Genomic DNA, 57,671 nt, shown 5'->3' on the forward strand with positions numbered 1-57,671 from the left:
CCTTCTGTCCGCTCGACTTGCATGTATTAGGCACGCCGCCAGCGTTCGTCCTGAGCCAGGATCAAACTCTCCAAAAAAGTTTGACTTGCTCATTTGTTCCCATTAAAACACGGGGTGTTTTTAATGGAAGATAAAAATTCAAAACGTTGACGTTTTTATTGATTTTGTTCAGTTTTCAATGTTCAATGTTCAATGTTCAATTTAACTTAGCGTCGATGTATTAAAACTTCAAACAGCGACCTTTAAATAATACCATGACAAGCATCTTCCGTCAATCATTATTTTTTCAGCTGTTTTTTTGTTTGCCTATCAGCGACGCTAATTAATATAACATTGAGTCTATCCGCGAGTCAATTACTTTTTTAAAAAAGATCAATTATTTTTTCGCTTGATAATAACGATGAAATACACCTTGTCCTTTTGTTTGAACAGAAACGACTTGAACAAGCTGCCGGTCGATTAAATATTCTATTAATGTAACGAGATCAACTGCATAATGCATTACTTCCTCATGAGTCAGTAACTCGCTGATTGTCCACCATTCTTTTTCTTTCATTAAGGACAATAAATGCTCCGCTCCCCGTTCAGTCCGAGAGTGAATCAAAAATTCGCTCGCTAAAAACAGCAGCTCTAGTCTTTTTTGAAGATTTTCATCACTTGTTAAAAGTTCTTCATATAGTTTGTAAATCTCCGGTTCAATATGCCGCACTTGATTCCAGACAGTGAGTTCTGGATAAAAGCCATTTTCAATGACAGAAAGCCGCGCAAGATGGTGCAGAGAATGAAGTACGTGATTGTAGGCATCTAAAAAATGACCATCATTAAAAAATGCTTTTCCATCTGTATATCGCTTGATCAATTTAGCAAATTCAATAGTCATTTTTATTTTACGGCCGTAAAATGGAAAATCGCGCATTTCTGTTTTTAATTCCTGCACATATTCATTACGGTCAAATAAAATCCGGCCGTGATACAACCATTCAATGACTTTTCGATTTGAGCCTAGAAGAAGCCATTCTTTTAGTTGTGCTTCTGTTATGATATACATGGAGGCTGTTTCTTCGTTTCGATCTACATAATGTTTAATAAAAACGGGCTCGTCTGCTTCTTTCACGATAATCAGCAGGATAGAATCAAAGTTTTCGGTAAACGCCCGATTTTGTTCGTTTTTTTGCACGGCCAGCACCCCGAGCGTGTTTTGCTGACTTGTCCGCTCTTGATATAAAGGACGCAAAAGATCTTCCACTTCTTTTCCTCCAGACATTTGAATTTCGTTTTGATTAGTTTCGACATAAAATGTCGAATTCCTCCCTCAAGCAAACAGAGATTATATGGTATAGTGTTCTCTAGGGGGATGAGAAATGGCTAAAAAATATTCCAGCAAAATTAATAAGATTCGCACTTTTGCTTTGAGCCTGATCTTTATCGGATTCGTTGTCATGTACGGCGGGATTTTCTTTCGGGAAAATGCGCTTGTTATGACGCTTTTTATGCTGCTTGGCCTTCTATGTATTGTCGCCAGCACAGTTGTTTATTTTTGGATCGGCATGCTGTCGACCCGAGCAGTTCAAGTCGTCTGCCCAGCCTGCCAGAAGCCGACGAAAATGCTTGGGCGCGTTGATATGTGCATGCACTGCCGTGAACCTCTGACGCTAGACGCTTCTTTAGAAGGAAAGGAATTTGATGAAAAGTATAACCAAAAGAAACGCTTTGATTAATCAGCATACATAAAAACCTCCATCCCAAAAGGGTGTGGAGGTTTTTTAATGCAGATCTTTCTGGCTGCATTCTGCACACGTTCCGTACACTTCCATACGGTGGTGGCTAATCTTAAAGCCTGTTACATGCGCTGCCAGCTGCTCAACTTCATCTAATCCTGGATAATGAAAATCAACAATTTTGCCGCATTCTTCGCAAATCACATGATAATGCTCTGTCGTAACGAAATCAAAACGACTAGACGTATCACCATATGTCAGCTCTTTTACAAGACCTACTTCACGAAACACCCGCAAATTGTTATATACAGTAGCCACGCTCATATTTGGGAATTTTCCTTCAAGTGCTTTATAAATATCATCAGCCGTTGGATGTGTCATCGACTCAACGAGAAACTCAAGAATTGCGTGACGCTGAGGCGTAATGCGGACCCCTGTTTGCTTTAAGGTATCAAGCGCTGCCTTTAGCTGATCCTGAGATTCATGTACATGTGTATGTGACAAGGACAGACACCTCTTTTCTTTCTAAAAAGGATTATTACTTTATAATCTTTATAAACAGTGTACAGCCAAATGAGTCCCATTGTCAATGGTAAACAAAAACCGGCTTGTCGCCGGTTTAATAACCTTTTGTAACATCGATAACGTTCGCATACTCGCCGCCATCCATAAAACAGTGTAAATTATGCTCAAAGATCTCTATTGCCCGGGGAACGTATCTCTCCGTCACACTGGAAATATGTGGTGTAACTGTAATGCCTGGATGCCGCCAGAATGGATGGCCTTCTGGAAGCGGTTCTTTCACAAACACATCAAGATAAGCATGTGCAATTTCCTCATCATTAATGGCTGAAAGTAAAACCGTCTCTGAAACAAGATCACCGCGTCCAATATTGATAAACGCAGCTGTTTTTTTCATTGCTTCAAAATGCTCTGTCCCCAAAGCGTTCACCGTATCCGGCGTACTTGGCAGCACAGAGACAATAAAATCTGCTTCACGGACAGCTGATATCAATTCATCAATAGAGAAAACGCGGTCAAATCCCTCCGCTGTATGGCCGCTTTTATTAACCCCTGTCGTTGTCATGCCGAATGCTTTTGCAAGACGGGCGATTTCCTGGCCGATTGCGCCTGTCCCAAGAACAGTCACTTCTTTTCCGTAAAGTTCTCCAAGCGGAAGCTGCTTGTTCCACGTTTCCGTTTGTTCAAGCTTTCGCAGCTCGGCAAACCGCTTTACATGATTCAGCATAAACCCAATTGTAAATTCCGCCATTGGCGTTTTATGTATACCGCGCGCATTTGTGACTAAAATGTCTCGTTCTTTGATCGCCTGCAGCGGCATTTCCTCGATACCGGCTGATGCGACCATAATCCACTTTAATGACTTACATTCGTCAATATGTTCTTTCGTCAAGTCGCTGCCAAAGGTAACGAGAATTTCCGCTTCATGAAGCGGACGTGCTTCGTCGATGTGTTTATAAAATGAAAAGGTTTCATTTGGAAATTTAGTTTGAAGGTCCGCTTGAATCATTCTAGGCGGACGGAATGTAAAAACGATGTTCAACGCATACCCCTCCTTAGCTCAACTCTTTCACAGCCGCCAGTACTTCTTCTACATGCCCTTTCACACGCACTTTCCGCCATTCTTTCACAACCATGCCTTCTTTATTAACCAAGAAGGTAGAGCGTTCGATACCCATATATTCCTTGCCGAAATTTTTTTTAAGTGTCCAGACACCATATTTCTCTGCTGCTTCCTGCTTTTCATCTGCAAGCAGCGTAAAAGGCAGCTGGTGCTTCTCGATAAATTTTTGATGCCGCGCAGCCGGATCCGGACTCACACCGATCACGACCGTATTGGACTGGGCAAATAAACTGTTTTGATCCCGAAAATCACATGCTTCCGTTGTACACCCGGGTGTCATATCTTTCGGATAAAAATAAAGCACTACATTCTTCCCTGCTAAGCCGGCAAGGTCTACCATCCTGCCATCCTGGTCCGGTAGCACAAAAGCTGGAGCGGGCTTTCCTATTAAATTGGACATACTGTTTCCCCCTTTTTACTTTTAGCGTAGCGAATCCAATCGAAATTAGCAACCCGAAAGCGATGCATTGATTCCTTTCTTCAAGAGGTCTACAATAAAACAGGAAACCAAACCAGGAGGCTTGTCATAATGAATTTTTTAAAATCAGAAGCGCTTCATGAAGAAGCGCTCAAACATATTGTCGGCGGCGTAAATAGTCCGTCCCGCTCTTATAAAGCGGTAGGCGGAGGGGCGCCTGTTGCCATGAAACGCGGTGCCGGCGCCCGCTTTTGGGATGTAGATGAAAATGAATACATTGACTATTTAGCGGCCTATGGACCCATTATTACCGGACATGCCCATCCGCATATTACCGAAGCCATTACGAAAGCGGCACAAAACGGTGTTCTCTTTGGTACCCCGACCGAGCATGAAGTAACGTTTGCTAAGAAGCTGAAGAAGGCCATGCCGGCACTGGATAAGGTACGGTTTGTAAACAGCGGTACGGAAGCGGTTATGACGACGATTCGTGTGGCGCGTGCTTATACAAAACGCGATAAAATCATCAAATTTGCCGGGTGCTATCACGGCCACTCCGACCTTGTTCTTGTTGCAGCCGGCAGCGGACCGTCTACACTGGGCACGCCTGATTCTGCCGGTGTACCAAAAAGTATTGCTCAGGAAGTCATTACCGTTCCATTTAATGAAACCGAACCGTTAAAAGAAGCGCTTGAAAAATGGGGCGACAATGTAGCAGCCGTTATGATCGAGCCGATCGTCGGCAATTTCGGCATCGTTGAGCCGAAACCAGGCTTTTTAGAAGAAGTTAAACGGCTCACCCACAAGGCCGGCTCATTGCTTATTTTTGACGAAGTTATCTCTGCTTTCCGTTTTATGTATGGCGGCGCGCAGGATTTGCTCGGCGTTACACCGGATTTAACAGCACTTGGGAAAATTATCGGCGGCGGCCTGCCAATCGGCGCTTACGGCGGACGAGCTGATATTATGGAAGAAGTAGCTCCGCTTGGACCGGCTTATCAGGCAGGAACGATGGCTGGAAATCCAGCTTCCATGCTGTCTGGTATTGCGTGTCTGGAAGTGATTGAGCAGGAAGGCGTGTACGAGCAGCTGGACCGGCTTGGGGCGATGCTTGAAGCAGGACTTCTTCAGGCAGCAGCAAAGTCCAATGTCCCTATCACCATTAACCGTTTAAAAGGTGCTTTGACTGTTTACTTTACCGATCAGAAAGTCGTAAATTACGAGCAGGCAGAAGCAACAGATGGCGGGCAGTTCGCTAAGTTTTTCAAGGAAATGCTGCACCGCGGCATTAATCTTGCTCCGTCTAAATATGAAGCCTGGTTCCTGACGACAGCCCACACAGAAGAAGATATTCAAACGACGATAAAAGCGGCGGAAGAAGCCTTCGCTGCGCTGTCTTAAGCATAAGGAAACGCCTTCAATTTGAAGGCGTTTCTTTTTCATTTTTCTTTCACTTGCAATGCCTTCTTTTCCGTTGTATAGTACAGTTTGTTTCACTCGCAAAAATTTGCGGTAAATACGTATTTATACAATTCTTTAGGAAAGGAATTACTGACCCAATGAAGCTTGGTGCCCGCATATTCAAAACGGGAATTGCTATTGTACTGGCTCTTTATCTTGCACAGTGGCTTAACCTGCCGTCGCCGGTCTTAGCAGGAATTGCTGCGATATTTGCTATCCAGCCGAATATTTACAGGTCTTATTTAACCGTCATTGAACAAGTTCAAGCAAATATTATCGGAGCTGTTTTGGCCATCCTTTTTGTACTTGTTTTTGGCAACCATATTATTATTATCGGCATGGCTGTTATCATCTGCATTATTTTATTGCTTAAGTTTAAGCTTGAGAAATCTATTCCAATTGCCCTTGTAACAATCGTCGCTATTATGGAAGTGCAAAACGACCAATTCGTCCAGTTCTCTATGATTCGCATGTTTAATATTTCGATTGGTGTTTTATCTTCTTTTTTAGTGAACCTGATTTTTCTGCCGCCTCAATACGAAACAAAGCTGTTTTCATTAATTAATCAACTGAATGAAGACGTCTTGAAATGGATTCGTATTACGTCAAGGAACGCATCTGAGTCGTATCTCTTAAAAAAAGACATTGTTAGACAGCGCGAAAAATTAATTAAAATTGATAATATGTTCTTACTTTATAAAGAAGACCGGACACCACTGAAGAAAAATCTTCGGGCAAAGCAGCGGAAAATCGTTCTGTACCGGAAATTAATTTTAACAACAAGACGGAGTATGGATATCCTACAGCGGCTCAACCAGTATGAAAATGAACTTCACCACTTAAACCCTCAACTGCTGCGTACGATGCAGGATCATCTTGACTGTCTTGTCAGCTATCACGAGCACCTGCTTCTCCGGTTTGTCGGCAAAGCAAAAACTACGGAAACGTCAGAAGAACTGTTTGAACCATGCATGAACCGTGATGAATTTATGCACATGTTTACGGATCAAATTTACAAAGATAATCAGCATGAAATTACCTCTTCCATTCACCTTCTCCATATTGTCTCTTCCATTTTGGAGTATGGCGAAAAACTTGAGAATCTTGATCATCTGATGACAAGCTTTTATAAATACCATACAGATGATGAGGCACCGGAGTACGAAGAAGAATAAAAAAAGCAATGCCCGAACGGGGCATTGCTTTTTTTATTGGTTTAATTGCTGAACTTGGAACAGCTTCCAGTAACCGCCTTGTTTTTTCATTAGCTCATCATGCGAGCCGTCTTCGACCACTTCACCGTGTTCAATTAAAACAATGCGGTCTGCATGAGTAATCGTCGACAATCTATGCGCTACAATAAAGGTGGTTCTTGTTTTTGCCAGCGCTTCAATCGCTTCCTGAATTAAATGCTCGCTTTCCAGATCAAGAGCGGATGTTGCTTCATCTAAAATAAGCAGCGGCGGATTTTTTAGAAAAACGCGCGCGATTGCAACACGCTGCTTTTGGCCTCCAGACAGTTTTACACCACGTTCACCGACTTTTGTTTCATAGCCGTTTGGCAGTGCCATAATAAAATCATGCGCATTAGCTGCTTTAGCCGCTTCTACGACCTCTTCCTCCGTCGCATCGGGGCGTCCAAGCAAAATATTTTCCCGGACTGAGTCGCTGAACAAAATATTATCCTGCAGAACCATGCCGATCTTATCGCGAAGAGAGCGCACTTCAAAATCTCGAATATCTGTACCGTCGAGTAATATACGGCCGCCTGTTACATCATAAAAACGAGGAATCAGGCTGACAAGAGATGACTTGCCGCCGCCGCTCATGCCAACAAGGGCAATCGTTTCTCCTGCTTTTACATGGAGATCTATATCCCTTAAAACGAGCTCTTCTTTCTCGTCGTACCGAAAATCCACGTGTTCAAATAAAATATCACCTTTCACATTTCGGCATTCTAACGCACCTTTTTTATCCGTAATATCATACTTTTCATCGAGAAGCTCGAATACACGGTCCATTGACGCAATGGACTGTGTAAGCGTAGTGGATGAATTCACAAGGCGGCGCAGCGGATTGTATAAACGATCAATATAAGCAATAAAGGCCGCCATTGTCCCGACTGTTAAGTTTCCGTCAATCACCTGCAGGCCGGCATACCCAATGACTAAAAGCGGCGCGATATCAGTCAAAGTATTTACAACAGCAAACGCTTTGGCATTCCAGGCTGTTTGATCAAGCGCTTTTTGCAAAAAGTTTTGATTATGTTTTTGAAAACGCTCTTGCTCCACCGGCTCTATAGCAAAGCTTTTAATAACCGGCATTCCCTGCACACGCTCATGTAAATGACTTTGTACCTCTGCGAGCGCCTGTGAGCGGACACGTGTAAGACGGCGCAGATTTCCAAAGAAATACTTTACGCTTAGTCCGTAAAACGGGAACACAACAAGCGCTACCAGCGTTAACTTTACATCCATTGTCATCATAATAATAGCAGCAATCACGATGGTCGCTGCATCCAGCCAGACGTTCATCAAGCCGGTAATCACGAAGTTTTTTGTCTGCTCTACATCATTGATCACACGTGAAATCACTTCGCCTGCACGTGTGTTGGCATAGTATTTAAAGCTGAGCTTTTGAATATGCGCAAACAGCTGGTCACGGATATCGTATAATATTTTGCTCCCTGTCCACTGGGCAAAGTACTGCCGGTAATATTCCACCGGATAACGAACAATGATAAACAAAATGAGCATAAGTCCAATCACCAGGTAAAGCTGTTCCTTTTTATCGGCGGCACTCATCGAGCCGCCAATAATATCATCAATTACATATTTAATGAGGATAGGCAGCAGTAGCGGTATCCCAAATTTTAAAATACCGATGATTAGTGTGCCGGCAATCTGCCATTTATATGGTTTGACAAACTGCATATACCGTTTAATTACATCCATACTTAACCTCCCATCCACCACGAAAAAACCTGTTGAATACTCCAACAGGCATTTAACGGCATAGCTGAGAATATTTCCCGTACCAGCGTTCAATAAATCCGGGAGAAAAAGGGCCTTTTTTCTGCTCAATCAAATAAAGCAGATGGTCCATATTTCGCCGCAGGATTTTATCGATCACTCCCGGATAATTCATTTCACGGCTATGCTGTCGGTACTCATCTTCATCCAGCAGAATGTACGTCATATCGGGAAAAACCTTTACGTCAAGATCATAGTCAATATACTTGAGCGCTCCCTGGTCAAATACAAATGGTGAACTGATGTTGCAATAGAAGTGAATACCATCTGCACGCAGCATCCCAATCACATTAAACCATTTTCGTGTGTGAAAGTAACAAATCGCCGGCTCGCGGGTAACCCACGTACGTCCGTCTGATTCTGTTACAATCGTTCGATCATTTCCGCCGATTACAATATTTTCAGTTGCTTTTACGACAACTGTTTCTTCCCACACCCGATGAATGTGGCCATTGTGTTTGTAGCTGTGAATCTGAACCGATTCACCTTCTGCAGGAATCTCCATCGTTGTCCCCTACTTTCCAGCGTCACCTGCTTTTTTATTCCCTTTTTGTTCAAACGATAAAACGTTTCTTTTATATTATACCGATTAACAAGCCAAATGAAAACAAATGAAGCCCCGGCATCATTGCCGGGGCTCCATTTGTTTGGCTTTTTAGCCGTTTGTTGTGGAGTTTTTCTTACGTGCTGCAGATTTCGCGTTTTGTTGTTGTACTTCCTGCACATTTGTTTCAGAAGCAAACTCTTCTCCATACTGCTGACCTTGACCTTGAGCAGATGCAGCGTTTTGCTTTTTCACTACGTTTACGTCTGTGCCGGCTACTGTTTTATTACGCTTGTTTGGCATGTTCTTCACCCCTGCAGTTTTTTTGTGGCTTTGACCTTCTCCACGTTGATTATATTGGCCAAAAAGGGGGAGAGTTATGCACAAAAAATTAAACAAGAAGTGAGCGGCCGCCATCCACGATAATCGTTTGCCCGCGGATCATAAAAGCGCCTGGCGATGCTAAAAACAAGACGGTTTGCACAATATCATCCATTTCAACAATACGTCCGGCTGGTGTGTTTTCCCTGGCATCTGTCAAAATTTCATCACGGTTTGAAAAGTGCTTTAAAGCGTCCGTGTCAATCGCTCCACCCGATACCGCGTTTACCACAATATTCTTTGGCGCCAGTTCCACAGACAGATAACGGGTCAGCGCCTCCATCGCTGCTTTTGACACACCGACTGCTGTGTAGTTTTTCAAGTAGCGGATCGATCCGAGCGAGCTGATGCTGACAATGGAGCCGCCGCCGTTTTTTTCCATTAATGTTGCCGCTTCCTGCGCACAAAATAAAAGAGCTTTGCTGTTAATGTCCATCGTCCAGTCCCAATGCTTTTCTTCAAGCTCCATAATCGGGCGCTGCACACCGGAAGCAGCGTTGTTAATAAAAAGGTCTAATCGGCCGAATTCCTGCGCAATCGTTTCAAACATGGCTTTGATTTTTGCTGTATCTCCTACGTTTGCTTTAACAACCAAAGCCCGGCGCCCAAGCGATTCAATTTCTTTAGCGGTTTCTTCCGCCGCCGTTTTGCTGCGCGCGTAGTTTACAACAATGTCATATCCCTGCTTTGCAAGTGCAATGGCAATGGCTTTGCCAACGCCGCGGCTTGATCCTGTTACAAGAGCTGTTTTCATTGGTCCAGTCCTTTCACGTGCTTCCAAATTTTTTGATGAGAAACAGGAAACGCGTAAGTTTCTACCTCGCGGGCCGGCACAAAGGCCGTTCGGTCTTTTTGTACCTTTACATCAACTGTTCCTACATACACATCGATTTCCCACGTTAAATGGGTAAAAACATGGGTAATGTCTGTTACTTTTTCCGGATTGATCTGAACGGTCATTCCATATTCCGTTTCCATATAGGAAGCCAGTGCTCCGCGCGGATTGATTCCCACAGGCAGTTCCATATTCGGAAACTGCCATAATTTTGCTAGCAGACCGCTTTCCGGCCTTTTTTCAATTAGAACCGTTCCATCCGGCGCCTGCAGAACAAGAGCGCCCATCCGGACTTTTTTATCTGATTTCTTCCTTGTCTTTACGGGCAGTTCACGCTGAACTCCTTCCTCAAATGCCTGGCAATGATTTTGAACGGGGCATAATAAGCAGGATGGTGATGAAGGAGTGCAAATCATGGCGCCAAGCTCCATCAATGCTTGGTTAAAGGAAGAGGGATCTTCTTTATATATTAAGTGGCGAACGGCTTCTTCAAATACTTTGCGTGTCGACGGCTTAGCGATATCATCCCATATCGTTAAAATACGGGAAAGTACCCGCATGACATTTCCGTCTACTGCCGGTTCAGGAAGTCCATACGCAATGCTTAACACTGCACCGCCCGTGTAAGGCCCTACGCCTTTTAAGGATAAAAATTCATCCCTGTCAGACGGCACTGTACCGCCATAGCGCTCTGCCACTTCCTTAACGGCTGACTGCAAGTTGCGAACACGTGAGTAATACCCGAGCCCTTCCCATGCTTTCATCACAGCATCTTCGTCTGCCGATGCCAATGATTCAACGGTTGGGAATTGTTCCATAAACCGGTTAAAGTATGGAATAACGGTATCCACTCTTGTTTGCTGAAGCATAATTTCGGATACCCATATTTTATAAGGATCACGCTCGCGCCGCCATGGGAGATCGCGCTTTTCTGCTTCATACCAGCCGACTAAATCCTGTTGAAATTTCTTGGTGTTTATATTCTGTAATGCACTGTTTTCCGGCAAATTAACTGTCCCTCCGCTTTCTCCATGTTACAATAGACTAGAATTCGGGAATACCACTTACATGAGACTTTTTTAAAGGAGGCTGTCCTTATTGGATACTGGCACCCACATTGTCATGGGCTTTGCGCTCGGCGGCCTTGCCACGCTTGATCCGGTCGTTGCGGCAGATCCCGCTACAAAATATGCCGTTATGACAGCCGCTGTCATCGGTTCGCAGGCCCCTGATATTGATACCGTTTTGAAACTCCGCAACAATGCGGTTTATATCCGAAATCACCGGGGAGCTACTCATTCTATTCCAGCTGTTGTAATGTGGCCCCTTCTTATTACAGGTGCGTTGTTTCTGCTTTTTAGAGACGCTGACGTCTTCCATCTTTGGCTTTGGGCGCAAATCGCGGTTTTTCTCCACGTATTCGTTGATATCTTTAACGCATACGGTACCCAGGCGCTCCGTCCGTTTTCTTCAAGATGGGTAGCACTTGGTGTCATCAACACGTTTGATTCCTTTATTTTCACCATGCATGTGATCGGGCTCCTGCTCTGGTGGCTGGCCGGCTTTGATCCTGCCCCTACGTTTGTCATCGTGTATGCGGTTCTGTTTATTTACTACATCCTCCGCTTTCAAATGCAGGGAGCCGTACGCGAGTCCGTACGCCGCTTAATCCCGGACGCGGAAGAAATTATTATCGCACCAACCATGCGTTTTAATCAATGGCGGATTGCGGTTAAATCCCCGGAACACTTTTATGTAGCAAGAGGATACCGGCGTTCTGTCACGATTCTTGATAAATACAAACGTGTTCCTGTGCCGGATACCCCCTTGTTCCAAGCGGCTAAAAGGGATAAAAATCTGGATGCTTTTCTTCACTTTTCACCTGTTTACCGGTGGGAAATGGCTGAATACGATGACTGCTACGAAGTGAAGTTTATTGACCTCCGCTACCGCAGCAAAGAGTACTATCCATTTGTGGCGGTTGTAAAGCTCGATATGGATTACAACATTATCGGCTCTTATACAGGCTGGATTTTCAGCGAAGAAAAACTGCGAAAAAAACTTACCTTTGTCCCTGGAGATCAATGAGTCAGATCATTAGAGTCATCTAATAAATGCTTGTATCTTGGGTTGCGGGCAGCAAATTCATGCAGGTTCGCTCCATAGCTGTCAATAAGCTGGGTGACCATTTTCTCTGTCCGCTCTTTTCCCTGATACTCATAGCCTGCTTTGGCGTATGTAGCTTCAAAGTCTTCCCATAAAAGCTCTACCCATGTTCTCGCGCGGGCTACAGACAAGCGGCTGTTTTTTTGAAGCAGCCGCTTTGTTAATGCTTGAAATGTTTCTTCCATGCTGATTACACTCCTTTATTTAATAGTGAGATCGGGATACCTTCTTCTTTCCCGCCCCCGTTTAATCGATATCCCCAGGCAAAAACACCATTCATATACTCTACTTTAAAGTATTGACCTGGATCAGTCGTTAATTCATACATCTTGCCTGGCTTAAAATCATCCGGATTCATCAAATAAGCTTGCGCCATCGTGACTTTCCGGTCATATACCGCAAACTCATTTACAATACCGAGCTGCTCGGCTTTTCGTGCTTTTTCCCGAAGCCGGGCAATTTCCTGCTTTAGTTCTATTTCACTCATGTCACTGTATCGCTTTTCCTGCTCCATGTTCACTCGTCTCCTCTTTGTTCTTCTAACAGGCGGTCAATCACCCGGTCAATATCTGTTAAATCAAACCCTTTTCGGTAAAGAGCCGCTTTCATTTTCTGCCGGTATTCCCGTTCCTCGAAGGACCGGTAGCGCCGATGCGCTCTCTCCGCCTGATGCATAAGAGCTTCCAATTCCGCTTCCTCATCCGGTTCAGCGGCAGTGGCTGCTTTTTTTACAATATCAGCAGAATAGCCTTTTGTCATAATGTACTGCTCGGCTTTTTTTTGCTGCAAAAATGCAGAATCACGTTTGAATTTTTTAAGCTGTTTTTCAAATAGCGCGGCTGCTTTTTCAACCTGGTCTTCTTCTGTGAACTGCTCGATCAAGAGAGAAGCCGCATGATCATCAATTCCCTTTTCTTTTAGCTCGCGCAAAATCAGCTTTGGCCCTTTTTCTGTTGTTTGGATTTGTGTTTTTATATATGCGTCTGCAAACTGTTCATCATTCAAATAACCCATCGTTTCCAGCCGCTCCATAATTTCATCCCATGCGCCTGGTTCGATTTCCTTTTTCTTTAAATAGTCGAGCACTTCTTTTTTGGAACGCATGCGAAGAGATAAAAACTGAATGGCTGTGTTGACACCGCGATAAACACCGTCCCGCACAGTAATCACTTCAATGTCCGCTTCAGTCAGCACACGCCCTTTTTTTAATTCAAATTCTATTAAAACCGCTTCGTCGGCACTGAACGCGTAGCTGCCATCCACCTCTATATTATAGCGGTCTATCCGCTTTTGCTGTACCGATATTTTCGTAATAACGCCCATATACACCCCTCCTTGGCACATTCGTCTAGTTTGTTTTTCGAATGAAACAGGTAAAATACTATATAGTAAAAAGCGGGAGGTCTTAATGATGAAAGCAGTGATCGCAGGCGGAACCGGGTTTGTCGGCAAAGAATTAACAAATGAGCTGATCCGTCATGGATACGATGTTACTATTTTAACGCGAAATCCCGAAAATAAGAAAGAAGAAGACCGCCTTCATTACGTAAAGTGGCTCGCGGATGAAGCAGAACCGGAAGCAGCGTTAGCAGGAACAGACGTTTTTATTAACCTGGCTGGCGAATCCATTAACAGTGGACGATGGACAGAAGAAAGAAAACAAAGAATTTTAAACAGCCGCATCACCGCTACCCGTGAAATAGTCCGTATCATGAAGGCGCTCGAGCAAAAGCCAAAAGTGTTTATCAATGCAAGTGCTGTTGGGATTTATCCCTCATCCGACATGGATACGTTTACCGAATTATCTAGCGCAGCTGGCAGTGGTTTTTTAAGCCAGGTCGTCAATATTTGGGAACGTGAAGCGATTGAGGCGGACAAGGCGGGAATCCGGACCGTTCTTGCCCGGTTTGGTGTCGTGCTGGGTACAGAAGAAGGTGCACTTCCGCGAATGGCTCTTCCCTATAAAATCGGCGCAGGCGGAAAACTCGGCTCTGGCCGGCAGTGGGTATCATGGATTCATGTATGGGACGTGGCCCGCGCTATTCGGTTTGCGGCTGAACATAAAGCGATAGAAGGACCTATGAATATTACAGCCCCAAATCCAGTCAGAATGAATGACCTTGGGAAAATACTTGCCAAAGTGCTTGGCCGGCCGCACTGGCTGTTTGTTCCCGAGCCGGCGTTAAAACTGACACTGGGTGAAATGAGCACCATTGTTCTTGACGGCCAGCGCGTACTCCCGGCTAAACTCACCCAGGCCGGATTTGTTTTTCAATTCCCTCTTCTCCGTGGAGCGCTGAACGACTTATATTCAAATTAAAGAAAAAGCACGAAACAATATTGTTTCGTGCTTTTTGCTCTTCTTTAAACTGCCCATTACCATTCATTTTCAGGATAACTCGAAAAATGAATCATTTTACCATATCATGCTTTTGATTTTACTGTAAGCTTTACGACCGTCTCTACTTGCGCTGTCTGCGGAAACATGTCAACTGGCTGAATGCTGTCGATTTTGTATACAGGGGCCAGCGCCACTAAATCTTTTGCCAGCGTAGATGGATTGCAGGATACGTAAACAAATACAGATGGCTGAATCTGCTTAATTGTTTGAATCAGTTTCGGGTCCAGTCCGGTACGCGGCGGGTCGGTCACGAGCACATCCGGTATCCAGCCCTTTTCCTTCCAAATCGGCAGCCACTTTTCGGCAGGGCCGACTTCGTATGTCGCTTTCACGCCGTACTTTTCCGCATTGGCACGGGCATCTTTGATAGATGCCGCAATCGTGTCCATCCCACGCACTTCCGCTGCATTCTTTCCAATCCAAAGACCAATGGTTCCGGAACCGCAGTAAGCATCAGCCACTTTATCGGATGGCTGCACGTTTGCGGCTTTTTTAACTTCATCATAAAGTTTTTTTGTCTGCACCGGATTTAATTGAAAAAATGCACGGGCAGACAATTCGTATTCAAACTCGCCCAGCTCTTCGGAAATCGTATCGCTGCCAGCGATGGTTTTTGAAACATCACCCATTACGAGGTGTGTTTTGCCTGGATTTATATTATGAACAACTGACTTCACACGCGGCTTTAACTCCATCAACTGCTTGGCAAACTCTTCTGCTTTCGGAAACGTTTTATCTCCGGTTACGGCCACAGCTTGTATGTCTCCCGTCTCAAAGCCGTACCGGACAACGATCGTTTTAACGCCCTGTTTGTTTTTAGCGCTGTACACCGGAATGGACAACTTATTCATTAATTTCTTGGCAACGCGTATTGTTTCATCAACCGCTTTATGCTGAACAATACATTCCTCGATATTCACAAGCTGGTTTGAATTGGTGCTGTATAAGCCCATGATCATTTTACCTTTGTACACACCTGTTTGGAACTGTGCCTTGTTTCGGTAACGCCAAGGATCCTCCATTCCAATGGTGTCGTGGATCGGCAGTTTGTCAATATTAAAAGAAGTATAGCGATCAAGCGCCTGGACAACCAGTTCTTTTTTTTCCTTTAGCTGCCCCTCATAGCTAAGATGCTGAAGCTGGCAGCCGCCGCATTTTTCGTAAATGTCGCATGGCGGCGTTACCCGTTGTGGAGAAGGTTTGCGCAGCTTTTTTACTACCGCTTCTGTAAACTTCGGCATGACCTTTACCGCTTCTGCGGTAATTTCTTCTCCCGGCAGGGCACCCGGTACAAAAACAGCTTTTCGTTTAAAATAGCCAACGCCTTCCCCATTAATTCCTAATCGTTTTATCGTAAGCGGGAACGTTTGTCCCGGTTTCATATCAATCCCGTTTTTCATTTCTTCACCTCATATTTAACTGTATCACAGAACCATGCCAATCAAAAGAAGCCGGGCATTAAGCGCCGGCAAGATGATCGAGAGATTTAAACGTATAGCCTTTCTTTTTCAAATCACGAATGACATCCGGCAGCGCCTCGGCATTATCTTTTGATACGCTGTGCAGCATGATGACGGCACCCGGATGGATCTGCTTCATAATTTCATCATAGGCATATTGTTTTCCTTTCGGCTGATCAGCATACCAATCCACATAAGCCAATGACCACATCACATGTGTATAGCCGGCTTTTTGAGCAGTTTTTAACACGTTTTCAGAAAAAATTCCGCGCGGCGGGCGGACATATTTTGTTTTTTTCTGTCCGGTTACTTTAGCTACTTCTTTTTCAACCGATTTAAACTCTTCGATGACTGTGCTGCTTGGTACTGTTGTTAAATCATAATGATGCCAGGAATGGTTGCCGATAATATGTCCGTCTTTTACCATCCGTTTCAGCAAATCAGGTGCACTATCCACATAATGACCCGTTACAAAAAAAGCGGCAGGCACTTTTTCTTTTTTCAGCGTATTTAAAATGCTTTTCGTGTAGCCATTTTCATATCCATTGTCGAAGGTTAAATAAACGACTTTTTTCTTTGTATCCCCTTTATAAAAGGAGTCGTATTTCTCCAGCACTTCGTCAAGCTGGGCGCCTGCTTCAGCAGGGCGTCCGTCTGACGCTTTTTTAAATCCCCAATGAACAGCTTCGGACGACACGGCAATAATCGGCAGCATAAAAAGAAAAACGACAAACATAATAAATTGTCTCATCTCAGCACCATCCTTTTATGAATAAGATGTGCTGTATAAGAATTCTTCATCCGTGGAAAGATATTTCAAACAAAAAACCGGCACAAGGCCGGCTTTTCTTAAGCAAAAACAGGTTCTTTAAATTTCGCCAGTTTTTCGAGTGATGTTTTATCCACTTCTTCATGCAGGCTGTTTCCATGTGAATCCATCGTTACAACAGCGGTAAATCCTTCTACGCGCAAATGCCACATCGCTTCTGGAATACCAAACTGCATAAGGTCAACACCTTCTACCCCTTTGATGCAGTCTGCATAATACTGTGCGGCACCGCCAATTGCATTTAAATACACGCCGCCATGCTCATGCAGCGCCTGCAGCGTTTTTGGACCCATACCGCCTTTTCCGATTACAGCCCGAATGCCGAAACGCTTCATAATATCACCCTGGTACGGCTCTTCACGAATAGATGTTGTCGGACCAGCTGCTTTTACGTGCCACTGTCCATCCTCATCTTTAAGCATTACCGGGCCGCAATGATAAATCACCTGTCCGTTCAAATCAACCGGCGCACTATCGGCAGTGCTTAAATGTTTGTGGATCGCATCACGGCCTGTATACATCATGCCGTTAATTTGAACCACATCGCCGACTTTCAGCCCACGAATTTGTTCTTCTGTAATCGGCGCTTCCAGCGTTACAACACGGCTTTCTGATTTTACTTCCTGTTCCTCAGGCTGGGCTGACTCAAATGATACCTCGTCTCCATCCTGGTAAAACCATTCGTTAATTCCGCCTGTTTCTGCATTTACCGCTACTCCTAAACGGCGGTACGCCCAGCAATTGTAAGCAACAGAAACGAAGAAGCTCGCCGGCAGCCGGTTCATCACGCCGATTTTACAGCCAAGCAGTGTCGTTTCGCCGCCAAAGCCCATTGTACCGATGCCAAGCTCGTTTGCATGCTCAAGTACATATTCTTCAAGCTTGCGCAGCTCTTCATTTTCATTTATATCATCTACGCCGCGGAAAAGCTGTGCTTTCGCTAAATCATACCCGGATGAACGGTCGCCACCAATACCGACACCGATAAAGCCGGCTGAACAGCCCTGACCCTGCGCCTGATAAACAGAATGCATAATGCATTTACGAATGCCGTCCAAATCGCGGCCGGCTTTTCCAAGCCCTTCAAGCTCGCACGGAAGGCTGTACTGAATATTTTTATTTTCACAGCCGCCTCCCTTTAAAATAAGGCGGGCATCGATATAATCTTCTTCCCACTGTTCAAATTTAATCACCGGAGTTCCCGGACCAAGATTGTTTCCGCTGTTTGATCCATCGAGCGAATCAACAGAGTTTGGACGAAGCTTTCCGTCCTTTGTCGCCTGCTCAATAGCAGCATATATCGCTTTCTGAATATGTATTTGGTTGACACCAACAGGCGTTTTGATTTTAAACGTTGGCATTCCCGTATCCTGGCAGATCGGTGAAATATTATCGTCTGCCATTTTAATATTCGTTGTAATCGTATCCAAGCTCATTGCCGCGCGTGTGCCGGCGTTTTCACGCTCTTTTGCCCGTTTCACAGCACGGCGCACATCTTTCGGAAGATTCGTTGATGTTTCGACAATTAACGTATACATGCTTTGCTGAAATGTTTCCAAATTCATTGTGCAGTTCCCCCTCAGGATTTTACTTATGTACAAAACAGCTGCCATCTTCCTTATTATACGCCTGTGGCAAAACGTTTAAAAGAAAAATTCGCAAACGGTTTCAGTATTATGCTTTGTTCGCTTTCGAAAAATAGAATTCTATTATAAATGAAGCACAATGAATGATTTGTTGTTTCAGGTGCAGTTCAACGGATATTTCCCGCAAAAAAAAAACGATCCAATCAGGATCGTCTTTTTTATCCGCGGCTGCGAAACTGCTCACATTTTAATTCAATATCATCGATCATTTCAATTAAACGATCAATATCCTCTACTTCTGTTTCTTCTGGATCAATGGAATCCAGCACTTCCATAAAGATATTAAGCCGTTCTTTTAAGTAAACGACCTGCTTTTCTTTTTCATGAATTGGTTTCAAGTCTTTTCTTCCTTTCTTCCTTACAGCAAGTAAAAGCCAATGCCCATGATGAAGTATGCGGCCAGAAGTGTCAACCCTTCAAACCAGTTCGTTTCACCGTCATTGGAAATACTGATCGCCAAAAATACGGCGGTAATCATTGAAACAAGCTCCGGTACGGTGAATACAAGCGGCATTGGTGTTGGGAAAAGAAGCGATACGAGCACAAGCACCGGTGCCACGAACATGGCAACCTGAAGTGTCGAACCAATCGCAATTTCAACCGCAATGTCCATTTTGTTTTTCATTGCCATTAAAATTGCGGATGCATGCTCAGCGGCATTTCCAACAATCGCTACAATGATAACTCCAATAAAAAGTTCAGACCATCCAAATTGTTCACCGACCGCTTCAAATGTATGAACCAGACTTTCCGCCACATAGGCAACTGCTGCCGTTGCGGCAAGCAAAATAATAATTGCTTTTTTCTTGCCCCATTCTGGTACCTCTTCATGGTGAGCTGCCCCTTCTTCAGTGGCGTACACACCACGATGAGTCACAAGCTTAAAAAACAGCCCCGCTAAATAAATGGCGATCATGACAATCGAAATGCCTATACTTAAGTTCAATGTTTTTGCTTCATTCATGTTAAGAGAAAAAATTTCGGGAATCACAAATGCTACTACAACCGCGAAGATAAGCAATGCTGAATTGTGACGCGCATCATGGACGCTAAACGTCTGGCGCTTATATTTTAGTCCACCCATGAAAAAGGAAAGACCCGCTACCAGGAGCAGATTTCCGAGTACCGAACCTGTCAAAGAAGCAAGAACGACACCGATCAGTCCTGCTTTTAAAGCAAAGATCGAAATAATAAGTTCAACGGCGTTTCCAAAAGTCGCATTCAGCAGTCCGCCTATACGCGGCCCGACAACGATCGCCAAGCTCTCAGTAGCCCTTCCCATGTAACTTGACAGGGCAATCACGGTTGCACTGCAAATAACGAACATGACCACACTCGGCCAGTGTAAAAGTGAGCCTGCAACCGCCAATGGCAGACCTGCTGCAATGATAATTGCAAACACTTTTCCCATAATCCCACACTCCAATGCGTCAAAGTAAACAGCTTAATACTTAGTCATCATACCCGCTCTTTACCTGATTTAACACCATCGCCTGAATTATTTTTCCTTTTTTCCGATTAAACTTTTGCTTTCCTTTTCTCCATCTATAAACTCCCCTTTCCCTGTTCACAGCCTGTAATATACCCCTTGCATCTTTTTTTAATTATGGTATGATACTTATTACATTATAATTATTATAAAATAAAAATTAATTTATTCTAATTGAAATTCCTTATCAATAAAGGTTTTGGTAATGATAATCATCATCAATAAGGCGATCTTCATTCTCAATTAGAAAAGGAGGATACATAAATGATTACACATATTGAGAATCAACCAGCAGCGAAAAAATGGTTTGATGAAATCACTTCGCATATTGAATTGATTGCCGCTTTGTTCAGTGGCCTGCTTATTGTGGCTGGCTGGCTGCTGGATCGGAATGGCAGTGATACGGCATCGGTTGTTTTGTATTTATCTGCTTTTTTAATTGGCGGCTACGCAAAAGCCAAAGAAGGCATTGAAGCAACCATTGAAGAAAAAGAACTGAATGTAGAAATGCTGATGATTTTAGCTGCAGCCGGATCAGCAGCGATTGGCTATTGGACAGAAGGAGCTATATTAATTTTTATTTTTGCAGTGAGTGGTGCTCTTGAGACATATACGATGAATAAAAGCCAGCGGGAAATTTCTGCCCTTATGGAGATTCAGCCTGATACAGCACTTGTGGTTCGTAATGGAACGGAAGAGTCTGTTCATGTTTCCGAATTAAAGCGCGGCGATGTGATTGTCGTAAAGCCTGGTGAGCGTGTACCGGCGGATGGCCGGATTTCAAAAGGCTATACAACGATCGATGAGGCCGCTATTACCGGTGAGTCGATCCCTGTTTCCAAAGAAGCCGGAGCGGATGTTTTTGCCGGAACAGTCAATATGACCGGATCGGTTTATATTGATGTCACAAAAAGAGCGGATGAAACTCTTTTTCAAAAAATCATCAATCTCGTACAGTCGGCACAAAGTGAGAAATCACCGTCACAACAATTTATTGAACGGTTTGAAGGAATCTATGTAAAAGCGGTACTGGCCGTTGTAGCGCTCATGATGTTTGTGCCGCACTATCTTCTCGGCTGGAGCTGGACTGAAACGTTTTACCGCGCTATGGTCCTGCTTGTTGTTGCATCACCGTGTGCACTGGTTGCCTCTATTATGCCGGCTACACTGTCGGCTATCTCTACCGGCGCCCGTAACGGTATTCTGTTTAAAGGCGGCGCCCACCTGGAGAATTTAAGTCATGTAAAAGCCATTGCTTTTGATAAAACCGGTACGTTAACACGCGGTAAACCAGAAGTAACGAATGTGGTCATCCGCGATGATGTGGCTCGTATGGAATTGCTTGGGGCAGCTGCTTCCATTGAAAGCCGGTCCAATCATCCGCTTGCTCATGCCATCGTCCGTTATGTAAATGAACAGGGTATTTCCTTCTCTCCCCCGGAGCACGTTGAAGATGCAGCCGGCTGGGGCGTAAAAGGAATCGTCGGCACGAAGACCTGGAAAATTGGCAAAGCCGATTTTGTAGGAAACGGGCAAGCAGCCGCTTTTGCAGATGGAGCTGCCCTTCAATTTGCCCAGGCAGGCAAAACAACAGTTTACGTGGCCGATGAAAATGGCGTTGCCGCGATTATTGCTCTGCAGGATATCATTCGCGAAGAAACAAAGCAGGCACTTAAAACGTTGCAGGATGAAGGCATTTTTACCATTATGCTGACAGGTGACAGTGAAAAAACTGCCCGCGCTATTGCTTCTGAAGCATCACTTGATTCCTACATTGCCGACTGCCTGCCAGAGCATAAGGTAGATCAAGTAAAAAAACTGCTCGAAACATATGGAACGGTCGCGATGGTGGGCGACGGTATTAACGATGCACCTGCCCTTGCTTCTGCTTCTGTCGGCATCGCAATGGGCGAAGGCTCGGATGTAGCGCTTGAAACAGCAGATATCGTTTTAATGAAAAATGATCTTCCGAAAATTGCCGATGCTATTAAGCTGTCCCGCAGAATGCAGAAGATTGTGAAACAAAACATCGTCTTTTCCATTTCCGTAATTGTTCTTTTGATTATCTCCAATTTTTTTCAAATGCTGGATTTGCCGTTTGGTGTTATTGGCCATGAGGGAAGTACGATTCTCGTTATATTAAACGGCCTTCGGTTATTAAAAAACACTTAAAAAAAGCCCCGCTTGAGAATCTCTCAGGCGGGGCTTTCCCTATGCTGCTCCACGTTTTTGATCATTGCGCAGGGCATTGATTTCACCGCCAACGAGAATAATCATCGCCGACAGGTAAAGCCAGATCATTAAAATGATCACTCCCCCGATACTTCCGTATGTGGCCGAATAATTGCCGAAATTATTTACATAAAATGAAAAACCGAGTGAAGTAATAATCCATCCAATTGTAGCGAAAATGGCACCGGGCACAACGGTTACATATTTTACTTTTAAGTTTGGTGCCAAGTAGTACAGCCCGGCAAACACTAAAAACAAAACAACCGGCGGAAGCAGGAATCGAATCCATGTCCACAGGGCTAGGAATTCATCACCCATGCCTAAAAATTCAAACGCCAATTCGCCGATCTGCTGGCCAAATACTTGGAGAATCAGCATGACCGCAATTACAAAGATAAAAGCGAAGGTCAGCAAAATCGACAGTCCGCGCGCTATATAAAAAGGTCTAGTTTCTTTTACGTCATACGCATGGTTGAGCCCTTTAATAACTGCGTTCATCGCATTGGATGCCGACCAGATGGTCCCCAAAATCCCGACGGACAACAGGCCGCCATTTTGATTGGATGTCACTTCCTGAAGTGTGTCCTGTACAAGACTTAAGGAATCGGAAGGCGCAAAGTCCTTGATTACATTAAATACTTCATTCGGATCAATTGGCAAATACCCGAGCAGCGTGACCATAAAGATCAGCAGCGGAAACAGCGCTAACAGGAAAAAGTAAGCCATTTGCGCCGCAACACCTGGTACATCGGACGACTTTACGCGCCTGAACAGGTGCTTAATAAAAATGCGAAGCGCTGATTTTTTATCTGTTTGATCTGCCAATAGAGCTCTCCTCCGTTATAACGTCGGGTTAGTTGCACTTGGTGACGAAGCAGCTGGTCCCTGCTCTTGGGGAACAAAGGTGGATTTTGTTTCTTCGACAAGATCCTTCACCTCTGGTGTCAGCTCTTTTAAGTCATCCACCTTGCCTTTAATGAAAGAAACGTCTTCATTAATTTTTTGTGCTGTTTCTGTTGCGCGGTCAATCAGCTCACGTGATGATGTCGTCAGCTGTTCCGGATCTTTTGCGAGTGCAATAACATAACTTGTCCAAGAAGCCATCTCCTGGCGTGTTCTGCTGTCTAATAATGCGATTGCGCCTCCAATTGCAGCTCCTGCTGCTACACTGATGAAAAATTTACCTTTACCCATTGAATGATCATCCTTTCTTTTCTTTGTCTCAGCATTTTTAAAGTATTCGGCTTGCCAAGCCAGTTTTCCTTTTCGATGTTCAAGCTTTTCCCTTAATAAAAAAGATTAAAACGCATATTCATAAAAAATAAATCCATTAGCCGGCCAGCTGATTTCCAAATGGGTCTCAAAAAAAGAAATGGAGGTCTGAAATGGGACAAGACAGCCTTTTAGAGATACTTAGCCGCATCAGCTCATTTATCTGGGGCCTGCCTCTGTTAATTTTAATCACCCTTACCGGTATTTACCTCACTTTGCGTATCGGCTTTTTACAAATACGGCTGCTTCCTTATTCCCTTAAGCTGGCATTCAGTAAAAGCCAGGATTCTGACTCAGAGGGAGACATCTCTCATTTCGAGGCTTTAATGACAGCGCTGGCTGCTACAATCGGCACCGGGAATATTGTAGGTGTAGCCAGCGCTATATTAATAGGCGGGCCAGGCGCTCTTTTTTGGATGTGGATCAGCGCTTTTTTCGGAATGGCTACAAAGTACGCAGAAGCCGTTCTCGCGGTTAAATACCGGGTGCAGGACGAAAACGGTGAAATGTCCGGCGGCCCGATGTACTATCTTGAACACGGACTTCGCCAAAGATGGCTCGGTGTTTTGTTTGCTGCTTTTGGTGCCATTGCCGCTTTCGGTATCGGCAACCTTGTTCAGGCCAATTCCGTCGCCGGAGTCGTCCGGTCTGTTTTTCATATACCGAATTGGGGAACCGGCCTTGCATTGATGCTTTTCACAGGCCTGGTCCTCCTTGGCGGCATTCAAAGCATTGGACGGGTTACTTCCTTTTTTATTCCTTTTATGGCTGCTTTTTATGTACTTGCCGGCTTGATTGTTTTATTGATAAATGCAGAACAAATTCCAGCAGCGCTTTCCTTGATTCTGGCGGATGCTTTTACAGGAGACGCAGCTGCGGGCGGTGCTCTTGGCACCGTGATACGCTATGGTGTAGCCCGGGGTGTTTTCTCCAATGAAGCGGGTCTTGGTTCTGCTTCGATTGCGGCGGCTGCAGCCAAAACCGATTTTCCGGCACGCCAGGCGCTTGTTTCCATGACGCAGGTATTTATTGATACAATTGTTATTTGTTCGATTACTGGACTGACGATCGTGTTAGCGGGCCAGTATAACAGCGGCCTGCATGGAAGTGAATTGACTACCGCTTCCTTTAATACTTTTCTTGGCTCTGCCGGCTCCTATGTGGTTGCCGTCGGCTTGCTGTTCTTCGCTTCTGCTACGATTATCGGCTGGTCTTATTACGGCGAGAAATGCTGCACCTATTTATTCAGCAAAAAAATCATTCCTTATTATCGGGCTGCTTTTGTGTTTGCTGCCTTTGTTGGAGCGGTAGCGAGCCTTGATCTTGTTTGGACGTTTTCAGATATTATGAATGGTTTAATGGCATTGCCAAATTTAATCGGCGTTCTGGCTCTTTCCGGTGTTGTTGTTTCAGAAACGCGAATTATTTTAAAGAAAATACGCGAAGAGAAGGATATAGTTTAAGCTTTTCTTTTCCTTTATTGACAACCTTCCTAAAACGTGGAATGATGGTTAAAAATGAAAAAGGTGACGACGTTTTGGATTTAAGCAAAAAATCAGCAGAAAATATTCAGTATATGGTTGATCAAATCACTACGAAATTACGAATGGTAAACACGGGTGCAATCAGCCCTGAGCATTTCAGCACTTCTTCCTATGACGATCTAAAGGATATCTATGAATTAGTGATCCGCAAACAGTCTTTTAGCCCCAGTGAAATGCAGGCAATTGCCGAAGAACTTGGAAACTTGCGTAAATAATAAAAACACCCGCTTCCTTAGAGCGGGTGTTTTTATTATTTACTGGTCCCTGTTTTCGTCGGTTTGAAATTGCTTCATTGAATCACCAAGCTCATTAGAATGTTCATCGAGCTGCGCAGCAATAGAAGAAATAGCTTCTACCGACTGGTTTGTCTGCTGCACACTGGCCGCTGCTTCTTCAATGCCGGCTGCTGACTCTTGAGAAACAGCTGCAATACTCGAAATGGATTGGTTCACTTTTGCAGTATGATCCATAATCACATAAAGCGAATCTGAGATTGAAGCCACATTGGTGCTTAACTGACTGATGTGTTCTTTCATTGCGGTAAATTTATCGCCGGTGCCAGTAATCTGGTTCGTTCCTTCTGCGACAAGCTCGTAGCCGCCTTCAAGCGTTATCACCACTTCGGCAGACTCCTGCTGAACACTGGCAATAATCGAGTTGATACCAGTAATCGACTGGGCTACCTGCTCAGCCAGTTTTCTTACTTCATCCGCTACAATCGCAAATCCCCGGCCATGCTCCCCTGCCCGTGCAGCTTCGATCGCTGCATTTAGGGCAAGCAGATTGGTTTGCTCTGCTACCTGGCGGATAATGCTGACAAGCTCTGTAATATCTTTCATCCGGGTATCAAGCCCTTTTACCTTTTGAAGTGCTTCTGTCATGTTTTGGTAAATAGTGTTCATATGCTCAACTGACTGCTTCATTTCCTGCTCGCCTTCATCCGTTAAAGAAACCATTTCGGCTGCTCCCTGTCTGACATCCTCACCGCTCATTGCCGCGATAGAAATATCCTCTACAAACTTACCAAACATTTCTGTTAAGGCAGTAGCAGACCGTGCCTGCTCTTCTGCTCCGGCAGACATCTGCTCCATCATCGCCGCAATCTGGCTTGTTTCCTGCTGGACGCGGCCTGATTGTTCATGCAGCACAGTGCTTTCTTCTTCTACTTTGCCAGATACGTTTTTAATCTGCGAAAAAATCGAACCGATCTGTTCATTCATTTCATTGATGGCCAGTATAAGCTGGCCGACTTCATCGTCTGCATCGGAGTGAAGCGGCTCACCATGAATACGGCCGGCTGCCATGTCCTTCATTCGCTGGGCTGCATCTTTGAGGGGACGAATAATTGAACGTACACTTCCCCACGCCAGAACGGTGCCAATAAGCAGGGCGGCAGCACCTAAAATCAAACTGATAGCCATAGAGCGCTGCCCAAAATCGATAACGCTTTCACTTTGATCTGCTATTTGCTTGATACTTTGTGGTGAAACCTCCCCGCCTTCAAGCAGCGGCGGCAGCGTCTCAGAAAGAAGGTTTTCCGTATTCTGATTTAAGCTTGAAATGGCTATAAAGTTTACAGCTGAGATGATTAATGCTAAAGCAATTAGTAAACCAAAACTGACAAAAAGCTTTCCACGTAAGCTTTTCATTTTTCTCACTCCCTCAAAAATAAGCAAAATATAATAGTCCTTATAACCTATTATACATTTTACTTAAAAAAAAACGACCATTTTCCCCAAAAAAAAAGCCGCTTAAGCGGCTTTTTTTACGAGGACAATAGTTTTAAAGACTCACGGTTAAATGCTGGAATATCGTCTGGCTGACGGCTTGTGACAAGCTGGTTTTGGCAGACCACTACTTCTTTGTCCTGAACCTTTGCTCCGGCGTATTCCATATCAACTTGAATGGATTTGTATCCTGTCGCATCGCGTCCTTCAAGTGATTTCGCTGTGATCAGCAGCTGCGGTCCATGGCAAATCGCAAAAACAGGTTTTTTTGCGTCCATAAACTCTTTTGTAAATTGTACAAAGCGGTCATCCGCACGCAGCTGATCCGGGGAAAATCCACCTGGCAGCAGCAGGGCGTCGAAATCGGAGGAATTGACTTCATCAATCCCTTTATTGATCGAAACGGACGCTTCTCCCTGTTTTCCATTAACCGTTTTTCCTGCTTCTTTTTCAATCGTTATCAGTTCATGACCAGCTTCCTGGAATGCTTTAGCAGGTTCTGTGTATTCCACATCCTCAAACATGTCTGTAATAAGTACGGCAATTTTTTTACTCATAACGTGCTCCTTTCCGATTACACTAGTTCAAATAATTTACGTTTTAGGTTTACCCTGCCCGATTTTCTTTAAACAAAAAAAACAGAAAGAGCGAGGCTCTTTCTGTTATTCTGCCGAAGAACTGACGGATTGCTCCGTTTCGCCCTGCGGCAAAATTAAAATTTCAACACGGCGGTTTTGGGCCCGCCCTTCAGCCGTATCGTTCGACGCGATCGGCTGGTATTCACCGTAGCCTTTCGCACTGAAAAGCCGCGGATCAAGCTGGTTATTTTTTAAAATTTCTTTCATAAAGTTCACAGCCCGCATCGCGCTCAGCTCCCAGTTCGAATCAAACTGAGCGGTTTTGATCGGCATATTGTCTGTGTGACCGCTGATAATAATGCTGCGCGGCGTATCCATGACAAGCAGTTTTGAAATATCGCGGGCGCTTGCAAGCTGATCCGGCTGGATTTCTGCGTCACCGGAACTAAATAAAACATTATCCCGAATACGAAGCAGCAGCCCTTCGCCGTTAAGTGCTGTTTCTACTTTGTCCTCAAGGTTATTTTCTTTTATATAATCGGTCATTTTTTTCTGCATTTCCTTGAGCTCTTCTTTATCGGCTGCCTTTAAGTTTTCCTCTTGTTCTTCCGTTTCTGTCATCGATGGATCAGAAACGGGGCTTGGAAAATCAAGAACGCCGCTGCCTCCTTCAAGCTCATTATTAAAAGCTGAGGCAATGGCCTGAAACTTTTGCACATCCATGGAGCTGCTTGCAAACAAAACGATAAAAAGAGCGAGGAGGAGTGTCAGCAAGTCCGCATACGGGATGAGCCACGATTCATCTACATGATCTTCATGCTTTTTATGGCGTTTACGCTTGGCCATCTCCTAATCCCCCTCCATCGGCATTTAATAGTTTTTTCTTTTCATCCGCAGGCAGGTAGGAAGCAAGCTTTTGTTCCAGAACGCGCGGCGCTTCTCCCTCTAGAATCGAAAGAATGCCTTCAATCATCATTTCCTTTGTTTTCGCTTCCATCGATGATTTTCGCTTTAGCTTATTTGCAAATGGATGCCATAATACATACCCTGTAAAAATACCAAGCAGCGTTGCCACAAATGCAGCAGAAATGGCATGGCCGAGCGCATCTGTGTCGCTCATGTTGCCAAGCGCGGCAATCAAGCCGACTACTGCCCCCAGCACCCCAAGTGTCGGTGCGTACGTGCCCGCCTGTGTAAAAATAGCAGCCGCCGCTGTATGGCGGTCTTCCATCGCGGCGATTTCTTCACTTAATACATCGCGGATATAATCTGCGCTCTGTCCATCTACTGCAAGGTTCATACCATTTTTTAAAAAGTCATCCTCAATATCGTTCATTTTTGTTTCGAGAGATAATAATCCTTCTTTACGGGCAAGCTCCGCCCAGCTTGTGAACAAGCCGATCACTTCCTGAGGAGTCATTCTTTTTTGGTCCTTAAATAAAATACCGAATAATTTTGGCACTTTTTTCAATTCTGAACCGGGGAAAGCAATTGTTACAGCTGCCACTGTTCCAAGAATAATAATTAAAAACGCGGCCGGGTTAATTAAAACAGCGGGGCTTACTCCTTTGGCGATCATGCCGACTCCGACGGCAATAATAGCTAGAATAATACCAACAAGAGATGTTTTATCCACAATACATTAGCTCCTTACTTCTATATACTTTGATCTTTATATCGGCAGGTTCAGCCATAATTTACACGTTTCGACAAAGAAAAGAATGACAGAAGTGTTACACTGGCATTCTTTTTAGGCTAAACTTAATAAAACTTTAGCACCAGCTTTACATCCTTTTGCTAAACTAATCCCAATCAACTTAATTTATACGAGGTTTTCATTTATGAATCTATCATTCTTTCTTTTCTTTGCATTTGTCGTTATTTTAATTATTTTGTTTAGATTCCAGCGTAAAAAATATGCTTTTCACCGAAAGCGGACAGACTTATTAACAAATCTTCCAAACCGCCGCAGCCTCGAACAGTTTATCGAAGCCCGGACTACACCGCTCAATCTCCCAATTGCCGTTGTAGTCATTGATCTTGATAATTTCAATTGGATCAATGAAAAATACGGCTATGAAAGCGGCGACAGTGTTTTGGTTGAGTTTTCAGAGCGACTTGCGTTTTCCGCCCCTGCCCATAGTCTCGCCGCCCGTATTGAAGGAAATAAATTCGCGCTCGCTATACCCGGCACATACAGCCGCGAGGAAATTCAGACGATGCTTGCTGACCAGTTTCTTTCCCTGCAAAGCCCATTTTATATTTCCGGCGCCCCAGTTCACCTTACTTTTTCAGCAGGTGTTGCCCTGGCTCCCGAGGATGGAAGGAACGGCCACACGCTTTTACTTCATGCTGAGCGGGCTCTGCGCCATGTAAAGCATCATGGAAAAAACAATCTTGTGCTGTACAATACGTCTTTTCAACGGCAGGACCTCGAACTTCAGCTGGCTATGAGCTTCCGAAGCGCTCTTCAAAACGGCGAATTTTTCTTGTGTTATCAGCCTAAATTGAGCATTCACAGTGGAAAGGCTGATTCTGTTGAAGCACTTATTCGCTGGAACAGCCCGATTCACGGTACAGTATCACCTGCTTTATTTATTCCGGTTGCTGAAAAAAACGGATTTATCTTCGATTTAACAAAATGGATCTTACAGGAAGCCTGCCGTCAGATAAAAAAATGGTCAGAAACGAATCATACATTTCAGCGAGTGGCTGTTAATATTTCTGCACCGCTGTTTTTATCAGACCGGCTGCCTGAAATGATTCATGATATTCTTCATGACTGTAAGCTGGATGCCCGGTTTCTTGAACTGGAAATAACGGAAACAGCAGTGATGGAAGACTTTCAAAATGCCTGCCGTATTATCACTCTGCTGAAAAAAGAAGGCATTACCATTTCACTGGACGATTTTGGAACAGGCGTTTCATCACTGACGCATTTGAAAAACCTTCCGATTGATACACTTAAAATCGACAAGTCCTTTATTAACGAAATTCATACTTCTTTTGAAGACAAAGCACTTGTTGAAATGATTATTCAGCTGGCAAACTTATTCGGGCTGTCCGTTACGGCAGAAGGCGTGGAAAAACAAGAGCAGATGAACGTGCTGCAAAGGCTGGGCTGCGACTCCATTCAAGGTTATTTAATCAGCCGGCCTGAGCTTCCTGATGTTTTGGATGCTTATTTTACGGAAAAAAAATATGGTTCCTAAAAAAGCCGCAGCCTCCATGTTGGAAGCTGCGGCTTTTTCATTATGCCTGCAAGGCCATTGCCGGCCCGAAAAATTCATATTTGATATTTTGCTCGCTGAAGCCAAGCTCGGTTAAATGGCGAACGACAGCTTGCATAAACGGCACCGGACCGCATACATAGCAGGTGCTTTGCGGATCAAGAACATCTTGTAAAAAGCTTTTACTAATATAGCCGGTTACATCACATACATCCGACTCATTTTTTTTCTCTTCATAAGCCACGTACATCTTTCCATTGGAAAGACGACTTATTTGTTCCGCCGCTTCTTCTTCAAATGCACGTGCCTCTTTGTTTCGTGCCGCTTGAATCAGAACCGTTTGCCGGTCTGGTTCATTTTGTGCAATCGAGCCAAGCATTGCCATCATCGGTGTGATCCCTACTCCGCCCGCAATAAGCGCCACAGGCTGTGTGCCTTGTTCTAAATAAAAATCACCGGCTGGCGCACTGACTTCCAATGTATCGCCTTCTTGCAGCTGGTCATGAAGGTAAACAGACACTTTTCCTTCCGGATTCTGATCGGCTTCCCGTTTGACAGAAATGCGGAAAGAATGGGACCCAGGTGCTTGTGACAAGCTGTATTGGCGGTTCACTAAAAACTCTTCTCCAGGGATGGAGGTCCGAATCGTAATATACTGTCCTGGCAGATAAGCCGGCACAGGCTCGCCGTCCTTTGCTTTTAAATAGAAGGAAGTAATCAATGAGCTTTCTTTTACTTTTCTTTGAATCACGAACTCTTTAAAATCCTTCCAGCCATGCTGCTGCCGTTCTGCCTGGTCATACATTTCTTTTTCTACATCGATAAATATTTGAGCAATAACCCCGTATGCTTCTGCCCATGCATTAATGATGTCGTCTGTCGCCGCTTGGCCGAGCACGCCTTTGATCGCCTTCAGCAAATATTCCCCTACAATCGGATAATGTTCGGCCTTGATGGCAAGACTGCGATGCTTGTGGGCAATTTGTTTAACAGCCGGAAGCAGTACTTCAAGCTGATCAATGTACTTGGCTGCAGCATAAACTGTATTGGCCAAAGCCGTTTGCTGACGTCCTTTCGACTGGTTGGCATGATTAAAAATATTGAGCAGCTCGGGGTGGGCTTCAAACATCGTTCTATAGAAATAAGTTGTGATTTCAACACCGTGTGTTTCCAAAATAGGAGCAGTTGATTTAACGATATCGATTGTTTTTTGTGATAGCACAATAATTCCCCCTGGGTCTTTTTAAAAGATACATTTTTAATACATCTTATTTATACGCCACCTGTCCCTGAAAAACAATATTAAAAAGTATGTTTAAAAAAACGTTCACAATTGCACAAATTTCTCCTTACATGACATAATAGACCTATAGGACAGGTGAGAACGATGAAACTAACCCTTTATACAGACTACTCGCTTCGCATGCTTGTTTTTCTTGGAGCAAAAGAAGAAGGAGAACTATCTAATATAAAAGAAATTGCCGATGCGTATAATATTTCAAAAAACCATTTAATGAAAGTGACGCATGAATTAGGCAAGCTCGGCTATATCGAAACAATCCGGGGGCGAAATGGCGGTATCCGCCTGGCAAAAAAACCTTCTGATATTAATATCGGTGAAGTTGTCCGGAAAACCGAGGATGATTTTCACATTGTTGAATGCTTTGTTGATCCCGGCCGCTGCTCGATCACTCCAATTTGCGGACTGCGCCACGTATTTGCGGAAGCACTGCAGGCCTTTCTTGCGGTACTGGATCGTTATACGCTAAATGACTTTTTAGCAGACAAGGATATGCTCCGTATCTTTTTGGAATCCGACGCTTCTATTATGTAAGTAATCACCTTTTTTGATAAACTGTCTATATTACATAGGCAAAGGAGAATATCGATGAAAACTTTCGAGGAACAGCTCCAAAATTACGCGCAGCTTGCAGTCACAACCGGCGTGAATATTCAGCCAGGACAAACACTCGTTGTGCGTGCAGCTATTGATTCAGCACAGCTTGTCCGCTTAATCGTAGAAAAAGCTTACCAGGCGGGTGCCAAGCACGTATATGTAGACTGGAGCGATGACACAGTATCTAGATTAAAATACATGCTTGCACCCGAAGAGGCTTTTCATGAGTTTCCAGCATGGAACAAACAAATGATGGAATCACTTGCCGAAGAAGGCGCTGCTTTTATGTCGATCGTCTCGTCCGGACCGGACTTGTTAAAAGGCGTCGATGGAAGACGGATTGCGGCTTATCAGAAAGCGGCCGGCACAGCGATGAAAAAGTACCGCGAATACATTCAGTCAGACAAAGTAAGCTGGACGGTCATCGCAGCTCCTTCACAGGATTGGGCCGATAAAGTATTTGAGGATCTTCCACAGGAAGATCGGGTTCCAGCCCTATGGGACGCCATTTTTAAAGCGGTACGTGCGGATCATGAGGATGCTGTTCAATCCTGGAAAAACCATGATGCCCGCCTTGTAGAAAAAGTCACAGAGTTAAACAAGCAGCATTTTAAAACGCTTCATTATACTGCGCCCGGCACGGACTTAACGATTGATCTGCCAGACACGCACCTATGGGTCGGAGCCGGCAGTATAAATGAGCAGGGCCATAGCTTCATGGCGAATATGCCGACCGAAGAAGTTTTCACAGTCCCGGTTAAAACCGGTGTGAACGGATACGTAAAAGCAACAAAGCCGCTCAGCTATGCGGGCAATATTATTGATGGCTTTACAGTTACGTTTAAGGATGGACGAATCGTGGATGTATCGGCCGAGCAGGGTGAAGAAGTATTAAAGCAGCTGATCGATACAGATGAAGGTTCGCATTATCTTGGAGAGGTGGCACTCGTTCCTCATGACTCCCCTATTTCCAATGCAGGTATCCTGTTTTTCAACACGCTTTTCGATGAAAATGCATCCAATCACCTTGCGATCGGCAGTGCATATGCATTTTGTATTGAAGGCGGCAAGGGAATGTCGCAGGAGGAGCTCGAGAAAAACGGTTTAAACACGAGCATCACTCACGTTGATTTTATGATCGGTTCTGCTGAAATGAATATTGACGGTATTAAAGCAGACGGCACACGTGAAGCGGTTTTCCGCAACGGCAACTGGGCATAATGGCTAAAAAAAGATCCCGGGGTTCTCGGGATCTTTTTTTAAAAGCTAAATTCGTTTAACCGGTTGTAATATTTAATCAAAAATTCATAAAACAGCTTCTCAGACGGCGGCAGCATCCTTGATTTCGTCATGATGACCCCTACAGTCCGGGTCACACGCGGCACGCTGACCGGAATACTGACAGTCCCTACCGGCGTTTGGTCAATCAGCAGTGTTTCTGGCAGGAGACTCACACCAAGCCCTGCTTCCACTAACCCTTTAATCGTATAAATATCCTCACTTTCAAAAGCCACAGACGGTTCGAAATTTACTTTTCTGCATGCATCAAGAACAAGTGCCCGCATATCATATCCTGTACGAAACAAGACAAACTGATCGTCCACCAAGTCACGAAGATTAATCGACGACTGCTTAGCTAAACGGTGGTGAGTCGGAATAAGGGCTCTCATGTGCTCAGAGAAAAAAACATGTGTGTTGATTTCAGCCGTCGGCTCCGGAACAGGTGATACAAAGGCAAGATCGATTTCCCCCTTTTCCACGCGTTCACGCAGTTCCCGGTTGGAACCTTGTTTAAAATCAAAGCCAACATCCGAGTATTGATTTCGAAAAGCAGAAATGACACGGGGCAATGTTTTTGTGGCTAAGGAATTCGGAAAACCAAGGCGGATTTTGCCGGCTTCCGGGTTTAAATAATCTTCAATTGCTTTTACTGCTTTATCCATCGCTTCCATCGCCACAAGAGCATGGTCGTAAAAAATACGCCCTGCATGGGTCAGGCGGACGCTGCGTCCTTCGCGCAAAAAAAGCTCAACGCCAAGTTCATCTTCGAGCTTGGCAATTTGGCGGCTGACAGCAGACTGCGCAACATGCAGATGAAAAGCGGCTTCCGTCATATGTTCCTGGCGCGCCACTTCCATGAAGTATTTCACTTGTCTCATTTCCATTTTCATCCACACTCCTGACTCATATCATTTTGAGATCAATAACTGATTAATAATATATTGATTGTATCATTTCTGAACCCTACAATAAATATAACAGAAAAAGATGATTTGAACGCGGAGGTGCACAACATGAATCTATACGGTTACCCAGAAAAACAGGGCTTATATGATCCGAAAAATGAACATGATGCCTGCGGTATCGGTTTTATTGCAAATATAAAAGGTCGTCCATCCCACAAAATTGTGCAGGATGGTATTCATATGCTTTGCCGTTTGGAACACCGCGGCGGAAACTTAAACGGAACAACTGGCGATGGCGCAGGAATTATGCTGCAAATCTGCGATGATTTTTTCCGTAAAGAGTGCGAAAATTTAAACATTACGTTACCTGCTCCATATGATTATGCAGTCGGTATGTTCTTTTTACCACAAAACGAAAAAGAACGTGAGCAAATTCAAGTAGAAACAGAATTAATTCTTCACGAAGAAGGCTTAAAATTGCTTGGCTGGCGTGACGTTCCGGTTAACCCGGAAGCAGCTGGACCAGAAGCGCTTGTGATCGCTCCCTATGTGATGCAGCTATTTGTCGAAAAAAGCAAAAAGCACGAAACAGAAAAAGATTTTGAACGTGCGCTTTATGTAATGAGAAAACGTGTCGAAAATGAGATCGGAAATAACCCAGATGTAAAAGGCTCATTCTACATCCCAAGCTTTTCAACACGGACCATTATTTATAAAGGAATGCTGACGCCTGAACAAATCGATCAGTATTATGTTGATCTGGCAAAAGAAGACTATCAATCTGCTTTTTCCCTTGTTCACTCGCGTTTTAGTACAAACACATTCCCAAGCTGGGAACGTGCGCATCCGTACCGCTATTTAATTCACAACGGTGAAATTAATACAAACCGCGGAAATGTAAGCTGGATGCAATCGCGTGAGAAAGCCGGCTATTCTAAACTGTTTGGCGATCAATACAAAGACCTTCTGCCAGTTATCGATACAAACGGCAGTGACTCGGCAATGCTTGATAACGCCATCGAATTTTTAACACTTTCAGGCCGCTCCCTTCCGCATGCAGCGATGATGCTGATTCCGGAACCATGGGACCGCGATCCGCATATGGCAGATCCAAAGCTTGCTTTTTATGAATACCACAGCTGCTTAATGGAGCCATGGGATGGACCAACCTCTATTTCTTTCACAGATGGACGCAAAATCGGAACAATCCTTGACCGTAATGGCTTGCGCCCGGCTCGTTACTACGTAACAGATGACGATCATATTATCTACTCATCTGAAGTAGGTACGATTGAAGTAGATGAAAAACGCATCGTGAAAAAAGAAACAGTCAGCGCTGGTGAAATGCTACTTGTTGATTTAGAGGAAGGACGCATTGTTTCTGACGAAGAAATCAAGCAGGAAATCACAACAGCAGAGCCTTACCGTGAATGGCTTGATCAAAACCTAGTGCACATTACGGACCTTGAAGATGCGTCTGGTGCAAAGGAAGAAGCTTTTACTGAAAAAGAAATGCTGAACCTTCATAAAGCATTCGGCTACACGTTCGATGAGCTGACAAAACAAATTGCCCCAATGGCGACAGAAAAAACCGATCCAATCGGTTCAATGGGTTATGATGCACCGCTTGCTGTTTTGTCTGAGCGTCCACAGCTTTTATACAACTATTTTAAACAGCTGTTCGCACAAGTAACGAACCCGCCAATCGATGCGATTCGCGAAGATAACGTTGTATCCATGATGACGCTTCTTGGCAATGAAGGAAACATTTTGGCTCCTTCAGCCGAAAACAGCCGTCGTATTCGCTTAGAAACACCGATTCTTGGCGAAAAAGAATGGAATAAAATCGTACAGAATCAAAATCCTGCATTCCAAACAGCTACTCTTTCTCTTCTATTTAATACGAAAGAAAAAGTAGATTTGGCCGATACAATGACAGCTTTGTATAAACAGGCAGATGCAGCAATTGAAAGTGGCGCATCTATTCTGATCTTGTCAGACCGAGGCGTAACAAACAAACAAGCAGCGGTCCCTGCCCTTCTTGCTGTGAGCGGTATTCATCAGCATTTAATCAAAAACGGACGCCGTACAAATGTCAGCCTTGTGCTTGATACAGCAGAAGCACGTGACGTACATCAATTCTGCTGCTTGATTGGCTACGGCGCAGATGCGATTTACCCATACCTTGCGATTGCTTCCCTCCGCTCAATGGTAGCAGACGGAACAATTCCAGGCATGACAACAGAAGAAGCTGAGAAAAACTACAACTACGCAGCAACAAGCGGCATCATTAAAGTAATGGCGAAAATGGGGATTTCCACCGTTCAAAGTTACCGCGGTGCACAAATTTTCGAAGCAGTCGGTATTGGACGCGAAGTAATCGAAACATACTTTACAGGCACGACAACAGCGCTAAGCGGTATTACGCTTGATGTGGTACTTCAAGAAACGCTTGTCCGCCATCACGACGCATTCGGTAAAGGTGAATTCACAGACCCGACTCTTGATTCAAGCGGTGAATTCCAATGGAGACGCACAGGTGAAAAACACGCCTTTAATCCAAAAACGATCCACATGCTCCAGCATGCGGCACGAACAAATAACTACGAGCTTTATAAAGAATACTCAGAGCTTGTAAACGAAGAAAATATTATGTTCCTTCGTGGATTGCTAGATTTAGATTTCACTGCCCGTCCATCGGTTTCGCTCGATGAAGTTGAACCACTTGAAAGTATCTTTAAACGCTTTAAGTCCGGTGCCATGTCTTATGGTTCTATTAGTAAAGAAGCCCATGAATCACTGGCTATTGCCTTGAACCGCCTGGGTGGAAAAAGCAACAGCGGTGAAGGCGGCGAGGATTCAGACCGCTATACACCAGATGTAAACGGAGATATCCGTTCAAGTGCGATTAAGCAGGTTGCTTCCGGCCGTTTCGGTGTGACAAGCGAGTACTTAAATACAGCATCTGAGATTCAAATCAAAATGGCCCAAGGCGCAAAGCCGGGCGAAGGCGGCCATCTGCCTGGTAAAAAGGTATATCCATGGATCGCGGAAACACGCGGTTCTACACCAGGTGTCGGCTTGATTTCTCCTCCTCCTCACCATGATATTTATTCAATTGAGGACTTGGCGCAGCTTATTTATGACTTGAAAAATGCGAACCATAAAGCGCGTATCAACGTGAAGCTGGTAGCCAAAACAGGTGTCGGTACAATTGCAGCCGGGGTTGCAAAAGGCTTGGCAGATGTTATTCTTGTCAGCGGCTATGAAGGCGGTACAGGTGCTTCGCCAAAAACAAGTATTAAGCACACCGGCCTTCCGTGGGAAATCGGCTTGGCTGAAACACACCAGACTCTTCTTATGAACGGTTTGCGTGAAAAAGTAACACTTGAAACAGACGGAAAGCTTATGAACGGCCGTGATGTAGTGATTGCTGCCCTTCTTGGTGCCGAGGAATTCGGTTTTGCAACAGCTCCACTTGTTGTTCTTGGCTGCGTGATGATGCGCGTATGCCATATGGATACATGCCCAGTTGGCGTTGCGACACAAAACCCGGCACTGCGTGAAAAATTCATGGGTGATGCCGACCACGTAGTGAACTACTTGACATTCGTGGGACGCGAAATCCGTGAATTGATGGCTGAGCTTGGCTTCCGTACAATTGATGAAATGATTGGTCAAAAACAAGTATTAAAGCCGCATGCAAGAAAAGATCAGCATCCGAAAGCGAAATACTTGGATCTGTTCCCTCTTCTTTACATGACGCCGCTTAAGCCGGGCCAGAAACAATATAAAACAACAGATCAAGATTACAAGCTGAACCGTACGATTGACCGCCGTCTTCTATTAGACGCTGTTCGCCCAGCGCTTGAAAACAAAGAAGCTGTTGCGGCTGAATTTGATATTATCAATACCGATCGTGCGGCTGGTACGATTACCGGTTCCGCTGTAACACTTGCACACGGTGCGGAAGGCCTTCCAGACAATACCGTTCAATTCACATTCAACGGCTCGGCTGGACAAAGCTTTGGCGCTTTCCTTCCAAAAGGTTTGACGTTTACAGTGAATGGAGACGCGAACGATTACTTCGGTAAAGGTCTTTCAGGCGGACGCCTTGTTGTTCGTCCACACAGCGATGCAAACCTTGTACCGCATGAACACGCTATTTGCGGAAACGTAAACTTATACGGTGCAACAAGCGGTGAAGCGTTTATTAACGGCCGTGCCGGAACACGTTTTGCTGTTCGTAACAGCGGTGCCGATATTGTCGTTGAAGGCGTAACGGATCACGGCTGTGAGTACATGACCGGCGGACGCGTTGTGATTCTTGGTCCAACTGGCCGCAATTTTGCAGCAGGTATGTCCGGTGGTATTGCTTACCTGTACGCGCCGGAGCGTGATCGTACTGAAAGCCTCGTCAACCGTGAAATGGTTCTGACAGAATCATTGGACGGCTTACAAGAAGAAAACGAATTAAAAACATTGATTACACGTCACCTGCAATGGACAGGCAGTCCGATTGCCAGTTCTATTCTTGAAAATTGGGAAACGGAGAAACACCACTTTATCCGTGTTATCCCTTACGAATACAAAGAAATGATGAAATCTATTTCTTACTATGAACAGCAGGGAATGAAAACGGCTGATGCGAAGTACGCAGCATTTACAGAGAAAAAAATGCCAGTCGTTGAGAACGCGTAAGAAAGGAGAATGAATTGATGGGGAAAGCTACCGGTTTTATCGAATATGAACGCAAAACAGCTCCAGGGCGCAACCCGGCTGAACGGGTAAAAGACTGGAGAGAATATACGACAAAGCTTCCGGAAAAAGAACTGCAAATTCAAGGAGCCCGCTGCATGGACTGCGGGACTCCTTTCTGCCACACTGGCCAGATGATCGGAGGTACACCGTCCGGATGTCCGCTTTACAATTTGATTCCAGAGTGGAACGATCTTGTATACCGCGGCCGCTGGAAAGAAGCGCTGGATCGTTTGCTGAAAACAAATAACTTCCCAGAGTTCACGGGCCGTGTCTGCCCTGCTCCGTGTGAGGGATCTTGTACAGTAGCGATTACTGATCCTGCCGTTGCCATTAAATCAATTGAAAAAGCGATTATCGATAAAGGATTTGAAGAAGGCTGGATTACACCAAATCCACCTAAACGCCGCACTGGCAAACGTGTAGCTGTTGTTGGTTCTGGTCCTGCCGGCCTTGCCGCAGCAGACCAGCTGAACAAAGCCGGTCATCTTGTAACAGTATTTGAGCGCGACGATCGTATCGGCGGCTTGCTTATGTACGGTATTCCTTCTATGAAACTTGAAAAAGAAACGGTTGAACGCCGCGTTAACCTGCTCAAAAATGAAGGTATTGAGTTTGTTGTGAACACAACAATAGGTAAAGATATTACAAAAGAACAGCTGAAAGAAGAATACGATGCGGTAATTCTTTGTGCAGGCGCGCAAACACACCGTGACATTGTGATTGAAGGCCGTGACTCAGAAGGTATTTACCTTGCGATGGATTATTTAACAAGAAGCATTAAAGGCTTGTTGAATGAGTCTGAGGAAGGGGTAATCTCTGCAGAAGGCAAAAACGTCATCGTAATTGGCGGTGGTGATACAGGTGCTGACTGTGTGGCAACAGCGATTCGCCAAGGCGCTAAAAGCGTTGTTCAATTCGGCAAGCACGAAGCCCAACCTGCGAGACGCACTAAAAACAACCCGTGGCCACAGTACCCAAATGTATTTGAATTGGATTACGCGTATGCAGAGGCAGCTGCTGTTTACGGTGAAGACCCACGTGAATATTTGATCGCGACAACAAAGTTTGTAGCGGATGAGCATGGTAAATTAAAAGAACTTCATACGGTTCGTATGGAAAAAACGTATCTTGAAGATGGCAGCTATACAATGGAAGAAATTCCCGGAAGTGAGCAAGTGTGGCCTGTTGAGCTTGTGCTTGTAGCAATTGGCTTCAGTGGAACAGACATGCCGCTTGCTTCCCACTTCGGTGTAGATACAACAGCACGCAATACTGTACTTGCGAAATACGGCAAATACACAACAAACGAAGAAGGCATTTTTGCGGCCGGCGATATGCGCCGTGGACAAAGCCTTGTTGTTTGGGCGATTCATGAAGGGCGCGAAGCTGCACGTGAAGCAGACCGCTTCCTTATGGGTGAAACAAAGCTTCCTTAATCAGCTCTCCAAGCTGCCTCTTACCAAGAGGCAGCTTTTTTCATATTTACTACAGAGTAGAAGGCCTTCTTTACGCTGTCACAGCAATTGTATGAGCCATATATGCGTATAAAAAAAGAACCAGCTTCCGCTAGTCCCGTCTTAAATAGTGTAAAAAGGTTTCTGCTGTTTTCGTCATAAAAGGGGCGTCTGGAATGATCGCATAAAAATTCCGTTCATAATACAAATTCCCGCCGCCTACAATCTTCAGCTTCTCAAGCTCCAGCTCATTTCTAATCGTCCATTCCGACAAAAGCGCCACTCCCAGTCCTGCTTCAACTGCTTCTTTAATAATCTGCGTGCTGCCAAATTCCAAAATCTTAGCCGGCCGAATGCCGTTTTTCGCGGCGAACCAGTCAAACGCTTCTCTTGTGCCAGACCCCTGCTCCCTGACAATCCATGTTTCTTCATTTAAATGAACGCGTTTTTCACTGTTTTCTTTTTTTCCCTTGATCACGTACATTTTATCGGAGGCAATTTTTTCAGCAATGAGCTTGTCTGAAGCCACTGTTCCTTCCACAACGCCAAGGTCAATTTCATTATGGATGACCTTTTCAGCAATTTCCTGCGTGTTCCCAATCGTAATATAGGGATCAACAGAAGGAAACTTATTGAGGAAATCCGCTACAATGTGCGGCAAAATGTATTCCCCAAACGAATAGCTTGCGCCAACAGCAAGCTTCCCCTTTACTTCACCGGCTAAATCCTCCACTGCCTGCTTCATCTTATCATTTAGCGTAGAAATTTCCCCGCCGTAATAAGCAACAAGGCTGCCTGCTTTCGTCAAACGGATTTTTTTGTTCGTTCGGTCAATTAGTTTAATGCCAAGCTCTTCTTCAAATGACTTAATATACTGGCTTACAGCCGGCTGGGTGATAAACAGCTCTTCTGCTGCTCTTGAAAAGTTCATATGCTTTACTACAGTTAAAAAAACCTTTAATTTTTGTTCCATATCCGCCCACCATCATACGTGATTGCTTTTCACTTTTTATTAGCTGTTTCTATTTTAGCATGATTAAGAAGGAAAAAGGGAATTGAAGGCAAACAAAAAGCATTCAGGTGTCCTCCAATGACATCTGAATGCTTTGTTTTGTTTTAAAGGGATCAGCTATTCTCCAATAACAGCTGAAAGTAAGTATCTCGTTGCGTCCAGCCGTTCTCCGATAACCGCTGAACAAGAGACGTGTTTATTTTTTCATTAAGCTGTACAGAACTGCTTTTTGAGCATGCATGCGGTTTTCAGCTTGCTGGAACACAACAGACGCTTCTCCGTCCATCACGCCGGCAGACACTTCTTCCCCGCGGTGCGCTGGCAGGCAATGCATAAACTTGCATTCTGGGTTCGCTTTGGCAAGCAGTGCTTCGTTCACCTGATACGGCGCAAAAGCTTCCAATCGAAGAGCAGACTCTTCTTCCTGCCCCATACTGGTCCAGACATCCGTGTAAATAAAATCGGCTCCCTTCACAGCTTCAGCCGGATCTTCTGTAAAAGTAACGACTGCGCCTGTTTGAGCGGCAATTTCCTTTGTTTTTTGAATGACTGTACTGTCTGCTTCGTACCCTTTCGGTGCTGCTAAAGCAAAGTCCATGCCCATCATTACAGCGCCAATCATTAGAGAGTGAGCAACGTTATTGCCGTCGCCGATATACACCATTTTGCTGCCTTTAAAGCTTCCTTTAAGCTCATATACCGTCAATAAATCAGCCAGCGCCTGGCATGGGTGGTATAAATCAGTCAGCCCGTTAATAACCGGAACCGATGCTGCTTCTGCCAGCTTTTCGATTCGGTCATGTCCGTGCGTACGGATCATAATCCCGTCCAGGTATCCTGATAACACTTTACCCGTGTCTTCAATGGTTTCACCACGGCCGATTTGCAGCTGGTCTGAGCTTAAAAACATGCCGTTGCCGCCAAGCTGAAGAATGGCTGCTTCAAATGAGACACGCGTTCTAGTGGAATTTTTCTCGAAAATCATACCGAGAATCTGTCCTTTTAAAGCATCAAAATAAGCTTCTTTTCGTTTTTTCATATCGTCAGCCAGAACGATCAGTGCTTCTACTTCTTCTGCGCTGAAATCGAGAAGTTTCAAGAAATCTTTTCCTTTTAAATCGAGTTCTTTTACTTTTTCTATCGTGATCATAAAAGTCACCCCGACGTGCCGTCACCGTTGTTATATTTATATTTATACACTATCTAGAATTAAAATACAACCTCTTTCCCAATTTTTTTGCTTTTCTTTCTAAAAACTTTCTCTTCATGTATACTCTTTACGGAAGGAAAAGGTGATAAAGGATGAGAAAGAAAACACGAATGCAAGATACGATCACGGTAAAATCCGCTCAAGTATTCCCGCCGGATACGAACTATTACGGTACGCTATTCGGCGGAAAATTAATGGCTCATATTGATGACGTGGCTTCTATTTCCGCAACACGCTTTGCACGCAATCCGACTGTCACTGCTTCTACGGACTCTGTTGACTTTATACGGCCGATTAAAGTAGGCGATACGGTTACACTGATGGCCATGGTTACGTATACAGGCCGTTCGAGTATGGAAGTTTTCGTCCGGGTAACCTCTGAAAATCTCATTACAGGTGATAAAGAGGTGGCGGCTCTTTCTTTTTTAACATTTGTTGCGATTGATCAAAACGGCAAGCCGGTGGAAGTCGGCGAGGTTATACCGGAGACAGAAGAAGAAAAATGGCTGTTTGAAACAGCACCTGCCCGGGCCGCGCATCGGAAATCCAGAAAAGATCATAGTAAAGAACTAGCTGCCTTTTTTAAAAAGGTATGACCTTTGTACCCTCTTTTTCGTAACAAAATTTAAGTTTTCGTAACAAGACCGCTCTTTCTCCCTGTAAGAGCGGCTTTTTTTGTTGTCATGACTGTAATATACAAAGATTCATCTTTTTGTCCCATGTACGGGTGTTTCCCTTCTTTCTTATAATGGGCGCAGGCGAAAAAATGCCGTTTGGAGGAATGGATACTATGTTGGGACAAGCTGAAATCGGTATTGATTTGGGCACAGCAAATTTGCTCGTTTACAGCAAAGATAAAGGCATCATTTTAAATGAACCTTCTGTTGTAGCCCTTGATATGGATACGAAAAAAGTACTTGCGGTTGGCGCGGACGCCAAAGAAATGATCGGAAAAACTCCCGGGCGGATTGCCGCTGTGCGCCCGATGAAAGATGGAGTAATTGCTGACTTTGATGTAACCTCTGAAATGTTAAAAGAACTAATGAAAAAAGCGGGAAAAGCGGCTGGATTTACGATCCGCAAGCCAACGGTTGTGGTGTGCACACCATCCGGCGCAACAGGTGTAGAACGCCGGGCGATTCAAGATGCCATTAAATCAAGCGGTGCCAAAACGGTACACTTGATTGAAGAACCGGTCGCAGCCGCAATTGGCGCGGACCTTCCGGTAGAAGAACCCATTGCAAATTTGATTGTTGATATCGGCGGCGGGACAACAGAAGTAGCGATTATTTCGTACGGCGGTGTTGTTACGTGCAATTCAATCCGCCTTGCTGGTGATAAACTGGACGAAGACATCATTCAATATATTCGCAAGGAATATAATTTGTTAATTGGTGAACGAACAGCGGAAAAAATAAAAATGGACATTGGCTATGCGCCGGTTGAGCACAATGAACTTCATATGGATGTGCGCGGCCGTGATCTTGTAACCGGCCTGCCAAAAACAGTACGTGTCAGCTCTTATGAGATTCAAAATGCACTGCGTGAGTCGCTTATGGCCATCCTGGAAACGATCCGCGTTACGCTGGAATCCTCCCCTCCAGAGCTGAGCGGTGACATTGTCGACCGCGGCGTTGTGATCAGCGGCGGCGGCTCGCTTTTAAATGGCCTTCAGGAATGGCTGGCGCAGGAAATTATCGTACCGGTTCATTTAGCGCCAAATCCGCTTGAATCCGTAGCGATTGGAACAGGACGTTCGCTTCATGTTCTCAAAAAACTACAAAAAGTAACATCATAATCAAAAACAGGCTGCCATTTTCGGCAGCCTGTTTTGTTTAAACATGTCGTTTCAGATTCGGCCTATTCCATACAAGCTGTCCATCTTTTATTGGTAGGGAGCAGCCTGATAAAAAAAGTTTGGTGACAGAATCGTATTATCATAGGTGCGATGGAAAATATGGGTGGCAGCGGGAGATACGGGCGGAACAAGCCACGCCCAGTCTCCCGTTGCTCTTCTGCCCGCTGCTTCTTCATTTTGTTCAAAGATGCGGTGCTGTCTCGCTGCCGTATGGTGATCGACAATGGTAACCCCGGCTTGTTTAAACGAGTAAAGAACAGCAACATTCAGCTCTACAAGAGCCCGGTCTTTCCATAAGGAGGAAGCATACTGCGTGTCCAGTCCGATCACGTCCGCCACAGCCGGCAGCCGGTTGTACCGGTTTTCATCGGCCAAATTACGCGCACCGATTTCCGTGCCCATATACCAGCCGCTAAACGGCGCAGCTTGGTAGTCGATACCGCCAATCTCAAGCCGCATATCTGAAATGACCGGAACCGCGTACCATTTAAGCTTCAATTCTTTAAAAGACAGAATGTCCGGATGGACAAGGTCCACTTCCACCCGGCATTTCTTAGGAACGTCCTGCCAGACGGGAGGATTGCTGCCGATTTGGACGATCCAGGGCAGCAGATCAAAGTCACTTCCTTTTCCCCGCCAGCCGAGCGACTCACACTTTTCGGTCAGCGTGCGGGAATGTGGATCCCCGGCATGTTCATACCCCGCATAGCGAAGCAGCTGATGATTCCAAATTCGAATTTTTTGTTCCTGTTGATCCGGCCGAAAAATTGTAATGGCCGGCCGGATTTTACCGTCATTGTGAGCAAAAACAACATGCCGCTCAAGTGCACGAAACACATCCAGCGCTGTTTCGGCAGTTCGTTCATCAAACACATGGAGCGTCTGCCAGAACAGCCGGCCGATACAGCGGTTGCTGTTCCGCCATGCAAGTTTCGCCCCATACTCCAATTCTTCAAAGGTATGTGTGTATGTACCCAACTCTTCTATTTCACAGTAAACCTGCTCGAGCCTCGCTTTCGCTTCCTCACCCGGCCGGCTTGTTTCCTGATAAAAGTCGATAATAAATTGCTTTGCTTTCTGCCATCGTGTTTTGTTCATGCTCGATCCCTCTCTTTATCAAAATTATACCAGTATGCAGGCTTTGTGACCTTGAACATTTGGTGTCATCCGGTTATAATTTAGATAGTTAGACAATAATCTAAATAAGGAGGCTGTTCATGTCTGCCACCCTTGTATTTAAGGCTCTCTCTGATCCCACCCGGCGCTCTATTATCGAGCTGCTGAAAAAACAGGATATGATAGCCGGTGACATTGCAGAGCATTTTCAAATGACCAAACCGAGTATTTCCCACCATCTCCACACGCTGCAAAATGCCGGACTTGTTTTGTCTGAACGGAAGGGCCAGCACATTATTTATTCACTCAATACAACCGTTTTTCAGGATATTGTTTCCTGGATGCTGACGGTATCTGGAAAGGAGAAAGAAAAATGAAAAATCGTTTCTTTTGGATGATCGTGTTACTTGCTTCTTTTGCCAGTATTGCTGCATTTCCCTACCTGCCGGATCAAGTCGCAACACATTGGGGATCCTCCGGAGAAGCCGATGGCTATTCTTCAAAATGGTTTGGCGCCTTTTTCGGTCCCGCGATGATTCTTTTGATTGGCGGTCTTTTTAAGCTTCTCCCCAAAATAGATCCGCGCCGGCAAAATTACGCTAAGTTTCAAAGCAGCTATTCGATTATCACCAATGCCTCACTGACTCTTATTTTCGTCATTCATCTCCTGCTGCTCACAAATGGGCTTGGCTATGAAGTGCATATGGATACTGCTGTTTCTCTTTTGATCGGCGCTCTTTTTATGATTATTGGAAATTACATGCCCCGTATGCGTCCCAGCTATTTTGTCGGCATTCGGACACCCTGGACGCTTGCAGACGACCGTATTTGGACCAAAACACACCGCACCGGCGGATGGCTGTTTGTTACAGGTGGGCTTGTGCTGATGGCATCGGCTCTTTTGCCGGCTGCTGTAAAAATACCGACACTGATTAGTGTGGTCATTTTAATTGTCTCTATCCCTTATCTACAATCATATCTTTTATTTAAGAAAAGCCATCATTAACCAGTCCCTTTTAGCGAAAATTGCTCTTGACTGGATGGTACAGAGACGATATGATATTTTTAATTATTCTTGCAATTTTATAAACTCATTCTTATCAAGAGAAGCCGAGGGTACTGGCCCGATGACGCTTCAGCAACCAGCCGTACGGTCAGGTGCTAAATCCAGCAGACTGAAACGGTCTGGAAGATGAGAAGGAACGGACAACACATACATGTTGAAAAGCCTTCTTGCCGTTAAGAAGGCTTTTTTTATTTTATTATTCAGTATAAGAGAGGATGCTGCGCCATGACACTGCTCGACAAGTTAAAAACAAGCGTGCTGACTGCCGATGGAGCGATGGGTACATTATTGTATTCTTATGGAATCGATTTTTGCTATGAAGAACTGAACACGGAAAAGCCGGAAGTCATTGAAAAAATCCACGGCGACTACATTCAAGCCGGAGCGGATGTTATTCAAACGAATACGTATGGCGCGAATGCTTTAAAGCTTTCCCGGTATGGAATGGAAAGCCGTGTACGTGAATTAAACGAAGCGGCGCTGCGTATCGCGAAACGGGCGGCTGCTCCGGGCGGCCAGTTTGTACTTGGCACAATCGGCGGCATCCGCGGCATCCGTAAAAGTACAGCGACCAATGATGAAATTCTCGCTTCTGTACGCGAGCAGGCTGAAAGCTTATTAGCCGGAGATCCGGACGGACTGCTGCTTGAAACATATTATGATTTTGAAGAATTGACCGATACTGTAAAGCTTCTTCGTCAAATGAGCAATGTGCCGATCATTGCCCAAGTATCCATGCATGAGCCAGGTGTTCTGCAAAATGGACTGACTTTAAATAATGCTCTTTCTCAGCTTGAAGGCATCGGAGCGGACGTGGTCGGTGTCAACTGCCGTCTCGGTCCTTATCATACGATTCAGGCGTTTGAAGAAGTCACACTGCCAAGCAAAGCATTTCTTTCCGCTTATCCGAATGCGAGCCTGCTGGATGTAGAAGATGGCCGGATTGTTTATGAATCAGAAGCCGACTATTTCGGACGGGCGGCTGTTCTTCTTCGCAACGAAGGTGTCCGCTTAATTGGCGGCTGCTGCGGCACAACACCGAAACATATTGAGGCGGCGAAAAAACGCCTTGCCGGCCTTCCTCCTTTGACAGAGAAAAAAGTACAAACGAAAAAACCCATTATTATTCAAGAAGCGGCACCGGCGACGGATGTCTCCATTTGTGAAAAAGCGAAAACAGAGCGCACCATTATCGTTGAGCTTGATACACCTAAAACACTTGTAGCGGACAAGTTCATCGAAGGTGCGAACGCACTTTATAAAACAGGCATTGATGCCGTGACGATGGCAGATAACTCTCTTGCTTCCCCACGCGTCAGCAACATGGCGATGGGTGCTACGCTAAAAATGAAGCATGATGTTCGTTCTCTCGTTCACATTACGTGCCGCGACCGCAATTTAATCGGCCTGCAATCCCACTTGATGGGTCTCGATGCGCTCGGTCTTCATGATGTTCTCGCGATTACAGGCGATCCGACAAAGGTCGGCGACTTCCCGGGCGCGACCAGTGTATATGATGTTTCAAGCCTAGAGCTTATTCAGCTTATTAAACAATTAAACGAAGGGATTTCTTTTTCTGGTAAACCGCTGAAAAAGAAAGCCAACTTCTCCGTTGCTGCGGCTTTTAACCCGAATGTCCGCGTACTGGACCGCGCTGTTAAGCGGATGGAGAAAAAAATCGAATGTGGTGCAGACTACTTTATTACACAGCCGGTGTTTACAAAAGAAAAAATTGTTGAAGTATATGAGGCAACAAAGCATTTATCAACACCGGTGTTTATCGGTATTATGCCGCTGACCAATATGCGGAACGCCGAGTTTTTACATCACGAAGTACCGGGAATCAAGCTGTCGGATGAAACGCTTGAGCGTATGCGTGCCTGCGGCGAAGACCGCGAAGCGTCTGCAAAAGAAGGCGTTCAAATTGCCAAGGAATTGATTGAGACAGCAGCCAGCTTGTTTAACGGCTTGTACTTGATTACACCATTTTTACGCTATGACATGTCAATTGAACTGATTCACTTTATAAAAGAACTTGATGCACAGAAAGAAAGCGGGGCTGTTTATGACCACACATCTTATTGAACAAGAGCTGAAAAAACGCATCCTCCTCATTGATGGCGCAATGGGGACAATGCTCCAAAATGCGGATTTAACACCAGAGGACTTCGGCGGCGAAGAGTATGACGGCTGCAACGAAAATCTTGTCCTCACAAGACCGGACGTGATCGAGCGTATCCACCGCGAATATTTAGAAGCGGGCGCGGACATTATTGCGACGAATACATTCGGAGGCACTCCGGTTGTATTAGATGAGTACGACCTTGGTGATCAAGCATACGAAATCAACCTGCGCGCCGTACAAATTGCCCGAAAAGCCGTAGACGAATTTTCAACGCCAGACTGGCCCCGCTTTGTCGCCGGCGCAATGGGACCGACAACGAAAACATTGTCTGTCACCGGTGGTATTACCTTTGACGCGCTCGTTGATAACTTTGAGCTGCAGGCAAAAGCGCTGATTGAAGGCGGCGCGGATTTGATCTTAATGGAAACGAGCCAGGATATGCTGAATGTAAAAGCCGGCACACTTGGCATCCGCCGCGCTTTTGATGCAGCGGGCGTGGAGCTTCCGGTGATGATTTCAGGCACCATTGAGCCAATGGGCACGACGCTTGCCGGACAGAATATTGAAGCCTTTTACATTTCAATTGAGCATATTAAGCCGCTCTCTGTCGGCTTAAACTGCGCCACTGGCCCTGAGTTTATGACCGATCATATTCGTTCTTTGTCAGACCTTGCGACAAGCTATGTAAGCTGTTATCCAAATGCCGGTCTTCCCGATGAGGAAGGCCGTTATCATGAATCACCAGACTCACTGGCGCAAAAATTGTCGGCTTTCGCCGATAAAGGCTGGCTGAATATCGTCGGCGGCTGCTGCGGTACAACTCCTGAACATATCCGGGTTATGCGGGAAGCGGTCAAGGATAAACAGCCGCGCGTATCGCCTGAACATCCACACGGACATGCTGTTTCAGGTATTGAGCCGCTTTTATATGACGATTCTATGCGTCCCCTTTTCATTGGTGAGCGGACAAATGTAATCGGCTCACGTAAGTTCAAGCGGCTCATCGTCGAAGGAAAATTCGAGGAAGCTTCTGAAATTGCCCGGGCACAGGTGAAAGGCGGCGCCCATGTCATTGACATCTGTCTGGCTAACCCTGACCGCGAAGAGCTGGACGACATGAAAGCATTTATGGCAGAAGTCGTTAAAAAAGTGAAAGTCCCTCTTGTGATCGACTCTACCGATGAAAAAGTCATTGAAGAAGCATTGAAATTTTCACAAGGTAAAGCCATTATTAACTCGATTAACTTAGAAGACGGTGAAGAACGCTTTGACGCGGTGATGCCGCTTGTGAAAAAGTATGGTGCGTCAGTAGTGGTTGGCACGATTGATGAAGAAGGAATGGCTGTTACGCGTGAACGCAAGCTGGAGATCGCCATTCGCTCACATGATTTGCTTGTAGAAAAATGGGGACTTGCACCAGAAGATATTATTTTTGACCCGCTCGTCTTCCCTGTCGGCACAGGTGACGAGCAGTATATCGGATCTGCTGTTGAAACCATTGAAGGGATCCGCCTGATTAAAGAACGGCTCCCGAAATGCTTAACCGTTCTCGGCGTAAGTAACGTGTCATTCGGCCTTCCTCCTGTCGGCCGTGAAGTGCTGAACGCCGTGTACCTGTACCACTGTACGCAGGCAGGTCTTGACTATGCGATTGTTAACACGGAAAAGCTCGAACGGTATGCCTCGATTCCAGAAGAAGAAATCAAGCTTGCCGATAATTTGCTGTTTACAACAACCGACGAAACGCTTGCGGTGTTCACTGACTTTTACCGTGACAGAAAAAAAGAGAAAAAAGAAGCAGACATACCGAAAACCGTGCCGGAGCGGTTAAGCTATTACGTAGTTGAAGGTACAAAAGAAGGCCTTCTGCCTGATCTTGAAGCAGCACGCGGTATGTACGATGATCCGCTTGATATCATTAACGGTCCGCTCATGAAAGGAATGGCCGAAGTTGGCCGGCTGTTTAACGACAACCAGCTGATTGTGGCCGAGGTTCTGCAAAGTGCAGAAGTCATGAAAGCATCCGTTGCTTACCTCGAGCAGTTTATGGAGAAAAAAGAAGACGATACAGGAAAAGGTAAAGTTATTTTGGCTACCGTCAAAGGTGATGTACATGACATCGGTAAAAACCTCGTCGATATCATTTTAAGCAACAACGGCTTTAAAGTAATTGACGTAGGCATTAAAGTAACACCACAGGCATTGATTGACGTGATTCGTAAAGAAAAGCCGGATATGGTCGGCCTGTCAGGACTACTTGTTAAGTCCGCCCAGCAGATGGTGATTACTGCCCAGGATTTTAAATCAGCAGATATTGATGTCCCTATTTTAGTTGGCGGCGCCGCTCTGTCACGCCGGTTTACCGAAACAAAAATTTCCCCGGAATACAGCGGGCCGGTTTTGTATGCCAAAGATGCGATGGATGGGCTTGATATTGCCAACCGCCTGCAAAATGCTGAACAAAAAGTGACGCTTTTGCAGGAGCTTGAGGAGAAAAAAGAAAAACGAAAAGCGGTTGAAGCGTACCGCGACGAACGAAAAGAGCAGGCTGTTGCCGTCGCGCCGAAACCGGTAAAAACAGTCCGTGAAGACGTTCCTGTTTTTGTTCCTCGTGATACACGCCGCCGCGTGCTGAAGGATTACGCAATTTCACACTTGAAGCCGTATGTGAACATGCAGACATTAATCGGCCATCATCTCGGCATGAAAGGCAATGTGAAAAAGCTGCTCGAAGAAAAAAATGAAAAAGCGATTCAGCTTCATGAAACCGTGACAGGCTTTTTGAACCAGGGCACCTTAAAAACAGCAGCCGTGTATCAATTTTTCCCGGCACAGTCTCAAGGTGATGATGTAATTGTTTATGACCCGGCGGATGCGAAAACGGAAATCGAACGATTCACTTTCCCGCGCCAGGAAAAAGAGCCGTTCCTCTGCCTGGCTGACTACGTAAAATCAGTCGAAAGCGGCGAAATGGATTACGTTGGCTTTTTCGTGGTAACAGCCGGCTTCGGTGTACGGAATGCGGCCGTTAAGCTGCGCGAGGAAGGCAGGTTTTTAGACAGCCACGCCCTTCAGTCCACCGCGCTTGAGCTCGCAGAAGGCTTTGCCGAACGTATTCACCAGGAAATGCGCGACCAATGGGGCTTCCCGGATCCTGTTGACTTTACGATGCGTGAACGATTCGCGGCCAAATACCAGGGCCAGCGTTTTTCATTCGGGTATCCAGCTTGTCCGAACCTTGAAGACCAGGAAAAACTGTTTGGCCTGATCCAGCCGGAGGAAATCGGTGTTCATTTAACGGAAGGCTTTATGATGGAGCCGGAAGCATCCGTTTCCGCCATTGTCTTTGCTCATCCGGATGCCCGTTATTTTAACGTTCATTAAAACTTTAACCCGTGAAGGAGGGACTAACAGTCGATATATGCTTTTCGACCGTTAACATCTCTCGCTCAACACTTGAAAAGCCGTCCCTTATGGACGGCTTTTCAGTGTACAGACAAAGTCTTTCGCTTTTAAAAAAGAGCCGATAAGTAAAACCTGCCGAACTTCGCGTTCTCCGGACAGTGCGGGAGCCTCGGCTGCGCCTGCGGGGTCTCCCGACTCACTGTACTTCCCGCAGGAGTCTTCGTCCGGCAGGCTTCACTAAGTCTAAGTGATGTTGAAGATCAATAAGCTATGGCCTTAGTAGCTCCATACAATCTTGTCGCAGGCCATTTGGCGGCAGGAGGGGAGCGCAGACTCTTATGGGCTCAGCGTCTGCCCCATGGAAAGCGGAGCTGCCTGGATCCCGCCGATCCTACCCTATTCATGTGCACGGTCATCCATATCATTTGTCTACAGCCTGAAAATCCGCCCATTATGGACGGCTTTTTTCTTTCTCAAAAAATAAAATCAATGCCGGCAGCAAAAGCCCCCTTACAAAAAAAGTATCAATGAGAATGCCAACTGCAACAATGAACCCAAATACAAACAGCACTTCAATGGGCTGTGTCATCAAAACGGCAAAGGTAGCAGCCAATATAATACCGGCGGATGAAATCACCCCTCCTGTTTTGGCTACAGCCCGTTCAACTGCTGCTTTGAGCGAATGCTTTTTTCGTTCTTCCATATAACGTGAAACGAGAATAATATTATAATCGATGCCGAGCGCAACGAGGAACACGAACGAATACAGCGGCACTCTTGTACTGATGGCGTCGATGCCAAACAGCACATTGGTTAGAAACAGCCCCAGGCCAAGCGCAGATAAAAACGACAGGACGATCGTTCCGACCATGTAAAGCGGCATTTTCCACGAGCGCGTCAGGATGATGAGCAGGACAAAAAGCAGGATAATTTCAAGCGCTACAATAAGCAGTAAATCCCGATCGTTCAACTCCCGGTCATCCAGTTTCTCGGCTGTTTCCCCGGCAAAGAACAGCTTGCCTTCTATTCCCGTATCGTCAAGGAGCGCCTCCTCCCGCTCTCTTAAACCGGATAACGTATTAAGCGCTTTTTCACTGTAAGGGCTCGCTTCGAAAGCGAGGGTCAGCTCATGTGCATTTCCTGATGCTTCAGATGTCTGGGGGACGGCAGATAAAATACCTTCCTGTTTGTTAAGCTCTGCAGCTAAAGCAGCCGGATCCCCATTTCCTTCATAAATCACGGTTGTCGGCGATACATCTCCCGCCGAAAATTTATCCTCAATGATACGATATCCGACAAGAGACGGCATATCATCCGGGAAGGATTTTAATGTATCAAATTCATATTTAATATTGACTACGTTAAAAGCCGAGACAAGAAGAAATACAAGTACAACACCGCCGGAGAGTACAGGTTTAGTTGTCACAAAACGCGCCACGCGTCCCCAAAGGCCGCTCTCTTTTTTCTCCCCTTCTCCCGCCTTAGGCACCTTCGGCCAAAATGACTGCCGTCCAAACAACTGAAACAAAGCCGGCACAAGTGTGACAGAAGCAAGCATAATCACTGCCATGACGGTGGCAAAAAGCGGCGCAAAGTTTTGATAATCGCGAATATGCGCAAAAAACAATACAAGCATCGCTGCAAGCACGGTACCGCCAGAGAAAAAAACTGGCTCTCCTGTTTCCCTCATAGCCCATTTCATTGCATCAAATTTTCTTTCATGGAGGCGCAGCTCTTCACGAAAACGCGCCAGCACAAACAGCGAGTAGTCAGTGACTGCCGCAAACAACAAAATCGTCATAATAGACAGAGCCTGACTGCTCATCTCAAGCCCCGCGGCTCCATAGAGGCCCAATATCCGATCTGTCACTGCATACACGAGACCGGATGCCAAAAGCGGGATAAACGCAAGCAGCGGTGAACGATAAATCACAATAAGCAAAACCAAAATAAGAACAACCGTTGATAACAGCAGTACAATGTCTGCCCGTGAAAAAAGGGCAGTCGTATCGGCCGCAATACCCGCTGGCCCGGTTACATACATTTTACTGCTGGATTGTTCTCCAGCAATTTTTGTGATCTGGTTAATACGCGGCTCAAACGCTTTGCTGGTGAAGCCTTCCTGAAACACAACAGGGATAGCTGCAGCAGAGGCATCCGCCGATAAAAACTCGGCTCGCGCCTGAGGCGGCAGCTGAGCAAACGGTGCTATGCCCGTGATCCCGTCTACTTCTTTCTCAATAGAGGCGAGCGTCCTGGCAATCTCCGTTTCTGCTACTTTTCCATTTTCCTCGTTGAAAACGAGAATAGCCGGCGTGCCGCCTTCGTCCGGGAAATACTCTTCCACTTTTTTTGCCGCCTCAATCGATGCTGCATCCTCCGGCAGCGATTCAAAAGCATCCGCGGTGTAATCACGTGCTGCCGGTGCCCATACGCTTAACATCGCAATTCCCAGCAGCCAGGCCGCCAGCACGGTCCACATTCCTTTTTTCGTCGCCACCCAATCCGTCAGCGGCTGGAGTGCTTTTTTCATATCTGTTCCTCCTTAAGCAGCTAGAATATCTTTATTAAATTCTATTCCTGACACAACTGTCAAATTTAAAATGTAAAAAAACGGAGCGTCAATGCGCTCCGCTTCCTTCATACCATAATGCAAACAAGTAATCCGCCCATTCATGCGGCGGCAGCTGCAGGGAATTTGGTGTATTAATCAGCTGAAAAAACAAACCGGCCAGAACCTTAATAGGGATGTCTGAACGAACCGCGCCCTGTTTTTGTGCGGCGTCAAAAATCCGATCCAGCTGTCCGCGCAAATGCTTCAGCATAACCAGTACGTCTTTCACCTGCTGTGCCGCTTTTTCAGATTGCGTGACATCCACTTTGCGGGCGTCTCCTAAAAAATAATGAAGATCCGCTTCTTCCATATATACACGCAAAAGCTGCTGCAGCGCTTGAATCGGGTCCGTTTCATCGACTCTTCCGGCTTTTACAAGAGCCCGTACCATTGCCCGCTTCATAACAGCTGCCGCTACCTCTTCTTTATTTGCATAATATTGATAAATCGTGCTGCGCGCTCCCGGCAGATGGCTGGCCAGCAGCTTTAAATGAAAGCTGCTGTAACCGTGCTGCACAATAAGCGCCTCCGCCGTATCCAAAAGCTCATCTTCTGTAAATGCCCGTTTTCGCCCCACGGCGACCGCCCCTTTAACCCAATTCTTTCCCTCAGTTTATCATGGGGTGCCGGTTTGTTCCATACAAGGCTGTTTCCATATCAAAAGAGCCTGCTTGAAACAAGCAGGCTCTTTTGATTTTACATTGCTTCCGACACAGAGCCCATGCTCTCCGTCATCCAGAGAAGGCTCTTATCTGCCAATGCCGCCTTTTCGATTTGTTGATGCGGTTCTCCATCTGTTCCTACCGTAATTTTTGAATGGATAAAATAAGTTTGCTCGTCTGTTTCGGCGTACACGCCGGCAAGCACATCTTCATCGACCAAAATTCCCTTGACGGAAGCGCCTTTGAGCAGCTTTAAATTCGAAAAGGATTCAGCCTGCCGATACAGCGCGAGCAGCACCATTCGGTTCATATGTCCATTATGCTTATATAAAGGCTTCATGAGCAGCTGCTGTATTTTTTCTTCTTCCAGGAAAACGTACAGCTCCTGCATCGCCGGTTTAATATGCCGGTCAACGCTATCAAGCAGCTGAAGCTCATACATAAGCTGTGTAAACGACGTTTCATTTTGCTCTTGTGGCTGATGGAAATCCGGGTTCCTCTCCAGCACGATCACATTCATGCCCTGCTTTGCTAAAAAAAGCCCCATAATCATCCCGGCCGGCCCGTCTCCTGCAATACAGATATCCGTTTCCAATGTCACAGCACCGGCTTGTTGGCTTGTGATTGCAGTGATGTCCATTTCCATCTTCCTTTCTTAAAAATGTTTATTCTGTCTTGCTGATTTCACTATATAAAGAATTAAGATGGTTGTCTCGAAGTTTGTCAGAAATATTGACAAACTTTTTAGACAATTCATTCTTTTTTTAAAAAGAAATTTGCTTTATTTCCGTTTTCCTGTTATTATAAAAAAGAATTATTTTTGTTCGGAAAAAGCTGTTAAGTGATAAACTTTCCATCTGAACGTAGTGAGCAAGGATAGTAACACAATGTGTGCACAGCACACGAGGAGGAAACACACATGGAACAAGGTAAAGTAAAATGGTTTAACGCAGAAAAAGGTTTTGGTTTCATCGAGCGCGAATCTGGAGATGACGTATTCGTTCATTTCTCAGCTATTCAAGGTGAAGGCTACAAATCTTTAGACGAAGGCCAAGCTGTAACATTTGATGTTGAAGCAGGTCAACGCGGACCACAAGCAACAAACGTACAAAAAGCATAATTTCACTTCGTTATACGCAGCAGACTTTCTTTTGAAAGTCTGCTTTTTTATTTGCAAACGGAAAGCCCTCTGTTTGAAATAAACAGAGGGCTGCATCAACATCAACATGGATTGTTAAATGGTATATTGAGTATACCACAAGATCTTTTTCCTGATGCTTTTATTTTCAAGATGTGTATTACACACCCATTTTCCGGCGAGAGTTGCTTACTTTTTTCGTTTGCTGACTTTGCATTTTTTTTGTTGATGTATTAAAGCTTCCTTTTGCATTGCCGCCTGCATTTTGCGCTTTTTTTTCTTCCAGCTTTTTCATCATTGCTTCTTGCAGCGTCATTTTCTTTTCAGCCATCCTTATTCCTCCATGCTTGTTTTTTTCAGTGTATCATGTTTTTGCTTGATTTGCTTTTTATTTATCGAAACTTATAGCCGGCTTTTTTGCCTTTTACGCAAAAAAGCTGTTTTAAACATCCAGTAAGCGCGATGCTTAAAACAGCTTTTTATCCATACTCAGAGTAGTGTTAGTGAGTAGTGTGACGTGCATTGTCCCGGTTGATAAGCGATAGAAATTTTAGTGAAT

General features: G+C 45.1%; 53 protein-coding genes, 1 rRNA gene and 1 riboswitch (1 of these 55 running past the window's edge). Of the genes, 20 read left to right on the top strand and 34 right to left on the bottom strand.

Annotation, left to right across the window (positions count from 1 at the left end; all coding sequences use genetic code 11):
- A 16S ribosomal RNA gene (locus tag L2D08_RS10700) occupies positions 1 to 77 on the bottom strand; the annotation flags it as partial.
- 299 nt (positions 78 to 376) lie between these two features.
- Complete coding sequence (locus tag L2D08_RS10705; protein ID WP_242233765.1) at positions 377 to 1,246, bottom strand: nucleotidyltransferase-like protein; 870 nt, start codon at positions 1,244 to 1,246, stop codon at positions 377 to 379.
- A gap of 115 nt (positions 1,247 to 1,361) precedes the next feature.
- Here L2D08_RS10705 and L2D08_RS10710 point away from each other — a divergent pair, with 115 nt between their 5' ends.
- Positions 1,362 to 1,718, top strand: a complete 357-nt coding sequence (locus L2D08_RS10710; RefSeq protein ID WP_242233766.1) for a YgzB family protein — start codon at positions 1,362 to 1,364, stop codon at positions 1,716 to 1,718.
- A 45-nt stretch (positions 1,719 to 1,763) separates the two neighbouring features.
- On the opposite strand, the gene perR is transcribed toward L2D08_RS10710, so the two are convergent.
- From perR to bcp, 3 genes are all read right to left on the bottom strand, one after another.
- The gene (gene perR / locus L2D08_RS10715) at positions 1,764 to 2,222 is read right to left on the bottom strand and encodes a peroxide-responsive transcriptional repressor PerR (protein ID WP_242233767.1); all 459 of its coding nucleotides are present in this window, start codon (positions 2,220 to 2,222) and stop codon (positions 1,764 to 1,766) included.
- 115 nt (positions 2,223 to 2,337) lie between these two features.
- On the bottom strand, positions 2,338 to 3,282 hold the full coding sequence (locus tag L2D08_RS10720; RefSeq protein ID WP_242233768.1) for a D-2-hydroxyacid dehydrogenase: 945 nt from the start codon (positions 3,280 to 3,282) through the stop codon (positions 2,338 to 2,340).
- A 13-nt stretch (positions 3,283 to 3,295) separates the two neighbouring features.
- Positions 3,296 to 3,763, bottom strand: coding sequence for a thioredoxin-dependent thiol peroxidase (bcp, locus tag L2D08_RS10725; protein WP_242233769.1), 468 nt, complete (start codon positions 3,761 to 3,763; stop codon positions 3,296 to 3,298).
- A gap of 129 nt (positions 3,764 to 3,892) precedes the next feature.
- Here bcp and L2D08_RS10730 point away from each other — a divergent pair, with 129 nt between their 5' ends.
- Together L2D08_RS10730 and L2D08_RS10735 are read left to right on the top strand one after the other, a co-directional pair.
- The gene (locus L2D08_RS10730) at positions 3,893 to 5,182 is read left to right on the top strand and encodes a glutamate-1-semialdehyde 2,1-aminomutase (protein WP_242233770.1); all 1,290 of its coding nucleotides are present in this window, start codon (positions 3,893 to 3,895) and stop codon (positions 5,180 to 5,182) included.
- 158 nt (positions 5,183 to 5,340) lie between these two features.
- A complete protein-coding gene (locus L2D08_RS10735; RefSeq protein WP_242233771.1) occupies positions 5,341 to 6,417 on the top strand; it encodes an aromatic acid exporter family protein in 1,077 nt (358 codons plus the stop codon).
- 33 nt (positions 6,418 to 6,450) lie between these two features.
- On the opposite strand, the gene L2D08_RS10740 is transcribed toward L2D08_RS10735, so the two are convergent.
- From L2D08_RS10740 to mutY, 5 genes are all read right to left on the bottom strand, one after another.
- Positions 6,451 to 8,196 (bottom strand): ABC transporter ATP-binding protein, encoded by a 1,746-nt coding sequence (locus L2D08_RS10740; RefSeq protein ID WP_242233772.1) that lies wholly within the window; start codon positions 8,194 to 8,196, stop codon positions 6,451 to 6,453.
- Between the two features lie 52 nt (positions 8,197 to 8,248).
- Positions 8,249 to 8,779: a nucleoside tri-diphosphate phosphatase gene (ntdP, locus tag L2D08_RS10745; RefSeq protein ID WP_242233773.1), complete on the bottom strand. Its 531-nt coding sequence runs from the start codon at positions 8,777 to 8,779 to the stop codon at positions 8,249 to 8,251.
- Positions 8,780 to 8,929: 150 nt separating this feature from the next.
- Complete coding sequence (locus L2D08_RS10750) at positions 8,930 to 9,121, bottom strand: gamma-type small acid-soluble spore protein (RefSeq protein WP_242233774.1); 192 nt, start codon at positions 9,119 to 9,121, stop codon at positions 8,930 to 8,932.
- Positions 9,122 to 9,209: 88 nt separating this feature from the next.
- A complete protein-coding gene (gene fabL / locus L2D08_RS10755; protein ID WP_242233775.1) occupies positions 9,210 to 9,953 on the bottom strand; it encodes an enoyl-[acyl-carrier-protein] reductase FabL in 744 nt (247 codons plus the stop codon).
- Positions 9,950 to 11,041, bottom strand: coding sequence for an A/G-specific adenine glycosylase (mutY, locus tag L2D08_RS10760; protein WP_242233776.1), 1,092 nt, complete (start codon positions 11,039 to 11,041; stop codon positions 9,950 to 9,952). Before mutY ends, fabL begins: the two co-directional genes overlap by 4 nt.
- Positions 11,042 to 11,132: 91 nt before the next feature.
- On the opposite strand from mutY, the gene L2D08_RS10765 reads away from it, so the two are divergent.
- Complete coding sequence (locus tag L2D08_RS10765; RefSeq protein ID WP_242233777.1) at positions 11,133 to 12,122, top strand: metal-dependent hydrolase; 990 nt, start codon at positions 11,133 to 11,135, stop codon at positions 12,120 to 12,122.
- On the opposite strand, the gene L2D08_RS10770 is transcribed toward L2D08_RS10765, so the two are convergent.
- From L2D08_RS10770 to recX, 3 genes are read right to left on the bottom strand one after another with little or no spacing between them, the layout of a single operon-like run.
- Entirely contained in the window at positions 12,116 to 12,385 is a 270-nt protein-coding gene (locus tag L2D08_RS10770; RefSeq protein ID WP_242233778.1) for a YfhJ family protein, read from the bottom strand. The two genes, L2D08_RS10765 and L2D08_RS10770, sit on opposite strands and share 7 nt — an antisense overlap.
- 5 nt (positions 12,386 to 12,390) lie before the next feature.
- The gene (locus L2D08_RS10775; RefSeq protein ID WP_242233779.1) at positions 12,391 to 12,714 is read right to left on the bottom strand and encodes a YfhH family protein; all 324 of its coding nucleotides are present in this window, start codon (positions 12,712 to 12,714) and stop codon (positions 12,391 to 12,393) included.
- A gap of 2 nt (positions 12,715 to 12,716) precedes the next feature.
- Positions 12,717 to 13,523, bottom strand: a complete 807-nt coding sequence (gene recX / locus L2D08_RS10780) for a recombination regulator RecX (protein ID WP_242233780.1) — start codon at positions 13,521 to 13,523, stop codon at positions 12,717 to 12,719.
- A gap of 88 nt (positions 13,524 to 13,611) precedes the next feature.
- On the opposite strand from recX, the gene L2D08_RS10785 reads away from it, so the two are divergent.
- Entirely contained in the window at positions 13,612 to 14,520 is a 909-nt protein-coding gene (locus tag L2D08_RS10785; RefSeq protein WP_242233781.1) for a TIGR01777 family oxidoreductase, read from the top strand.
- A gap of 104 nt (positions 14,521 to 14,624) precedes the next feature.
- Here L2D08_RS10785 and rlmD read toward each other — a convergent pair whose 3' ends face one another.
- From rlmD to cax, 5 genes are all read right to left on the bottom strand, one after another.
- Positions 14,625 to 16,001 carry a 23S rRNA (uracil(1939)-C(5))-methyltransferase RlmD gene (rlmD, locus tag L2D08_RS10790; RefSeq protein ID WP_242233782.1) on the bottom strand — a complete coding sequence of 459 codons (1,377 nt, stop codon included), beginning with the start codon at positions 15,999 to 16,001 and terminating at the stop codon, positions 14,625 to 14,627.
- Positions 16,002 to 16,059: 58 nt separating this feature from the next.
- Positions 16,060 to 16,812 carry a delta-lactam-biosynthetic de-N-acetylase gene (pdaA, locus tag L2D08_RS10795; protein ID WP_242233783.1) on the bottom strand — a complete coding sequence of 251 codons (753 nt, stop codon included), beginning with the start codon at positions 16,810 to 16,812 and terminating at the stop codon, positions 16,060 to 16,062.
- Between the two features lie 98 nt (positions 16,813 to 16,910).
- Entirely contained in the window at positions 16,911 to 18,455 is a 1,545-nt protein-coding gene (locus L2D08_RS10800; protein WP_304653930.1) for a fumarate hydratase, read from the bottom strand.
- Between the two features lie 239 nt (positions 18,456 to 18,694).
- The gene (locus L2D08_RS10805) at positions 18,695 to 18,874 is read right to left on the bottom strand and encodes an SE1561 family protein (RefSeq protein WP_242233784.1); all 180 of its coding nucleotides are present in this window, start codon (positions 18,872 to 18,874) and stop codon (positions 18,695 to 18,697) included.
- 20 nt (positions 18,875 to 18,894) lie between these two features.
- Positions 18,895 to 19,947 (bottom strand): calcium/proton exchanger, encoded by a 1,053-nt coding sequence (gene cax / locus L2D08_RS10810; protein ID WP_242233785.1) that lies wholly within the window; start codon positions 19,945 to 19,947, stop codon positions 18,895 to 18,897.
- Positions 19,948 to 20,289: 342 nt separating this feature from the next.
- Between cax and L2D08_RS10815 the strand changes: the two genes are divergently transcribed.
- Positions 20,290 to 22,197 carry a heavy metal translocating P-type ATPase gene (locus tag L2D08_RS10815; RefSeq protein ID WP_242233786.1) on the top strand — a complete coding sequence of 636 codons (1,908 nt, stop codon included), beginning with the start codon at positions 20,290 to 20,292 and terminating at the stop codon, positions 22,195 to 22,197.
- 39 nt (positions 22,198 to 22,236) lie between these two features.
- Here the strand turns inward: L2D08_RS10815 and L2D08_RS10820 are convergent, their stop codons facing one another.
- Together L2D08_RS10820 and L2D08_RS10825 are read right to left on the bottom strand one after the other, a co-directional pair.
- Positions 22,237 to 23,082 carry a YihY/virulence factor BrkB family protein gene (locus L2D08_RS10820; protein ID WP_242233787.1) on the bottom strand — a complete coding sequence of 282 codons (846 nt, stop codon included), beginning with the start codon at positions 23,080 to 23,082 and terminating at the stop codon, positions 22,237 to 22,239.
- Positions 23,083 to 23,097: 15 nt separating this feature from the next.
- A complete protein-coding gene (locus tag L2D08_RS10825) occupies positions 23,098 to 23,451 on the bottom strand; it encodes a hypothetical protein (RefSeq protein ID WP_242233788.1) in 354 nt (117 codons plus the stop codon).
- A gap of 191 nt (positions 23,452 to 23,642) precedes the next feature.
- Here L2D08_RS10825 and L2D08_RS10830 point away from each other — a divergent pair, with 191 nt between their 5' ends.
- Together L2D08_RS10830 and L2D08_RS10835 are read left to right on the top strand one after the other, a co-directional pair.
- Complete coding sequence (locus L2D08_RS10830; protein WP_242233789.1) at positions 23,643 to 24,992, top strand: alanine/glycine:cation symporter family protein; 1,350 nt, start codon at positions 23,643 to 23,645, stop codon at positions 24,990 to 24,992.
- A gap of 74 nt (positions 24,993 to 25,066) precedes the next feature.
- Positions 25,067 to 25,288 carry a DUF1128 domain-containing protein gene (locus L2D08_RS10835; protein WP_242233790.1) on the top strand — a complete coding sequence of 74 codons (222 nt, stop codon included), beginning with the start codon at positions 25,067 to 25,069 and terminating at the stop codon, positions 25,286 to 25,288.
- 39 nt (positions 25,289 to 25,327) lie between these two features.
- On the opposite strand, the gene L2D08_RS10840 is transcribed toward L2D08_RS10835, so the two are convergent.
- The 4 genes from L2D08_RS10840 to motA form a co-directional block, all read right to left on the bottom strand.
- Positions 25,328 to 26,722, bottom strand: a complete 1,395-nt coding sequence (locus L2D08_RS10840) for a methyl-accepting chemotaxis protein (protein ID WP_242233791.1) — start codon at positions 26,720 to 26,722, stop codon at positions 25,328 to 25,330.
- A gap of 116 nt (positions 26,723 to 26,838) precedes the next feature.
- Complete coding sequence (locus L2D08_RS10845) at positions 26,839 to 27,357, bottom strand: type 1 glutamine amidotransferase domain-containing protein (RefSeq protein ID WP_242233792.1); 519 nt, start codon at positions 27,355 to 27,357, stop codon at positions 26,839 to 26,841.
- 105 nt (positions 27,358 to 27,462) lie between these two features.
- Positions 27,463 to 28,224 (bottom strand): flagellar motor protein MotB, encoded by a 762-nt coding sequence (gene motB, locus L2D08_RS10850; protein WP_242233793.1) that lies wholly within the window; start codon positions 28,222 to 28,224, stop codon positions 27,463 to 27,465.
- Positions 28,211 to 29,014, bottom strand: a complete 804-nt coding sequence (gene motA / locus L2D08_RS10855; RefSeq protein ID WP_242233794.1) for a flagellar motor stator protein MotA — start codon at positions 29,012 to 29,014, stop codon at positions 28,211 to 28,213. The genes motB and motA overlap by 14 nt, the downstream gene beginning before the upstream one ends.
- Positions 29,015 to 29,219: 205 nt before the next feature.
- Here motA and L2D08_RS10860 point away from each other — a divergent pair, with 205 nt between their 5' ends.
- A complete protein-coding gene (locus L2D08_RS10860; RefSeq protein ID WP_242233795.1) occupies positions 29,220 to 30,590 on the top strand; it encodes a putative bifunctional diguanylate cyclase/phosphodiesterase in 1,371 nt (456 codons plus the stop codon).
- Positions 30,591 to 30,630: 40 nt separating this feature from the next.
- On the opposite strand, the gene hmpA is transcribed toward L2D08_RS10860, so the two are convergent.
- Positions 30,631 to 31,830, bottom strand: a complete 1,200-nt coding sequence (gene hmpA / locus L2D08_RS10865) for an NO-inducible flavohemoprotein (RefSeq protein ID WP_242233796.1) — start codon at positions 31,828 to 31,830, stop codon at positions 30,631 to 30,633.
- 165 nt (positions 31,831 to 31,995) lie between these two features.
- Between hmpA and L2D08_RS10870 the strand changes: the two genes are divergently transcribed.
- Both L2D08_RS10870 and L2D08_RS10875 read left to right on the top strand, forming a co-directional pair.
- Entirely contained in the window at positions 31,996 to 32,442 is a 447-nt protein-coding gene (locus tag L2D08_RS10870) for an RrF2 family transcriptional regulator (protein ID WP_242233797.1), read from the top strand.
- 54 nt (positions 32,443 to 32,496) lie between these two features.
- Positions 32,497 to 33,726, top strand: a complete 1,230-nt coding sequence (locus L2D08_RS10875) for an aminopeptidase (protein ID WP_242233798.1) — start codon at positions 32,497 to 32,499, stop codon at positions 33,724 to 33,726.
- A 38-nt stretch (positions 33,727 to 33,764) separates the two neighbouring features.
- Here L2D08_RS10875 and gltC read toward each other — a convergent pair whose 3' ends face one another.
- Positions 33,765 to 34,670 (bottom strand): glutamate biosynthesis transcriptional regulator GltC, encoded by a 906-nt coding sequence (gltC, locus tag L2D08_RS10880; protein ID WP_242233799.1) that lies wholly within the window; start codon positions 34,668 to 34,670, stop codon positions 33,765 to 33,767.
- A gap of 129 nt (positions 34,671 to 34,799) precedes the next feature.
- On the opposite strand from gltC, the gene gltB reads away from it, so the two are divergent.
- Together gltB and L2D08_RS10890 are read left to right on the top strand one after the other, a co-directional pair.
- On the top strand, positions 34,800 to 39,392 hold the full coding sequence (gene gltB / locus L2D08_RS10885; protein WP_242233800.1) for a glutamate synthase large subunit: 4,593 nt from the start codon (positions 34,800 to 34,802) through the stop codon (positions 39,390 to 39,392).
- Positions 39,393 to 39,409: 17 nt separating this feature from the next.
- Entirely contained in the window at positions 39,410 to 40,888 is a 1,479-nt protein-coding gene (locus L2D08_RS10890; protein WP_242233801.1) for a glutamate synthase subunit beta, read from the top strand.
- Positions 40,889 to 41,018: 130 nt separating this feature from the next.
- Here L2D08_RS10890 and L2D08_RS10895 read toward each other — a convergent pair whose 3' ends face one another.
- Positions 41,019 to 41,879 carry a LysR family transcriptional regulator gene (locus L2D08_RS10895; RefSeq protein WP_242233802.1) on the bottom strand — a complete coding sequence of 287 codons (861 nt, stop codon included), beginning with the start codon at positions 41,877 to 41,879 and terminating at the stop codon, positions 41,019 to 41,021.
- 235 nt (positions 41,880 to 42,114) lie between these two features.
- Positions 42,115 to 43,068, bottom strand: coding sequence for an ornithine carbamoyltransferase (gene argF, locus L2D08_RS10900; protein ID WP_242233803.1), 954 nt, complete (start codon positions 43,066 to 43,068; stop codon positions 42,115 to 42,117).
- Positions 43,069 to 43,220: 152 nt separating this feature from the next.
- Here argF and L2D08_RS10905 point away from each other — a divergent pair, with 152 nt between their 5' ends.
- Together L2D08_RS10905 and mreBH are read left to right on the top strand one after the other, a co-directional pair.
- Positions 43,221 to 43,724: an acyl-CoA thioesterase gene (locus L2D08_RS10905; protein ID WP_242233804.1), complete on the top strand. Its 504-nt coding sequence runs from the start codon at positions 43,221 to 43,223 to the stop codon at positions 43,722 to 43,724.
- Between the two features lie 194 nt (positions 43,725 to 43,918).
- On the top strand, positions 43,919 to 44,926 hold the full coding sequence (gene mreBH / locus L2D08_RS10910; protein WP_242233991.1) for a rod-share determining protein MreBH: 1,008 nt from the start codon (positions 43,919 to 43,921) through the stop codon (positions 44,924 to 44,926).
- An 87-nt stretch (positions 44,927 to 45,013) separates the two neighbouring features.
- Here the strand turns inward: mreBH and L2D08_RS10915 are convergent, their stop codons facing one another.
- Positions 45,014 to 46,084: a nitric oxide synthase oxygenase gene (locus L2D08_RS10915; protein ID WP_242233805.1), complete on the bottom strand. Its 1,071-nt coding sequence runs from the start codon at positions 46,082 to 46,084 to the stop codon at positions 45,014 to 45,016.
- A 119-nt stretch (positions 46,085 to 46,203) separates the two neighbouring features.
- Here L2D08_RS10915 and L2D08_RS10920 point away from each other — a divergent pair, with 119 nt between their 5' ends.
- From L2D08_RS10920 to metH, 4 genes are all read left to right on the top strand, one after another.
- Positions 46,204 to 46,479 (top strand): autorepressor SdpR family transcription factor, encoded by a 276-nt coding sequence (locus L2D08_RS10920; protein ID WP_242233806.1) that lies wholly within the window; start codon positions 46,204 to 46,206, stop codon positions 46,477 to 46,479.
- Entirely contained in the window at positions 46,476 to 47,108 is a 633-nt protein-coding gene (locus tag L2D08_RS10925; RefSeq protein ID WP_242233807.1) for an SdpI family protein, read from the top strand. The genes L2D08_RS10920 and L2D08_RS10925 overlap by 4 nt, the downstream gene beginning before the upstream one ends.
- Before the next feature lie 88 nt (positions 47,109 to 47,196).
- Positions 47,197 to 47,301, top strand: a riboswitch (SAM riboswitch).
- A 92-nt stretch (positions 47,302 to 47,393) separates the two neighbouring features.
- A complete protein-coding gene (locus L2D08_RS10930) occupies positions 47,394 to 49,253 on the top strand; it encodes a bifunctional homocysteine S-methyltransferase/methylenetetrahydrofolate reductase (protein WP_242233808.1) in 1,860 nt (619 codons plus the stop codon).
- A complete protein-coding gene (metH, locus tag L2D08_RS10935; RefSeq protein ID WP_242233809.1) occupies positions 49,234 to 52,677 on the top strand; it encodes a methionine synthase in 3,444 nt (1,147 codons plus the stop codon). Before L2D08_RS10930 ends, metH begins: the two co-directional genes overlap by 20 nt.
- A 472-nt stretch (positions 52,678 to 53,149) precedes the next feature.
- On the opposite strand, the gene L2D08_RS10940 is transcribed toward metH, so the two are convergent.
- The 3 genes from L2D08_RS10940 to L2D08_RS10950 all read right to left on the bottom strand — a co-directional run bounded on the left by L2D08_RS10940 (position 53,150) and on the right by L2D08_RS10950 (position 56,614).
- Positions 53,150 to 55,231, bottom strand: a complete 2,082-nt coding sequence (locus tag L2D08_RS10940; RefSeq protein WP_242233810.1) for an MMPL family transporter — start codon at positions 55,229 to 55,231, stop codon at positions 53,150 to 53,152.
- A gap of 88 nt (positions 55,232 to 55,319) precedes the next feature.
- Positions 55,320 to 55,889: a TetR/AcrR family transcriptional regulator gene (locus L2D08_RS10945; RefSeq protein ID WP_242233811.1), complete on the bottom strand. Its 570-nt coding sequence runs from the start codon at positions 55,887 to 55,889 to the stop codon at positions 55,320 to 55,322.
- A gap of 119 nt (positions 55,890 to 56,008) precedes the next feature.
- Positions 56,009 to 56,614, bottom strand: a complete 606-nt coding sequence (locus L2D08_RS10950) for an FAD-dependent monooxygenase (RefSeq protein WP_242233812.1) — start codon at positions 56,612 to 56,614, stop codon at positions 56,009 to 56,011.
- 279 nt (positions 56,615 to 56,893) lie between these two features.
- Here L2D08_RS10950 and L2D08_RS10955 point away from each other — a divergent pair, with 279 nt between their 5' ends.
- A complete protein-coding gene (locus L2D08_RS10955; protein WP_242233813.1) occupies positions 56,894 to 57,094 on the top strand; it encodes a cold-shock protein in 201 nt (66 codons plus the stop codon).
- A 178-nt stretch (positions 57,095 to 57,272) separates the two neighbouring features.
- Here L2D08_RS10955 and L2D08_RS10960 read toward each other — a convergent pair whose 3' ends face one another.
- Together L2D08_RS10960 and L2D08_RS10965 are read right to left on the bottom strand one after the other, a co-directional pair.
- Positions 57,273 to 57,443, bottom strand: a complete 171-nt coding sequence (locus L2D08_RS10960) for a hypothetical protein (protein ID WP_242233814.1) — start codon at positions 57,441 to 57,443, stop codon at positions 57,273 to 57,275.
- Positions 57,444 to 57,612: 169 nt separating this feature from the next.
- Positions 57,613 to 57,671, bottom strand: the final stretch of a protein-coding gene (locus L2D08_RS10965; protein ID WP_242233815.1) for a DUF378 domain-containing protein. The gene runs 163 nt beyond the window's last position; 59 of the gene's 222 nt are visible here — the last part of the coding sequence; its start codon lies off the right edge, out of view; it ends in the stop codon at positions 57,613 to 57,615.

It is taken from the genome of Domibacillus sp. PGB-M46 (assembly GCF_022668875.1).
Lineage (GTDB): Bacteria > Bacillota > Bacilli > Bacillales > Domibacillaceae > Domibacillus.

Excerpts from the sequence above, each read along its gene's own strand:
- L2D08_RS10710 (WP_242233766.1), top strand. The coding sequence starts at position 1,362 with ATGGCTAAAAAATATTCCAGCAAAATTAATAAGATTCGCACTTTTGCT.
- bcp (WP_242233769.1), bottom strand. The coding sequence starts at position 3,763 with ATGTCCAATTTAATAGGAAAGCCCGCTCCAGCTTTTGTGCTACCGGAC.
- L2D08_RS10730 (WP_242233770.1), top strand. The coding sequence starts at position 3,893 with ATGAATTTTTTAAAATCAGAAGCGCTTCATGAAGAAGCGCTCAAACAT.
- L2D08_RS10735 (WP_242233771.1), top strand. The coding sequence starts at position 5,341 with ATGAAGCTTGGTGCCCGCATATTCAAAACGGGAATTGCTATTGTACTG.
- L2D08_RS10740 (WP_242233772.1), bottom strand. The coding sequence starts at position 8,196 with ATGGATGTAATTAAACGGTATATGCAGTTTGTCAAACCATATAAATGG.
- ntdP (WP_242233773.1), bottom strand. The coding sequence starts at position 8,779 with ATGGAGATTCCTGCAGAAGGTGAATCGGTTCAGATTCACAGCTACAAA.
- L2D08_RS10750 (WP_242233774.1), bottom strand. The coding sequence starts at position 9,121 with ATGCCAAACAAGCGTAATAAAACAGTAGCCGGCACAGACGTAAACGTA.
- fabL (WP_242233775.1), bottom strand. The coding sequence starts at position 9,953 with ATGAAAACAGCTCTTGTAACAGGATCAAGCCGCGGCGTTGGCAAAGCC.
- L2D08_RS10770 (WP_242233778.1), bottom strand. The coding sequence starts at position 12,385 with ATGGAAGAAACATTTCAAGCATTAACAAAGCGGCTGCTTCAAAAAAAC.
- L2D08_RS10775 (WP_242233779.1), bottom strand. The coding sequence starts at position 12,714 with ATGGAGCAGGAAAAGCGATACAGTGACATGAGTGAAATAGAACTAAAG.
- recX (WP_242233780.1), bottom strand. The coding sequence starts at position 13,523 with ATGGGCGTTATTACGAAAATATCGGTACAGCAAAAGCGGATAGACCGC.
- L2D08_RS10785 (WP_242233781.1), top strand. The coding sequence starts at position 13,612 with ATGAAAGCAGTGATCGCAGGCGGAACCGGGTTTGTCGGCAAAGAATTA.
- rlmD (WP_242233782.1), bottom strand. The coding sequence starts at position 16,001 with ATGAAAAACGGGATTGATATGAAACCGGGACAAACGTTCCCGCTTACG.
- pdaA (WP_242233783.1), bottom strand. The coding sequence starts at position 16,812 with ATGAGACAATTTATTATGTTTGTCGTTTTTCTTTTTATGCTGCCGATT.
- L2D08_RS10800 (WP_304653930.1), bottom strand. The coding sequence starts at position 18,455 with ATGAATTTGGAAACATTTCAGCAAAGCATGTATACGTTAATTGTCGAA.
- cax (WP_242233785.1), bottom strand. The coding sequence starts at position 19,947 with ATGGGAAAAGTGTTTGCAATTATCATTGCAGCAGGTCTGCCATTGGCG.
- L2D08_RS10815 (WP_242233786.1), top strand. The coding sequence starts at position 20,290 with ATGATTACACATATTGAGAATCAACCAGCAGCGAAAAAATGGTTTGAT.
- L2D08_RS10825 (WP_242233788.1), bottom strand. The coding sequence starts at position 23,451 with ATGGGTAAAGGTAAATTTTTCATCAGTGTAGCAGCAGGAGCTGCAATT.
- L2D08_RS10830 (WP_242233789.1), top strand. The coding sequence starts at position 23,643 with ATGGGACAAGACAGCCTTTTAGAGATACTTAGCCGCATCAGCTCATTT.
- L2D08_RS10840 (WP_242233791.1), bottom strand. The coding sequence starts at position 26,722 with ATGAAAAGCTTACGTGGAAAGCTTTTTGTCAGTTTTGGTTTACTAATT.
- L2D08_RS10845 (WP_242233792.1), bottom strand. The coding sequence starts at position 27,357 with ATGAGTAAAAAAATTGCCGTACTTATTACAGACATGTTTGAGGATGTG.
- motB (WP_242233793.1), bottom strand. The coding sequence starts at position 28,224 with ATGGCCAAGCGTAAACGCCATAAAAAGCATGAAGATCATGTAGATGAA.
- L2D08_RS10860 (WP_242233795.1), top strand. The coding sequence starts at position 29,220 with ATGAATCTATCATTCTTTCTTTTCTTTGCATTTGTCGTTATTTTAATT.
- L2D08_RS10870 (WP_242233797.1), top strand. The coding sequence starts at position 31,996 with ATGAAACTAACCCTTTATACAGACTACTCGCTTCGCATGCTTGTTTTT.
- L2D08_RS10875 (WP_242233798.1), top strand. The coding sequence starts at position 32,497 with ATGAAAACTTTCGAGGAACAGCTCCAAAATTACGCGCAGCTTGCAGTC.
- gltC (WP_242233799.1), bottom strand. The coding sequence starts at position 34,670 with ATGGAAATGAGACAAGTGAAATACTTCATGGAAGTGGCGCGCCAGGAA.
- gltB (WP_242233800.1), top strand. The coding sequence starts at position 34,800 with ATGAATCTATACGGTTACCCAGAAAAACAGGGCTTATATGATCCGAAA.
- L2D08_RS10890 (WP_242233801.1), top strand. The coding sequence starts at position 39,410 with ATGGGGAAAGCTACCGGTTTTATCGAATATGAACGCAAAACAGCTCCA.
- L2D08_RS10895 (WP_242233802.1), bottom strand. The coding sequence starts at position 41,879 with ATGGAACAAAAATTAAAGGTTTTTTTAACTGTAGTAAAGCATATGAAC.
- argF (WP_242233803.1), bottom strand. The coding sequence starts at position 43,068 with ATGATCACGATAGAAAAAGTAAAAGAACTCGATTTAAAAGGAAAAGAT.
- L2D08_RS10905 (WP_242233804.1), top strand. The coding sequence starts at position 43,221 with ATGAGAAAGAAAACACGAATGCAAGATACGATCACGGTAAAATCCGCT.
- mreBH (WP_242233991.1), top strand. The coding sequence starts at position 43,919 with ATGTTGGGACAAGCTGAAATCGGTATTGATTTGGGCACAGCAAATTTG.
- L2D08_RS10915 (WP_242233805.1), bottom strand. The coding sequence starts at position 46,084 with ATGAACAAAACACGATGGCAGAAAGCAAAGCAATTTATTATCGACTTT.
- L2D08_RS10920 (WP_242233806.1), top strand. The coding sequence starts at position 46,204 with ATGTCTGCCACCCTTGTATTTAAGGCTCTCTCTGATCCCACCCGGCGC.
- L2D08_RS10925 (WP_242233807.1), top strand. The coding sequence starts at position 46,476 with ATGAAAAATCGTTTCTTTTGGATGATCGTGTTACTTGCTTCTTTTGCC.
- L2D08_RS10930 (WP_242233808.1), top strand. The coding sequence starts at position 47,394 with ATGACACTGCTCGACAAGTTAAAAACAAGCGTGCTGACTGCCGATGGA.
- metH (WP_242233809.1), top strand. The coding sequence starts at position 49,234 with ATGACCACACATCTTATTGAACAAGAGCTGAAAAAACGCATCCTCCTC.
- L2D08_RS10940 (WP_242233810.1), bottom strand. The coding sequence starts at position 55,231 with ATGAAAAAAGCACTCCAGCCGCTGACGGATTGGGTGGCGACGAAAAAA.
- L2D08_RS10950 (WP_242233812.1), bottom strand. The coding sequence starts at position 56,614 with ATGGACATCACTGCAATCACAAGCCAACAAGCCGGTGCTGTGACATTG.
- L2D08_RS10955 (WP_242233813.1), top strand. The coding sequence starts at position 56,894 with ATGGAACAAGGTAAAGTAAAATGGTTTAACGCAGAAAAAGGTTTTGGT.
- L2D08_RS10960 (WP_242233814.1), bottom strand. The coding sequence starts at position 57,443 with ATGGCTGAAAAGAAAATGACGCTGCAAGAAGCAATGATGAAAAAGCTG.